52 protein-coding genes, 1 tRNA gene and 1 pseudogene (1 of these 54 running past the window's edge) are annotated in these 57,671 nt (G+C 32.1%); 24 read left to right on the top strand and 30 right to left on the bottom strand.

Going from position 1 to position 57,671, the window contains the following annotated elements; all coding sequences use genetic code 11:
- Together AC2A1C_RS05940 and AC2A1C_RS05935 are read left to right on the top strand one after the other, a co-directional pair.
- A protein-coding gene (locus tag AC2A1C_RS05940) for an ABC transporter permease (RefSeq protein WP_484024318.1) crosses the window boundary here: on the top strand, positions 1-230 show its final stretch. The gene continues 1,039 nt to the left of window position 1, outside the view; the window shows 230 of its 1,269 coding nt (coding positions 1,040-1,269); its start codon lies off the left edge, out of view; the stop codon is at positions 228-230.
- 50 nt (positions 231-280) lie between these two features.
- Positions 281-1,477 (top strand): efflux RND transporter periplasmic adaptor subunit, encoded by a 1,197-nt coding sequence (locus AC2A1C_RS05935; protein ID WP_484024316.1) that lies wholly within the window; start codon positions 281-283, stop codon positions 1,475-1,477.
- A 174-nt stretch (positions 1,478-1,651) separates the two neighbouring features.
- On the opposite strand, the gene AC2A1C_RS05930 is transcribed toward AC2A1C_RS05935, so the two are convergent.
- Positions 1,652-2,023, bottom strand: coding sequence for a helix-turn-helix domain-containing protein (locus AC2A1C_RS05930; protein WP_484024314.1), 372 nt, complete (start codon positions 2,021-2,023; stop codon positions 1,652-1,654).
- Positions 2,024-2,179: 156 nt separating this feature from the next.
- Between AC2A1C_RS05930 and AC2A1C_RS05925 the strand changes: the two genes are divergently transcribed.
- The 4 genes from AC2A1C_RS05925 (at position 2,180) to AC2A1C_RS05910 (ending at position 6,109) form a co-directional block, all read left to right on the top strand.
- Entirely contained in the window at positions 2,180-2,581 is a 402-nt protein-coding gene (locus AC2A1C_RS05925; protein ID WP_484024312.1) for a hypothetical protein, read from the top strand.
- Between the two features lie 119 nt (positions 2,582-2,700).
- Positions 2,701-3,858, top strand: a complete 1,158-nt coding sequence (locus tag AC2A1C_RS05920; RefSeq protein ID WP_484024310.1) for a thioredoxin-like domain-containing protein — start codon at positions 2,701-2,703, stop codon at positions 3,856-3,858.
- 1 nt (position 3,859) lies between these two features.
- The gene (locus AC2A1C_RS05915; RefSeq protein ID WP_484024309.1) at positions 3,860-4,429 is read left to right on the top strand and encodes a 2OG-Fe(II) oxygenase; all 570 of its coding nucleotides are present in this window, start codon (positions 3,860-3,862) and stop codon (positions 4,427-4,429) included.
- Positions 4,430-4,441: 12 nt separating this feature from the next.
- Entirely contained in the window at positions 4,442-6,109 is a 1,668-nt protein-coding gene (locus AC2A1C_RS05910) for a vitamin K epoxide reductase family protein (RefSeq protein WP_484024307.1), read from the top strand.
- Positions 6,110-6,239: 130 nt separating this feature from the next.
- Here the strand turns inward: AC2A1C_RS05910 and AC2A1C_RS05905 are convergent, their stop codons facing one another.
- The 8 genes from AC2A1C_RS05905 to AC2A1C_RS05870 all read right to left on the bottom strand — a co-directional run bounded on the left by AC2A1C_RS05905 (position 6,240) and on the right by AC2A1C_RS05870 (position 14,376).
- The gene (locus AC2A1C_RS05905) at positions 6,240-6,884 is read right to left on the bottom strand and encodes an HD domain-containing protein (RefSeq protein ID WP_484024305.1); all 645 of its coding nucleotides are present in this window, start codon (positions 6,882-6,884) and stop codon (positions 6,240-6,242) included.
- Between the two features lie 127 nt (positions 6,885-7,011).
- Positions 7,012-8,310 carry an HlyD family secretion protein gene (locus AC2A1C_RS05900; protein ID WP_484024303.1) on the bottom strand — a complete coding sequence of 433 codons (1,299 nt, stop codon included), beginning with the start codon at positions 8,308-8,310 and terminating at the stop codon, positions 7,012-7,014.
- A gap of 33 nt (positions 8,311-8,343) precedes the next feature.
- A complete protein-coding gene (locus AC2A1C_RS05895) occupies positions 8,344-8,709 on the bottom strand; it encodes a four helix bundle protein (protein WP_484024301.1) in 366 nt (121 codons plus the stop codon).
- A gap of 92 nt (positions 8,710-8,801) precedes the next feature.
- Positions 8,802-10,994 carry a peptidase domain-containing ABC transporter gene (locus AC2A1C_RS05890; protein WP_484024299.1) on the bottom strand — a complete coding sequence of 731 codons (2,193 nt, stop codon included), beginning with the start codon at positions 10,992-10,994 and terminating at the stop codon, positions 8,802-8,804.
- Between the two features lie 8 nt (positions 10,995-11,002).
- Positions 11,003-11,824 (bottom strand): tetratricopeptide repeat protein, encoded by an 822-nt coding sequence (locus AC2A1C_RS05885; RefSeq protein WP_484024297.1) that lies wholly within the window; start codon positions 11,822-11,824, stop codon positions 11,003-11,005.
- On the bottom strand, positions 11,805-12,968 hold the full coding sequence (locus tag AC2A1C_RS05880) for a hypothetical protein (protein WP_484024295.1): 1,164 nt from the start codon (positions 12,966-12,968) through the stop codon (positions 11,805-11,807). The genes AC2A1C_RS05885 and AC2A1C_RS05880 overlap by 20 nt, the downstream gene beginning before the upstream one ends.
- Before the next feature lie 86 nt (positions 12,969-13,054).
- Positions 13,055-13,246 carry a hypothetical protein gene (locus AC2A1C_RS05875; protein WP_484024294.1) on the bottom strand — a complete coding sequence of 64 codons (192 nt, stop codon included), beginning with the start codon at positions 13,244-13,246 and terminating at the stop codon, positions 13,055-13,057.
- A 290-nt stretch (positions 13,247-13,536) separates the two neighbouring features.
- Entirely contained in the window at positions 13,537-14,376 is an 840-nt protein-coding gene (locus tag AC2A1C_RS05870) for an alpha/beta hydrolase family protein (RefSeq protein ID WP_484024292.1), read from the bottom strand.
- A gap of 131 nt (positions 14,377-14,507) precedes the next feature.
- Between AC2A1C_RS05870 and AC2A1C_RS05865 the strand changes: the two genes are divergently transcribed.
- Positions 14,508-15,371, top strand: coding sequence for a GH25 family lysozyme (locus AC2A1C_RS05865; RefSeq protein ID WP_484024291.1), 864 nt, complete (start codon positions 14,508-14,510; stop codon positions 15,369-15,371).
- Here AC2A1C_RS05865 and AC2A1C_RS05860 read toward each other — a convergent pair.
- Positions 15,368-15,826 carry a methylglyoxal synthase gene (locus AC2A1C_RS05860; protein WP_484024289.1) on the bottom strand — a complete coding sequence of 153 codons (459 nt, stop codon included), beginning with the start codon at positions 15,824-15,826 and terminating at the stop codon, positions 15,368-15,370. The two genes, AC2A1C_RS05865 and AC2A1C_RS05860, sit on opposite strands and share 4 nt — an antisense overlap.
- A gap of 155 nt (positions 15,827-15,981) precedes the next feature.
- Between AC2A1C_RS05860 and AC2A1C_RS05855 the strand changes: the two genes are divergently transcribed.
- The 7 genes from AC2A1C_RS05855 to AC2A1C_RS05825 all read left to right on the top strand — a co-directional run bounded on the left by AC2A1C_RS05855 (position 15,982) and on the right by AC2A1C_RS05825 (position 25,100).
- Complete coding sequence (locus AC2A1C_RS05855; protein WP_484024287.1) at positions 15,982-18,297, top strand: M14 family metallopeptidase; 2,316 nt, start codon at positions 15,982-15,984, stop codon at positions 18,295-18,297.
- Between the two features lie 61 nt (positions 18,298-18,358).
- Positions 18,359-20,254 carry an ABC-F family ATP-binding cassette domain-containing protein gene (locus tag AC2A1C_RS05850; RefSeq protein ID WP_484024285.1) on the top strand — a complete coding sequence of 632 codons (1,896 nt, stop codon included), beginning with the start codon at positions 18,359-18,361 and terminating at the stop codon, positions 20,252-20,254.
- Between the two features lie 55 nt (positions 20,255-20,309).
- On the top strand, positions 20,310-21,017 hold the full coding sequence (deoD, locus tag AC2A1C_RS05845; protein WP_484024283.1) for a purine-nucleoside phosphorylase: 708 nt from the start codon (positions 20,310-20,312) through the stop codon (positions 21,015-21,017).
- Positions 21,018-21,215: 198 nt separating this feature from the next.
- Entirely contained in the window at positions 21,216-23,447 is a 2,232-nt protein-coding gene (locus tag AC2A1C_RS05840) for a TonB-dependent siderophore receptor (protein ID WP_484024282.1), read from the top strand.
- Positions 23,448-23,524: 77 nt separating this feature from the next.
- Positions 23,525-24,040: a hypothetical protein gene (locus tag AC2A1C_RS05835; RefSeq protein ID WP_484024280.1), complete on the top strand. Its 516-nt coding sequence runs from the start codon at positions 23,525-23,527 to the stop codon at positions 24,038-24,040.
- A gap of 123 nt (positions 24,041-24,163) precedes the next feature.
- Positions 24,164-24,589, top strand: coding sequence for an SRPBCC family protein (locus AC2A1C_RS05830; RefSeq protein ID WP_484024278.1), 426 nt, complete (start codon positions 24,164-24,166; stop codon positions 24,587-24,589).
- A gap of 55 nt (positions 24,590-24,644) precedes the next feature.
- Positions 24,645-25,100, top strand: coding sequence for a MarR family winged helix-turn-helix transcriptional regulator (locus AC2A1C_RS05825; protein WP_484024276.1), 456 nt, complete (start codon positions 24,645-24,647; stop codon positions 25,098-25,100).
- Between the two features lie 57 nt (positions 25,101-25,157).
- Here AC2A1C_RS05825 and AC2A1C_RS05820 read toward each other — a convergent pair whose 3' ends face one another.
- Complete coding sequence (locus tag AC2A1C_RS05820; protein WP_484024274.1) at positions 25,158-25,793, bottom strand: peroxiredoxin; 636 nt, start codon at positions 25,791-25,793, stop codon at positions 25,158-25,160.
- A 102-nt stretch (positions 25,794-25,895) separates the two neighbouring features.
- On the opposite strand from AC2A1C_RS05820, the gene AC2A1C_RS05815 reads away from it, so the two are divergent.
- Entirely contained in the window at positions 25,896-26,774 is an 879-nt protein-coding gene (locus AC2A1C_RS05815; protein WP_484024272.1) for a mechanosensitive ion channel family protein, read from the top strand.
- Positions 26,775-26,818: 44 nt separating this feature from the next.
- On the opposite strand, the gene AC2A1C_RS05810 is transcribed toward AC2A1C_RS05815, so the two are convergent.
- The 4 genes from AC2A1C_RS05810 to AC2A1C_RS05795 form a co-directional block, all read right to left on the bottom strand.
- A complete protein-coding gene (locus tag AC2A1C_RS05810) occupies positions 26,819-27,409 on the bottom strand; it encodes a hypothetical protein (RefSeq protein WP_484024270.1) in 591 nt (196 codons plus the stop codon).
- 98 nt (positions 27,410-27,507) lie between these two features.
- Positions 27,508-28,698: an ADP-forming succinate--CoA ligase subunit beta gene (sucC, locus tag AC2A1C_RS05805; RefSeq protein WP_484024268.1), complete on the bottom strand. Its 1,191-nt coding sequence runs from the start codon at positions 28,696-28,698 to the stop codon at positions 27,508-27,510.
- A 97-nt stretch (positions 28,699-28,795) separates the two neighbouring features.
- On the bottom strand, positions 28,796-29,182 hold the full coding sequence (locus AC2A1C_RS05800; protein ID WP_484024266.1) for a DUF423 domain-containing protein: 387 nt from the start codon (positions 29,180-29,182) through the stop codon (positions 28,796-28,798).
- A gap of 9 nt (positions 29,183-29,191) precedes the next feature.
- Positions 29,192-30,520 carry a hydroxymethylglutaryl-CoA reductase, degradative gene (locus AC2A1C_RS05795; RefSeq protein WP_484024264.1) on the bottom strand — a complete coding sequence of 443 codons (1,329 nt, stop codon included), beginning with the start codon at positions 30,518-30,520 and terminating at the stop codon, positions 29,192-29,194.
- 522 nt (positions 30,521-31,042) lie between these two features.
- Between AC2A1C_RS05795 and AC2A1C_RS05790 the strand changes: the two genes are divergently transcribed.
- Entirely contained in the window at positions 31,043-32,035 is a 993-nt protein-coding gene (locus AC2A1C_RS05790; RefSeq protein ID WP_484024263.1) for a sterol desaturase family protein, read from the top strand.
- 108 nt (positions 32,036-32,143) lie between these two features.
- A complete protein-coding gene (locus AC2A1C_RS05785) occupies positions 32,144-33,007 on the top strand; it encodes a DUF4846 domain-containing protein (RefSeq protein ID WP_484024262.1) in 864 nt (287 codons plus the stop codon).
- A 150-nt stretch (positions 33,008-33,157) separates the two neighbouring features.
- On the opposite strand, the gene AC2A1C_RS05780 is transcribed toward AC2A1C_RS05785, so the two are convergent.
- Complete coding sequence (locus AC2A1C_RS05780) at positions 33,158-35,095, bottom strand: ABC-F family ATP-binding cassette domain-containing protein (protein WP_484024260.1); 1,938 nt, start codon at positions 35,093-35,095, stop codon at positions 33,158-33,160.
- 53 nt (positions 35,096-35,148) lie between these two features.
- Positions 35,149-35,219, bottom strand: a tRNA-Gln gene (locus AC2A1C_RS05775).
- Positions 35,220-35,392: 173 nt separating this feature from the next.
- On the opposite strand from AC2A1C_RS05775, the gene AC2A1C_RS05770 reads away from it, so the two are divergent.
- The 4 genes from AC2A1C_RS05770 (at position 35,393) to htpG (ending at position 40,473) form a co-directional block, all read left to right on the top strand.
- A complete protein-coding gene (locus AC2A1C_RS05770) occupies positions 35,393-36,580 on the top strand; it encodes an oxygenase MpaB family protein (protein ID WP_484024258.1) in 1,188 nt (395 codons plus the stop codon).
- Between the two features lie 74 nt (positions 36,581-36,654).
- A complete protein-coding gene (gene recA / locus AC2A1C_RS05765) occupies positions 36,655-37,656 on the top strand; it encodes a recombinase RecA (RefSeq protein WP_484024257.1) in 1,002 nt (333 codons plus the stop codon).
- Between the two features lie 108 nt (positions 37,657-37,764).
- Positions 37,765-38,487, top strand: coding sequence for a phosphodiester glycosidase family protein (locus AC2A1C_RS05760; protein WP_484024255.1), 723 nt, complete (start codon positions 37,765-37,767; stop codon positions 38,485-38,487).
- A 93-nt stretch (positions 38,488-38,580) separates the two neighbouring features.
- Positions 38,581-40,473 (top strand): molecular chaperone HtpG, encoded by a 1,893-nt coding sequence (gene htpG / locus AC2A1C_RS05755; protein WP_484024254.1) that lies wholly within the window; start codon positions 38,581-38,583, stop codon positions 40,471-40,473.
- Positions 40,474-40,720: 247 nt separating this feature from the next.
- Here htpG and AC2A1C_RS05750 read toward each other — a convergent pair whose 3' ends face one another.
- The 7 genes from AC2A1C_RS05750 to AC2A1C_RS05720 form a co-directional block, all read right to left on the bottom strand.
- Complete coding sequence (locus AC2A1C_RS05750; RefSeq protein WP_484024252.1) at positions 40,721-41,017, bottom strand: MGMT family protein; 297 nt, start codon at positions 41,015-41,017, stop codon at positions 40,721-40,723.
- A gap of 205 nt (positions 41,018-41,222) precedes the next feature.
- Positions 41,223-42,197: a deoxyhypusine synthase family protein gene (locus AC2A1C_RS05745; protein ID WP_484024250.1), complete on the bottom strand. Its 975-nt coding sequence runs from the start codon at positions 42,195-42,197 to the stop codon at positions 41,223-41,225.
- A gap of 141 nt (positions 42,198-42,338) precedes the next feature.
- The gene (gene arfB, locus AC2A1C_RS05740) at positions 42,339-42,731 is read right to left on the bottom strand and encodes an alternative ribosome rescue aminoacyl-tRNA hydrolase ArfB (RefSeq protein ID WP_484024248.1); all 393 of its coding nucleotides are present in this window, start codon (positions 42,729-42,731) and stop codon (positions 42,339-42,341) included.
- Positions 42,728-43,783 (bottom strand): AMP-binding protein, encoded by a 1,056-nt coding sequence (locus tag AC2A1C_RS05735; RefSeq protein ID WP_484024246.1) that lies wholly within the window; start codon positions 43,781-43,783, stop codon positions 42,728-42,730. Before AC2A1C_RS05735 ends, arfB begins: the two co-directional genes overlap by 4 nt.
- Positions 43,784-44,158: 375 nt before the next feature.
- The gene (gene argS / locus AC2A1C_RS05730; protein WP_484024244.1) at positions 44,159-45,916 is read right to left on the bottom strand and encodes an arginine--tRNA ligase; all 1,758 of its coding nucleotides are present in this window, start codon (positions 45,914-45,916) and stop codon (positions 44,159-44,161) included.
- A 76-nt stretch (positions 45,917-45,992) separates the two neighbouring features.
- Complete coding sequence (locus AC2A1C_RS05725; RefSeq protein WP_484024243.1) at positions 45,993-47,369, bottom strand: SusD/RagB family nutrient-binding outer membrane lipoprotein; 1,377 nt, start codon at positions 47,367-47,369, stop codon at positions 45,993-45,995.
- Positions 47,370-47,371: 2 nt separating this feature from the next.
- Complete coding sequence (locus AC2A1C_RS05720; RefSeq protein WP_484024241.1) at positions 47,372-50,278, bottom strand: SusC/RagA family TonB-linked outer membrane protein; 2,907 nt, start codon at positions 50,276-50,278, stop codon at positions 47,372-47,374.
- A 133-nt stretch (positions 50,279-50,411) separates the two neighbouring features.
- On the opposite strand from AC2A1C_RS05720, the gene AC2A1C_RS05715 reads away from it, so the two are divergent.
- The gene (locus AC2A1C_RS05715; protein WP_484024240.1) at positions 50,412-50,996 is read left to right on the top strand and encodes a ribonuclease HII; all 585 of its coding nucleotides are present in this window, start codon (positions 50,412-50,414) and stop codon (positions 50,994-50,996) included.
- 48 nt (positions 50,997-51,044) lie between these two features.
- Here AC2A1C_RS05715 and yidC read toward each other — a convergent pair whose 3' ends face one another.
- From yidC to panD, 5 genes are all read right to left on the bottom strand, one after another.
- Positions 51,045-52,850 (bottom strand): membrane protein insertase YidC, encoded by a 1,806-nt coding sequence (gene yidC, locus AC2A1C_RS05710; protein ID WP_484024238.1) that lies wholly within the window; start codon positions 52,848-52,850, stop codon positions 51,045-51,047.
- A gap of 178 nt (positions 52,851-53,028) precedes the next feature.
- The gene (locus AC2A1C_RS05705) at positions 53,029-54,636 is read right to left on the bottom strand and encodes a CTP synthase (protein WP_484024236.1); all 1,608 of its coding nucleotides are present in this window, start codon (positions 54,634-54,636) and stop codon (positions 53,029-53,031) included.
- Between the two features lie 4 nt (positions 54,637-54,640).
- Positions 54,641-54,763, bottom strand: coding sequence for a hypothetical protein (locus AC2A1C_RS05700; RefSeq protein WP_484024234.1), 123 nt, complete (start codon positions 54,761-54,763; stop codon positions 54,641-54,643).
- Between the two features lie 3 nt (positions 54,764-54,766).
- Positions 54,767-55,783, bottom strand: a complete 1,017-nt coding sequence (locus AC2A1C_RS05695; RefSeq protein ID WP_484024232.1) for a lysylphosphatidylglycerol synthase transmembrane domain-containing protein — start codon at positions 55,781-55,783, stop codon at positions 54,767-54,769.
- Between the two features lie 23 nt (positions 55,784-55,806).
- A complete protein-coding gene (gene panD, locus AC2A1C_RS05690; protein ID WP_484024230.1) occupies positions 55,807-56,157 on the bottom strand; it encodes an aspartate 1-decarboxylase in 351 nt (116 codons plus the stop codon).
- A 392-nt stretch (positions 56,158-56,549) separates the two neighbouring features.
- Between panD and AC2A1C_RS05685 the strand changes: the two genes are divergently transcribed.
- On the top strand, positions 56,550-56,840 hold the full coding sequence (locus AC2A1C_RS05685; protein ID WP_484024228.1) for an HU family DNA-binding protein: 291 nt from the start codon (positions 56,550-56,552) through the stop codon (positions 56,838-56,840).
- Positions 56,841-56,887: 47 nt separating this feature from the next.
- Here the strand turns inward: AC2A1C_RS05685 and pdxH are convergent, their stop codons facing one another.
- On the bottom strand, positions 56,888-57,532 hold the full coding sequence (gene pdxH / locus AC2A1C_RS05680; protein ID WP_484024226.1) for a pyridoxamine 5'-phosphate oxidase: 645 nt from the start codon (positions 57,530-57,532) through the stop codon (positions 56,888-56,890).
- Between the two features lie 20 nt (positions 57,533-57,552).
- Between pdxH and AC2A1C_RS05675 the strand changes: the two are divergent.
- A pseudogene (locus tag AC2A1C_RS05675) lies at positions 57,553-57,671 on the top strand (YqgE/AlgH family protein); the annotation flags it as partial.

The raw sequence follows: 57,671 nt of genomic DNA, 5'->3' as shown, positions 1-57,671 counted from the left end.
TTACACTAACTTCAGGATTAATAGGTTTCATGTCGGGAATTTTTCTGTTAATGATCATCAATGCATTGACACAAAATCAGGATTCATTTCCTTTTTACAATCCAACCGTGAATTATGGAAACGTTTTCGGAGCAATGGCAATTATGGTGATATTAGGTTTGGTAATCGGATTAATTCCTGCACAAAGAGCCGTGAAAATCCGTCCGATAGAAGCGTTAAGAAGTGAATAAAATTTATAGCAATATCATCACTATTTAAAAAAAATAAAACTATAAAAAATATGAAAAAGAAGTTCACCCTGAAAAAAGCATTTTATATTCTATTTGGACTCTTGGCAGCAGTTGCATTAATCTCAGTAATCGGATATCTTGTAAAATCCAATTCGAAAGAAAACGAAGCCTTTCTTACCAGAAAACCTATTATTCAGAATATGGATGATAAGGTAATGGCTACAGGAAAAATCATTCCTCGTGAAGAAATCGAAATCAAGCCCAATTTGTCCGGAATTATTGAAAAAATTTTGGTAAATGAAGGAGATAAAGTTTCTGCGGGACAGCTCATTGCTACTTTAAAGATTGTTCCAAATCTTTCTGATGTGAACGGAGCTCAACAACAGGTGAATTCAGCCAATATTGGAGTAAGCAATGCTAAAACCAATCTATCCAATCAACAGCAGCAATTTGCAATGCAGCAAAAATTATACAATCAAGGGGTGATCTCAAAACAAGAATTTTTAACAGCTCAACAACAATTATATTCTGCCCAACAAAATGTAAAAAATGCCAATCAACAATTGGTAACCGCACAAAAAAGTTTACAAATTGCAAGAACAGGTGTTACTCCCGAACTTCAAAGTATGGCCACAACACAGATCCGTGCAAAAGCCGCAGGAACCGTTCTGGAAGTTCCTGTAAAAGTGGGAAGTCAGGTAATTGAAGCCAACTCATTCAATGCAGGAACTACCATTGCTTCTATTGCCGATTTGAATTCCCTCATATTTGAAGGTGAAATAGACGAAGCTCAAGCCGGAAAACTAAAAGAAGGCATGAATATGAATATCATTATTGGTGCTCTTCAAAACAAAACTTTTTCAGGAAAAGTGACAATGATCGCTCCGAAAGGAAAAGATGAAAACGGAACCATCAAATTTCCTATTGAAGGAGATGTTTTCAATCCAAATAATGAATACATCAGAGCCGGATTTTCTGCAAACGGAGAAATTGTCTTAAGCTCACAGAAAAATGCATTGCTTCTTGATGAATCTCTTATTCAATATGAAAAAGTAAACGGAAAAGACAAACCTTTCGTAGAAGTAAAACAAGCTAACGGCACTTTCAAAAAAACGTATGTAACACTCGGAGCAAGTGATGGAATTAACGTACAGATAAAATCCGGAATCGATAAAAATGCAGAAGTAAAAGTCTGGAATCCTTCCGATAAAGATAAAGAAGAACTGAAAGAAAAACAGAAAAAATAGGTTTTGATTTAAATCGAAAAAAAAATTTTATCAATAGTAATAATAAAACTATAGTTTTAAATTAAAAAAAAATCTCCGGAGAAATAAATACATCTTCGGAGATTTTTTTTATTTGAGAAATCTCAAAACTTATTTGATTTTTTTACTCTTTAGACTTATATTAAAAAAAATATTTTACTTTTTCTCTTTCAATTTTTGGTTTTCCGCTTTTAGAAGTTCGATTTGCTCTTTGAGTATATTGATGTAATCTTGAAGATTTTCTATTACAGAATTGGGAATATTGAAGAATTGATTATAATAGTTTCCCGAATTATCATTAAAGGTAGAATTATCATTATGAACTATTCTTACATCTTTTTCTTCTTTTAAATCTTCCACAGGTACTTCTAATGCAGCAGCAATTTTTTCCCATTCTTCATCCTGTATTTTTACCTCTCCGCGTTCTTTTCGGGAGTAGTTGGAGGGATCTGTTGATAGTATTTTAGCCATTTGTTTTTGGGATATACCTTTTTGTTTTCTATGGGTTTGTAATTTTTGCTGAATCATTAGTGTACTTTATTTATACAAATTTGCATATTATGTACCGAATCTGCAATAAAATCATCAATTAATTTGTCATATCGTTTTGGTTTGAAATATTAAAGATTTAAATATCAGTAATTTAAAATATTCAATTAATTAAAATCATACAAAACATGAAAAATGCACAAAAAATGCATATTTCATGCAATAAAATTGCAAAAAAATTGCAAGTTTTTTCGTTTTATTATTGATATTTTATTTTTAGATTTGGGCTTCAAATTTATTTTTTCTGTATGTGTACAGTACAGAAATGTAAATATAAACGCTGATCAGCAAAAAACCCATGTCAGGGATTGTATGGCAAAATTTATTATTAATTTTAAAATTTTTATTATGAAAACAATGAATTTAAAATCAATTCAAGAATGTTTGTCTCGCAATGAAATGAAAAGTATTAAAGCAGGAGCTGTGGAAGATAGATGCAAGAAGATTGGAGTATCATGTAGTTCAGGAGGACAATGTTGCTCTGGCTCATGTGGAGGAGGAGAAAACCCTGTTTGTTGTCAAAGCAAACCTAGTTAGACCTAAAAATTCATGTAAACAATACTACAATTGTAATATTGTTTACATTTTTAACAATATTATTTCTCGAAGGAAAAATAAAACTAATAAAGAATATGATAGTTTAATAAATAAGAATAATGAAACATTATAAAATATTCATTCTAACCATTTTTTTGATGCCGTTTTTATTGATCTCACAAACAAAAAAAAACATATATGAGATAGATGGACATATAAATTTAGATAGCGGACAAATTTATTTAGTACACTATGATAATTCTGAAAAACGCATTGTAGATAGTTCAAAAATAACAAATAACACATTTTATTTCAAGGGAAATATAAATGGCTACAGTAAGCGTTTTTATATAAAACTAAATCCTAAAGAAAAGCAAAATGCCGATAGTCTAAATGCGGTTCAAATTGAAGCTGATCCTTCTAAAATTAAACTTTCTTTAACATTAGGTAATTTTTCCAATTATAAAATTGCAAATTGCCAATCATGCGATGAACTTAAAAAGTTTGAAAATAAAATAAAACTTGCTGATTATAATATTCTGTTTGATCAGCTACAAAAAACAGCAGATACATTGCACAAAATAAAACTCGAAAAAGAATTACAAAAATATGAAGCCAATTTTCTTAGAGAAAAAATAAAGTATATAAAATCATATCCAAATTCTAATATTAGTTCATATTTATTATTTAGCATTCAAGATGAATTTTCAATAAATCAACTAAATAAATACCGAGATTTATATGTACATCTATCTGAAGTACAAAAGAATAGTTATTATGGAAAACTGGTTAAGCAAATAGTTGATGATAATAAAAATATTGTTGATACTATTGGTACAAAAGGATATGATTTTGTATCAACAGATAAATCGGGTAATAAAATATCGTTAAAAGATTTGACGGCAAATTCATATATCTTGTTGGATATGTGGGCAAGTTGGTGTATTCCTTGTAGAGAGGAGATACCATTTTTAAATAGCTTATTAAATACTTATCATGCTAAAGGTTTCAATATTGTAGGTGTTTCCGACGATTATAATAGTAATGCTTGGGAAAAAGCAATTGAAAAGGATAAGACTCAAGATTGGATACATATTGATTTTAACTCAAAATTAATTGATGGTAAAACGTATGATCGAAATATAATTACATCCGAATATGGCGTAAACAGTTTCCCTACGTCAATACTTATTGATAAATCGGGAATTATAATTGGTAGATACGATGCAGATACAAAAGAAGAATTAGAGAAGAAACTAAAATCAATTTTTAAATAAAATGAGGAAACTAAAATGTATTTCAAATGAATATCAAATTTGGGAAGTAAATAAATTTTGGACTAAAGATATATGCAATTTTGTTGTAAAAGAATTTGAAGAAAAATATAATACTGAAAGTTTCTATAGCGAAGAAAAAATAGATAATGATGATGCTCTTTTAAAAAACCTTGCTGAAAGAAATAGTAAAAGATTAAATCTTGAAAGTATAGAATTATCGGATTTAATTTGGAATAATTTAGATTTTTCAGTTTTAAAAATTGAAGGATATTTACCAATAGGTATAAATAAATCATTTAGACTTTATAAATATTTTGTAAACGATGAATTTATAGAACATATTGATATGAGTACAATTATATCAGATAATGTTAGGACTTTTTATTCTATATTAATTTATCTCAATGATACTTTTACAGGAGGTAATACAAAGTTTAAGGATTTTGAAATAAAACCAAAATTAGGCAATTTAGTAACTTTTCCTCATAACCAACTTCATTCAGGCGAAAAAATTATATCCGGTATAAAATATATTCTTAGAGGAGATGTGATATTCAAAAAAAACTTCTAAAATTTAAAATTTATGACTAAAAAAGATGATTTAAGTGCTGTTTTTCAGTATTTGAAAAAACTACATATTTCTATTGATGAAGCTGAATTTGAATATCAGTTTTCTTCACATCCTGATTACCCTAGTTTATTGGCAGTAAGTGATACTTTGCGCTTTTTTAAGATCAATAACATGGCCTTCAAAATTAGCAACGAACAAATACAAGAGTTGCCTGCTAAGTTTATTGCTTTACTTAAAAATGAAGAAAGTGGAGATCAATTATCTTTTGTACAAAAAACAACTTCTGCATTAGAAATTGATAATAAGAATGAAACTTTGGAGAATTTTAAAAAAAAATTTCAAGACATTGTTTTGTTAGCAGAAAAAGAAGAAAGTTTTAAAGAAATAAAATCAAAAAATTATTTTTTAAAATATTCTTTATTAGCAATTTCTGTCACATTTATATTTTTTACGGTCTTTAGCTACTCCCTCTCTTTTGGATATGACTTGGGTATGATTTCCTTGCTTTTGATCACAACTTTGATAGGTCTTTATTTTTCTATCGAAACTTTTCGTCAAATATTGGGTTTAAGAGAAGGTTTTGCATCCAAATTTTGTAATATAAGCCCTGAAACAAATTGCGAAAATATACTGACTTCCAAAAAATGGAAACTTTTTGAGAAAGTAAATTTAAGTGATATAAGCATTGTATTTTTCGCTTCACAAACTATATTAATTGTTGCTTTTATATTACTCAATCAATTTTCTAACTTATTGTTTTTTTCATCTTTTTTCTTGCTTCCAGTCATGCCTATTAGTTTTTTATCTATTTACTATCAATGGAAAGTAGAAAAAAATTGGTGTCCGTTGTGTTTAGCGATTATTGGGGTTTTGTATGCAGAAATATTTTTAGTTTACGGTAATTTATTTTATAATAATAGACTAGTTGAAGCACAAAAATTTCTATATTTAAAAGGATGGTTATCGGAAGGACAGAGAGGTTTATATCTCTTATTCATTTCTATTTTTTTACTTTTTACATTCTTTTGGATTTCAATAAAGCCTATACTTCTTAAAAACAAAGAATTAAAAGAACAAAATGCGAAAAATTTACGCTTCAAAAGGAATTATAAACTTTTTAAATCTCAATTGTTAGAAAGTGAAAAAATAGAATTTCCCATCAATGAATATTCTATAATTTTAGGAAATAAAGAAGCTAGCACCACTATTCAAATTATTACAAGTCCATTTTGTGGACATTGTAAAGAAGCGCACAAAATTTTACATTCTATACACTCACAGTATCATCAAAATAGTAAAATCCAAATAATTTTCAACACAAACAAAAATGATATAAACCTTAATCTATATAGAAGCCTACATACTATCTACCTTGAAAAAGGAGAAAATGAATTTGAAAAAGAAATAAAATTATTATTTGAAAACAAAACCTATATTCAAAATTTTATAAAAAAATATAAATCAACTGAACATGAATTAGGAATTGATGAAATCTTACAAATTCAAACTGAATTTTGTGATAAACATGATTTTAATTTTACCCCTAATATTTTTATAAATGGTTTTCAATATCCTGAATTATATGAACGTCAGGAATTAGATTTTTTTATTTCTGAAATAATAGAAGAAGAAGAATTTAAGCGTTCCACTACATCTGCACCAACTGTAGAATTTATGTGAAAATCCTAACAATGAATTATTCAAACCTCTAAAATGTGGCTATAATCATTATACCGTAGAATGAGAAGAATGGAGCAAAAATTCTCTGAAAAAAGGGCGTTCAATATTATAAAATGATATTAAATAACATCTAGTCTACACTCCATTCTTTATAAAACTCATCTAAAAATTTTAGCATAAAATCGTGTCTTTCCGACGCGATTTTTTTTGCTGTTTCCGTATTCATCATATCTTTCAAAAGAAGCAGTTTTTCGTAGAAATGATTGATGGTTGTTCCGTTAGATTTTTTGTATTCCTCTTTGGTCATATTCAATTTTGGCTGAATTTCAGGATCATACATCAGATTATTTTTAAAACCTCCAAAATTAAAAGTTCTTGCAATTCCGATTGCCCCAATTGCATCCAACCGATCCGCATCCTGAACAATCTGTAATTCTATAGGAGCTTTTTTCGGAGCTTCTCCCCTATTTTTAAAAGAAATATTCTGAATAATAAAAAGAACTTTTTGAATGGTATCTTCGTCTATGTTTTGGCTTTCTAAAAATTCCCGGGAAATTTTCAGAGCAAGATTTTCATCACCATTATGAAATTTAGGATCTGCAATATCATGCAGTAAAGCCGCAAGTTCTACAACCAAAATTTCACAATCTTCATTTTCTGCAATTTTGTTTGAAAGTTTCCAAACTCTTTCAACATGAAACCAATCATGACCAGCTTCTGCTCCTTTCAATTTTTGTTTTACGAAATCTATTGTGTTATAAATAACATTTTGCATACAATCCTAATTGTAGTTAAAAATTTTGCTTCTTATCTTTAAAATAAAGCATGAGGAATTATTTTGAACTTTTATTAAAATTCAAAAATATGAAATACTAAATTTAAATTCTAAGATTTACAAAAAATCAATCTTGATACCCCAGTAGTTTTCTGATCTGATAGAAAAATCGTTCAATAAGTCTTAGATCCTGTGTTACAATTTCAGCATTTCCTTTGAGTTCTTTATCAAAAGAAAGTGTTTTGTTATAAGAAGTTTTAAGACCATTCGGAAGAATAATATCAACATAATAATTTCCATTTTCATCAGGAGAAAGAGATATATTCTGTACCTTCCCTTCCACAATTCCGTATTCCTGATAGCGGTAATTGTCCAGTTTGATCAAGACTTTTTCATCTTTTGTAATTTTCCCAGAATTAACAGCCGGAACAGACATTCTTCCCACTAAAAACTCTTTATTTTGAGGCAAAATCGTTAAAATAGCATCTCCGGTTTTCACGAATTGATTTTCTCCGAAAAACTGTTGAAAGCTGGCCACACCATCTGTAGAAGATACAACTAAAAAATTTTGTTCCCATTCTCTAAGCGATTTCCGTAATTGTTCAAACAACTGAAGAGTTTGCGAAGAATAGGTAATTTTATCTTTTTCTGTATTGATGGAAGCTCCGCTTTTTGTTTTATTAAGATTAGAAATACCTTCTTGCATTTGAGACAAGGAAATGTTGATATTTTCCAAATTTTGTTGAGCTTGAAGAAATTTTATTTTTTCATTTTCCAGCTCCATTGCTGCAATGACACCCTGATTGTACAAATCCTGAGAACGTTGATAATTTTTCCGGCTCAGTTCATATTTTGCAGATTCAAGATTTTTTTGTTGCTGCAAAGTGGCAATTCTGCTTCTATATTCGGATAAACTTTGATTGGCTGCCAGATTTTCCGGAGCGTAAGGTTGCAATCTTGTAAAAAGTTTTTCATCCTGAAAAGCTTTGGCAAAATTGTTATAATCTCCTTGAAGTTCTCCCAATCGAAAACCTGAAGTTTCATTTATTGGAAAAGAAAACAATTGATTTGGGGCAATAGAATCTACCAATGCTTTAAGTTTGAGAACATCCTGATAATTTGCCGTAGATTGCAAAACCATCAAAACATCATTTTCCTTTACTTCCTGATGATCTTTTATCAATATTTTTTCAATTTTAGAATTGATTCTTGCCTGCAATTTTTCCGGTGGATTTTGAGAAGTTACAATTATTGGAGCAGGAATAAATTCCGGATATTTGATAAAATAACTCATCAACAAAACCATTAGTAAAATTCCAAGAATAACGGAATTTCCCCATCGGATCATCCAATGAGGGGGTTGCGTAAGAATATCCTGAACACTTTCAGAACGCAATTCTATATTGTCTAATATATCTTTTTCCATTGGAATTAGTAATTAGTATTTAGTAATTAGAGTTTACTTTAATTTCTGATTATTTTCTTTCAAAGTTTTTGTTATTGAAACTAATAGTTTCAGTAATTCTGTAGCGTCTTTTGAAATGGATAAAAATTCTTCTTTTGATAAATAAAAGGCTTCATGTAAAAGGTCGAGCCAATATAATGTTTCATTGGTTTCTTTTAATGCAATATAAAGTTTATTCAAAAAATCTTTGTCACTTTGTGCAAATTTGCTTTCTGCAATTAACGCTCCTATTGCTGTCCCACTTCTTAAAAGTTGCTTAGATAGTACAAACTCTTTTTTATCATCAACTAAAAATTTATAACAATGAATAATACGTATTGCAAATGTTTTAGATTTAACATGAAGTACATTATCTTTCATTATAATTAGTATTTAGCATTTAGAAATTAGGAGTTAGGAATTACGAAAAAGTTAGAAGCTAAAATTACTAATTTCTAACTCCTAATTTCTAATTAATTCCCCAGTTCCAATTGATTTTTTACCAATCGATAATATTCGCCTCTCAAATCTACCAGTTCTGCATGATTGCCTTCTTCTACTACTTTTCCCTTGTCCAAAACTATGATTTTATCAGCATGTTTTACGGTCGATAACCGGTGTGCAATAACAATGGCTGTTTTTCCATGAAAAAATTGCTCCAAATTTTCCATAATAATTTTTTCATTATTAGCATCTAAAGCAGAAGTAGCTTCATCAAAAAAGATGTATTCCGGAGATTTGTAAACTGCTCTTGCAATGAACAATCGTTGTTTTTGACCACCACTTACACCTACTCCTTCGTTTCCGATTTTGGTGTTATAACTCAATGGCAATCCTTCTACAAAATCTTTGATATTGGCAATTTCCACTGCTTTTCTCAGTTTCTGTTTATCAATATAATCTTCACCTACTGCAATGTTATTGGCAATGGTATCGTTGAAAACATATCCTTCCTGCATCACAACACCACAATGATCCCTCCAAAATCTTGGTGAAATATTTTTCAAATTCGTGTTGCCAATTCTTAGTTCACCTTCATTGGGCTCATAAAATTTCATTAATAATTTTAGAAGTGTGGTTTTTCCGCTTCCGCTGGCTCCTACAATAGCTGTAGTTTTTTTGTATGGAATGGTAAGATTTAAATTTTCAAAAACAAACGAATCCGAACCAATATATCGGAAAGAAAGATTATGAATTTCTATATCTTGGTTAGGAATTTCGGAAACATATTGTTCGTCTTTATTTTCTTCATCTTCTTTGTCGTGAATTTCGCCCAATCGTTCCAAAGAAATTTTTGCGTCCTGAGTTTGTTTGATGAAATCAATTAATTGCAACAACGGACTATTTAGCTGACCGATAATGTATTGCACAGAAAGCATCATTCCTAAAGTCAGATTTCCACTGAGAACCAATTTTGCCGAAAGAAAACTTACCAAAATGTCCTTTATCTGATTGATGAAATTTCCGCCAACCGATTGCCATTGCTCCAAAGAAAGGGATTTTATTCTGAGTTTAAATAATTTCACTTGCAAAAATTCCCAGTCCCAACGTTTTTGCTTTTCAGCGTTGTGCATTTTGATTTCCTGCATTCCGTTGATAAGCTCAATCACTTTGCTTTGTTCCTGAGAAACTTGCGAAAATCTTTTATAATCAAGCTCTTTTCTTTTGTTAAGAAAAAAAGTGATCCAGCCAATATACAAACCAGCTCCAACTAAATACACCAAAAATAAGCGGTAATCATAAAACAACAATACAATACTGAAAATAATAAGATTGACCAGCGAAAATAACGTATTGAGCGAAGAATTGGTAAGAAGCTGCTCAATTCTGTGATGATCGTTGATTCTCTGCATAATATCTCCCGTCATTCTGGTATCAAAAAAACTGATTGGAAGTTTCATCAGCTTAATAAAAAAATCGGAAATAATAGAAATGTTGATCCTTGTGGAAAGATGGAGCAAAATCCAGCTTCGGATCACTTCAATGCCTGTCCTTCCAAGAAATAGCATAATTTGAGCAAGAAGAACGAGATAAATAAAATTTAAATCCTGATTCTGAATCCCTACATCTACAATACTTTGAGTGAGAAAAGGGAGGATCAAAGACAATAAACTTCCTGCCAATAATCCGATTGCCAACTGAAAAACCAAAGATTTATATTTTAATAAATATTTGGAAAGAAAGGAAAAACTGGCTTTGCTTTCTGCTTCGTCAAATTCATTTTTGAAAAAAGCAGGTGTAGTTTCTAATAATAATGCAACTCCTTCTTCAGTATTGGAATCGGCATTTTCACCAATCCAGAATTTGATAAATTCTTCTCTGGTGTACGTTATCAAACCATAACTGGGATCTGAAACATATACTTTTCCCGTTTTATCAATTTTGTAAACAACTACAAAATGAACTTTATTCCAATGTACGATGCAAGGCAGCGGAACTTCTTCCACCAAAGTATTAAAATCAATCTGAACACCAAGAGAACGAAATCCCAAATTTTCCGCAGCATCACTCAATCCCAATAAGCTGCTTCCTTCTCTGGTAGTCTCGGAAAGATTTCTTATTTGCTGTAACGGAATTGTTTTTCCATAATATTTTGAGACAATACGAAGACAGGTGGGACCACAGTCTTTGGCATCAGGTTGTTTGTAGAACGGGAAATTTTTCAAAATAAATATTATTTATTTTTTTTCTGATATTCTAACTGTTGAATTATATTATCAACCATCCAATATTTGATTTGATAGGGATAATCTTCATATAATGCATTAGCTTCGTTTATCGTATAATTTTGAGACAAGTATTCTTTTGATTTTTTTAATATTTCTAGTGCAAAATCATATTTTTTGAGATTGCATAAGGATTTAGCTTTATAGTATAAAGCATCCGCGAAATTGGGATATAATTTTAGACTTTTATCAAAGCATTCAATCGATTTATCATAGTTTTCCTTTTCATAAAATATAATTCCCAAATAAAATAACTCAATTGGATTAGGTTCTATTTGGTCTTTAAATAAATTAATAGATTTGTTTAAACATTCTTCAGCTTCATCATATTGGGTTAATTGAAGCAAAGATAAGGCTTTATAAAAATAAAAAGAATGATCCATTATAACTCCTTTCTCATAATGTTTAATTAATACATCAAATTCATTGTTAGCTTCAGTATAGTTTTTTTGAAAAATACATTTAATAAAAGCATGATAAGAATGATATGTATCGTATTCATCATCATACTCCAAGGCATTATTAAGAGCAGCAAAACCTACCTCATATTGCTTTTTCTTAAAATAAGGCATTGCTTTTTGTTGCCACAGAAAAGCATCTTTTGGCAATAAGACTAAAGCAGAATCAATATATTTTTGGTATTTGGGATGAAAGTATGAATAAGTATATGCTCCTTCAGTTAAATATTTTTTGTAAATATCTTCCTTTGTTTGACTAAAGATAGTGACACTTAAAACAAAAAAGCAGAAATCAATTATTTTGAAACTCATAATTTTTTATAAATGCATTTTCATTAATAAATATATCTAACGAAAATAGATAATTTTGCTTTTTAAAGCTTAATTCTTTAAACAGACCATCACATAAACTATCAAAATATAAATTGGTATTTTTAAAAATTTCAAAGTATTCAGATCCTTTCTTACTAAAGACCTTTATTTTTGAAAAGTTACTGATATCATATGATAGTTTTCCCAAATAAAACCCCATTCTTCCTATTAATTCAAGGTTTTCTCTTTGAGATAAGTTTTTTGAATTTAAAAAATAATTATTCAAAGTATGCAATATTGTATTTAAAGTAAACATGCTATGCATAGCTCCATATATATCTCGGTTTTCCCAAGAATGACCCGTTAAATCTTTTAAAGGTGTTTTATAATCACATATAAAAAAATCTGCAGGATTTGGGCTTAATAAATAAAAAATAGTATGACCACTTTGATGAGCTATTTCATCCATAAAGTAAATTTCGCTTACCATCTGTTCATATACATTAATAAAAGTAGTTCCAAAATAATTCATTGAAGCAAAAGATGGTATTTTGGGAATATCAAAAATGGAAATTTCTTTTGTTGTCTGATTTATTAAGTCAGCAAAATTTGGTGAATGTAAGGCAATTTTTTGCCAGGCTCCATCTAAATATTCTCTATTTCGCTGAACAACACTTTTAAAATCAAACTCCAAAGTATTTTCATTATAAATATTTAAAATTGATGGGACAGTAGAGCATATTTTTATGTTTGAATTTGATAAATATTGTTCAGGATTTAAATGTAAAATTTCTCCATTTTCATAATAAAGATTCCCTTTTTCAAATATTACTGAGCTACCATTGAAGTCATCAATAAAACCAAAATTAGGAATATTAAGACTTTTTTTACTATCTAACAATACATCTATCTTTAGTTGTTGATCTTTATATAAATATTCTTTTAATAGATACTGATATGGTGCTTTTTTATCTCCGTGAAAATATAAAAAAAATAAAGATGGTTCTAAATACAGACTATCATAATTGAACTTATCAAAAATTTCGTTATCATATTCATAAAGCAAAACTTTCATTGAGTCCGAAAATTGTTCTAATCCGTTTTCAATTTTTTCCGGAGAAATATTAAATATCTCATCATTCATAATATCAAATTTGCATTCTTAAGTATGTGTTTAAGCAATATTAAATAGAAATAAATAGCCGTATGAATAATACGGCTATCCATCTTTTATCCAATGGTAATTGTAGTAGGTTTACTAGGAGCAGGCAATTTTCCTGAGTAGATTGTTGCGCCATCTGAACCACATCCAACAGGATGGCAAAATTCGCTTACTAGTCCACCCTTTAAAACCTCTAGATTTGAAATAACATTTTGGGATAATTTCCCTTTTTTCAAATCGGATAAATTCATTTTTTTCATAATAAAAAAATTTAATTGTTAAACACAAGCAAACTTATAGGATATGTGTTTCCAAAAAAATAACATGAAAAAGGTATTTTTTAGTTTATCATTTTAAAAACTATTTAATTTAACTGTGAAAATTTAATCAAAATAGAGAACAAAATTAGATTTTTGTTAAATTACATTGACCTTAATCTTCATTAAATTCATTGACAAAATATTTTAAATCTTCAATTGTATATTCATTCGGCAATAATTTTTGTTGAAACTTATCTTTAGTACATTTAATGTAAATTATCTTCTCAAAGCTAATGTATTTCATCCAAAATAATATCCCAAAGTTTTTTATTGTAGCTTCGAAAATAATTAATGTGTCCTATTTTTCCGGCTTCCGATTCTGAGGCTTTTACTTTTCGGATTTCAGGCTTCAAATTAGGGTATGTTTCTTTAAGAAGAGCATCAATCCCTTTGGAAGTAACCCATGAATCATCTTCTATCTGCAAAACAAAAACTTTTTGGGTAAGCTCTTTAGAAAAATCGGGCGTTTTTTCCAGTAGTTTGTTGGTGGATTTTCTGTTCATAATCAAAACTCGCCAGTCAAATGCACTTCCACTTGGAAGGCTTTCTCCCAATCCAAATCTGTGCGCAGGAAAATATCCAAAAAGCTTTGTAGAAAGAGGTTGTACAATTCCAAAACCTAAACAAGCTTCCACCTTTGTTTTAATTCTCAGATTTCCAAAATATGCTTTTTGAGTAGCTATAAAAATAAATTCTTCAAACATTTTGGAGTCTTCGTTCATCCCTAAGATCAATGCGCCTACAGAATGTCCAAGAACATATTTTTTAAAATTTGGAAACTTCTTTTTGATAAATTCGGTTATTGCCTTATAATCGTGAGTCCCCCAAATCCTCATACTGGATTGGAAACCTCTCATTCTCTCAGGTTTGGACTCTCCGATTCCGCGATAATCATATGTGATAACAGTAAAACCATTTTCTGCCAAAAATGTTGAAAATGAAAAATACATTTGTTGCTTCACTCCTGTTGCAGAATTGATAAGTACTAATTTTTCATTAGAAATTTTCGGTTCAAAAATTTTTGCAGAGAGCAAATATTGATCGGCAGTACTTATTTTAATTTCCCTCATAATTTGTAAAATTAACTAAAAAAGTTGGCTCTTAGATTATAAAAAGAATGGACTGAATAGTAAAAAATAAAATTCCAAATCAAAAAGAATTATTCTGAAATATTTACAATTATCTATTATTTTTGCATCCAATGGCAAAAAAAAATACTCATAAAAAAGCAACTGCAAAAATCCATCAAAAGCGCAGGAAAAATTATCTTTTGCGTAGGTATATTCTTTTGGGGATTCTTGCATTAGCGTTATTAGGAACCGGATTTTATCTGAAAAATAAAATCGCTTTTTACTATGCCATGTATTTTAAAAAATTTGAGCATAAAAAACTGAGCAATACAGAATTTGAGGCTAAAAGAATCAATCGTATCATCAGTGAAAATACGGATAAAACTTTTGGTATAGACATTTCACACTATCAGAGAAGAGAAGATATACAGTGGGATAGTTTGAGTGTTGCGAATGGTTCAATTCCTATAGAATTTGTGGTTTTGCGTGCAACTATGGGAAATCGAAGTGCCGATAAACATTTTGACGAGTTTTGGGGAAAAGCAAAAGAAAATGATTTAATTCGTGGTGCTTATCATTTTTACAGAGCCGATGAAGATCCGGTAATTCAAGCCAATAATTATTTGGAAAACGTGAAATTAGAAAGTGGAGACTTCCCTCCCATTCTGGACATTGAAAAAATCCCCAGAAGAAAAACAAAAGAAAAATTGATTGAAGACCTAAAAGTATGGTGCAAAATTGTAGAAGAAAAATACGGTGAAAAACCTATAATTTATACTTATTATCACTATTACAAAGATTATCTGAAAGACGATTTTAGCAATTACACGCTTTGGCTGGCCAATTACAATGATGTTCCCGCTCCTACTCCTGATGAAAATTGGCATTTTTGGCAATTCACGGAAAATGGAATTGTATACGGAATTAACACAAAAGTGGACGTTGATATTTACAATGGAGGAAGTTGGTCTTTAAAAAGACTAACTATTGATTAAATTTTGATATTCCTGTTCAGATAAGAGGAATAATCTGAAATTTCAGCTTCATAATCCTGATCCATAAAAGATGAAGATAAAATAAAATCTGCCGTTGCAGAATTATTGGCAATAGGAACATTCCAAACTACACAAAGCCGTTGAAAAGCCTTTACATCACTATCATGAGGTTGAGCTTCCATCGGATCCCAAAAGAAAATAACAATATCTATCTGGTGCGTTGCAATCATAGCTCCCAATTGTTGATCTCCGCCTAAAGGTCCGCTCAAAACTTTAGAAACCTCTACATTCAATTCCTGTTCAATTAGTTTTCCCGTTGTTCCGGTAGCAATCAGCTTGTGTTTTGAAAGAATGGATTTATGCTTTTTCACCCAAGCAATAAGTTCGTCTTTCTTATGGTCATGAGCGACCAGAGCAATCATTTTATCCGCCGGAATAATTCTTTTTGAATTCATAATAAGATTTTGAATCGTACACAAAAGTACAAATTATGAAATTGAAATTTTATCTTTAATTGAAACTGTAACTCTCAATCATTAAGATCTTTGATTTACAAAATCTGCAAAATTTTCATTACATTTATCGACTGTTTTTAAAAAAATTTATCTACATGAAAAAAATTTTGTTCTTTTTAATAATTGTTAATTTTTGTTTTACAAAAGTATATTCGCAAACCAGCGACAAATATTCAAAAATTAAAATTTATTATTCATCATCGGCAGAACTCCAGAAAATTATTGAAATTGCGGAATTGGATCATTTCAACGGAAAGAAAAATAAATTTGTGGAAGCAATAGTTTCAGCAGATATTTTGAATAAACTAAATAATTCAGGTTTGCAATACAAGGTTTTGGATCCTGATGTAATAGAAACTTTCCATAAAAAATATGAGGAAGAATTAAAAAATCCTTCAAACAAAAACTACACGTTGGCTTGTAATTCTATTACCGATCCTGTAAATTACAGAACAGGAAGTATGGCCGGATTCCTGAATTATGATCAGGTTTTTGAAGATCTTGCCAAAATGAATACTCTTTATCCTAATCTTATTACGCCAAAAGCACCGATTAGTACTTTTAAAACAGTCGAAAACAGAGATATTTTTTTAGTAAAACTAAGCAACAACCAAATAACCACACCAAAAAATAAACTTCTTTTCACAGCAGTACATCACGCTCGTGAACCCGGATCTGTACAGCAACTGATTTATTTTATGTGGTATCTTTTGGAAAACTATGCTACCAATCCTGAAATAAAAACAATCCTTGACAAAACCGAATTATACATTGTTCCTATCGTAAATCCTGATGGATATGCTTACAATTGCAATGCTGATCCTTCCGGTGGTGGAATGTGGAGAAAAAACAGACGGAATAACGGTGATGGTTCTTATGGTGTGGACAATAATAGAAATTACGGTTATAATTGGGGAACTACAGGAACTTCTACCTCGCCAGATTCTAACACTTATTGTGGAACAGCTCCTTTTTCCGAAGTGGAAAATCAGGCTATTAAATGGCTTTGCGAACAAAATCAATTCATAGGAGCTATTAATAATCATACATATTCCGGATTGTTATTATTTCCTTTCGGATATGATTATGATGCTTTTACTCCAGATCATGAATTGTTTACAAACTTGGGAAATGAAATGGTAAAAAATAATGGATACACCAATCAAATTTCATCCCTTTTATATCTTACTTCCGGAGGTTCAGATGACTGGATGTATGTAGCAACACCTCAAAAATCTAAAATATTAGCGTATACACCCGAAAATGGTTATAGTTTTTGGGATACACCTTCACAAGTGAGCATTACCAATAAAGGTATGCTTCATGCTAATCTTACTTTTCTAAAATCCATTTACAATTATTATACTATTGAAGACAATAGCAATATCAATATATCCGGTCAGGATTTCACTTTGCAATTTTCTGCAAAAAAAATAGGAATTGGAAGCGGTACAGCTACGGCAACTTTATCAAGTAATACTTCTGGTGTTGATATCACCAATGCTACTGTTACTATTCCTGATACAGCACAAGGTTCTTCAGTAAATATTAGTTTTTCCGGTCATCTTAATGAATTACCGATCAATGGAAATTTCATTTCTTTCAGCTTGAAAATTGACAATGGAGATTTTGTGCAAACCATTCCAATCTCTAAAGTTTTTGGAAGCTCAAGAGTACTTCTTAACGATGAAGGAAATAATATGAATAATTGGGACAAAACAGGAAGTTGGAATACTACCACAAGTAATTTTGTTTCCTCTCCAAGCTGTATTACGGATAGTCCGAGCGGAAATTATCCGGATAATTCGCAAACAAAAATCACTTCTAAAAATACATTTAACCTTAACAATGTAAAATATGCCTGGATTGGTTTTAAAGCCAAATGGAATACTGAAAATGGCTATGATTATATGGTTTTTGAAGTTTCCGAAAACGGAGGTACTACTTGGACACAACAATGTGGAGAATATACCGGTCTTGGTTCGGATAGTCAGACAATAAACAAACCGCTTTATGATGGAGCTTCATCCGGTTGGAAATATGAAAAAATATCATTAAGCAGTTATATTGGTAAAAATATTAAAATCCGATTCCGATTGATTTCCGATTCAGGTGTGAATGAAGACGGAGTTTATCTGGATGATATAAAACTGGAAGTTATAGATCCTGTTATAATGAGTACGAATGAAACCGATAGCAAAAAATTTCAAATCTATCCAAACCCTGTAAAGTCTATACTTTCCATAGTTTCAAAAAATATAAAAAATGAATTCACCATTTATGCTTTGGACGGAAAACTTCTCAAAAAAGGTAAAATTAAAGATGCAGCTATTGATGTCTCTTTTCTGAATCCTGGAGAATATCTTCTAAAAGTAGATGATGAAAAACCTATAAAATTCATAAAAAAATAATAGATGAAGCGGTTCTTATGAATCGCTTTTTTCTTAATACAGATTACCCTATTTTTGCCGCATGAATTATATTACAGCTGAAAACCTCACCAAATCATATGGAATAAAAGTTTTATTTGAAAATATTTCTTTCAATATCAATGAAGGCGATAAAATTGCCATTGTTGCCAAAAATGGAAGCGGAAAATCTACCCTTCTAAAAATTCTGATGGGAAAAGAAATTGCAGACAGTGGAAATGTAATCATTAACAAAGACATTCAGGTGGTATTGTTTGATCAGGAAATTGATTTTGATCCGAATCTTACTATCGACCAATTTATGATGACTTTAGATTCCGAACCTATTTTGGCTCTTAAAAATTATCATAAATCGCTTCATTCTACAGACTCCGCTTTCATAGAAAAAGCATTATCCGAAATGGAAGTCCATAAAGCATGGGATTTGGAAAACGAAATGAAGCAAATTCTCTCCCAGCTGAAAATCACTGATCTTGAAGCAAAAATGGGAACACTTTCCGGTGGACAAATTAAACGTGTTGCTTTAGCAAAATTACTGACCGAAACCAGAGCGGAACATCGTCACACACTTTTAATTATGGACGAGCCCACCAATCATCTTGATGTAGAAATGGTAGAATGGTTGGAAAATTATTTGAGTAAAGCTAAAATCACCTTGTTATTGGTTACGCACGACCGATATTTTCTTGATAGTGTTTGTGATATCATTTGGGAAATGGAAGATAAAAATCTCTACCTTCACAATGGTTCTTATGCAACATATCTCGAAAACAAGATGATTCGTGAGGAAAATCTCAATGCAACCATTGATAAAGCCAACAATCTTTACAGAAAAGAACTCGAATGGATGCGGAGACAGCCGAAAGCAAGAACTACAAAATCGAAATCCAGAATAGATGCTTTCTACGAAACCGAAAAAGTTGCCAAAACTGATACCCGAAAGCAAGGCTTAGAGTTGGATTTTGAAATGAAACGTCTTGGTAAAAAAATTCTTGAACTTAAAAATATTGACAAACGATTTGGAGATAAAGTTTTACTGAAAGATTTCAGTTATCAGTTTCAGCGTGGCGAAAAAGTAGGAATTATAGGGAAAAACGGAGTCGGAAAATCTACTCTTTTAAACATTATTCAAGGATTTGAAAAGGCTGACAAAGGTGAGATCGAAACCGGAGAAACCATTCATTTCGGATATTTTTCGCAAAAAGGATTACAATATAAAGAAGATGAAAGAGTGATTGATTTCATCAAAGAAGTTGCAGAATATTATCCTTTAGCCAATGGAAAAAGCCTTTCTGCATCTCAGTTTTTGAGATTATTTTTATTTGATGACCAAACCCAGTACTCTCCTATTTCCAAACTTTCCGGTGGCGAAAAAAGAAGACTGCATTTAATGTACATTTTATATCAAAATCCTAATTTTTTAATTTTTGATGAACCAACCAATGATTTAGATCTACCGACTTTAACGGTTCTCGAAAATTTCCTTCAGCAATTCCAAGGTTCACTGATTATCGTTTCCCACGACCGATATTTTATGGATAGGATTGTAGATCACGTCTTGGCTTTTGAAGGAGAGGGAAAAATAAAAGATTTTGTTGGCAATTTTTCAGAATATCGGGAAAGTAGAAAATCAAATGTGGGAAATCAGAAGTCAGAAGAAAGGGAAAAAATCAAAGATGAAAGAATAGAACCGACAAGTATCACACAACAACCATCAACAAAAAAAAGGCTTTCCTTCAAAGAACAGCGAGAATTAGAACAAATAGAAAAAGAAATGCCCGAACTGGAACAACAACGGGATAAAATTCTCAATCAGCTGAATAACGAAACCGATTACGAAAAAATCTCCAAACTCTCCGCCAAATTGGAAAGTATCTCCGGAAAATTAGAAAATCTCGAAATGCGCTGGCTGGAACTTCAGGAAATTTTAGGAAATTAATTCCCATTTTTGTAATTCTTATTTTTTTATATTTGTTCACTATCAATCAAAATTTATGAGCATACACATTAAGGCAGAAAAAGGAGAAATTGCCAATATCGTTTTACAGCCGGGAGATCCGCTTCGTGCAAAATATATTGCAGAAAATTTTCTTGAAGACGCACAATTGGTAAGCAATACCAGAAATGTTTTCTATTTTACAGGAAAATTCAAAGGAAAAACAATTTCCGTTGGAGCAAGCGGAATGGGCGCTCCAAGTATCGGGATTTATTCCTATGAGCTTTATACGGAATACGATGTAGATACTATTATCAGAATCGGTACTTGTGGTGCATATTCCACAGATTTAAAACTTTTTGATGTTCTGAATGTAGAAAATGCAGCCAGCGAAAGCACTTTTGCAAAATTTGCTTGGGGAATTGAAGAAGAAATTATTCCGAATCAGGGAATTGTTTTTAATACCATTACTAAAGCTGCTGAAAATCTTTCTATTCCCATAAAAACCACCAATATCCACACCAGTGATATTTTTTACAGAAAAGATCCGAATACTCCTGCTATCGCTACCAAATATAATTGTCTTGCGGTAGAAATGGAAGCCTTTGCACTTTTTGCCAATGCCAAACATTTAGGAAAAAATGCAGCTACAATTCTCACTGTTTCCGATATTATCCCAACACACGAGCAAATTTCTGCCGATGAAAGGGAGAAAGCACTAAAACCGATGATTGAACTGGCATTAGAAACTGCATTAATGATTTAATTATTTTTAAAAATATTTCTAAACTATTGAGGGATAACAAGTTTTGTTATCTCTTTTTATTTTTTTAGTCAATACTAATACCATAACTGACAAAAATCACAATATTTATTTTTAATAATTCTAAATAAATTTTTGATTTTTAAGAATGAATATTTATTTTTGCATCATTATTTTAATTCATTCTAAATAAATAGAATTATGCAGAAGCAAATAATGTGCGCTGGCTTACTGATAATTTCAGGAAGTTCTTTTTCACAAATGCAGTACAAACCTGAAAATGATACAATAAAAATTCAAGAAATAGAAGATGTTAATCTCCATAAAACGGGAAATCCAAATACAGCCAAACTTTTCACCATAAAATCTAAACTTTCGCCTATGGAAACTCCACAAGCTGTTGCGGTGGTAACACACGAGGTGATAGAACAGCAACAAGCGCAACAGCTTTCTGATGTGGTGAGAAATGTAAATGGAGTTTATCTTACTTCATCCAGAGGAAGTTCTCAAGATAATTTTGGAGCAAGAGGCTATACTTTTGGCAATGAAAATATTTTTAAAAACGGAAATAGAATAAATTCCGGCATTTTCCCAGAAGTTTCCGGACTGGAACGTGTAGAAGTATTAAAAGGTAGTGCCGCCATTCTCTACGGAAATGTATCTCCTGGTGGTATTGTAAATATGGTTACCAAAAAACCATTATTCGCATTTGGTGGAAATCTAGCACTTAACTATGGCAGTTGGAATAATATAAAACCTACAATAGATATTCACGGGGCTTTGTCTAAAAATTCAGCGTTTAGAGTAAATGGAAGTTATGAGTACAAAGATAGTTTTAGAGATGTGGTAAATTCTCAGAAACAATATTTTAACCCCAGTTTTTTATTTAATATTTCGGATAAAACCCAAATTATTGTGGAAGCAGATTATCTGAAACATCATTATACACCAGATTGGGGTTTAGGAGGTATTATGGATCAACAAACTGGAATTTCCAACTTCAACACAGGACTTTCTAGAAATGCTTTTATTGGTGCAGATTGGCAGTACATTACCTCGCAAATGGCAACTACAACGGTTACAGTAAATCATCAACTAAGCACCAATTGGCAGCTTAGTTCCGTAGCTTCTTATCAGAATTTTACTAGAGATTATTATTCCACAGAGAGAATCCAATGGCTGGTAAACACCACTAACATTCCGGAAAGAAGTTATTATCAATCTCTTAACAGAACCTATAATGAGCAAAATTACACTGTTTTCCAAGCGAACTTGAATGGCGAATTTACCACAGGAAAAATAAAACATAAATTGCTAACAGGTATAGATGCAGATTATAGTAAAGCAGATGCTTATACTTTTACAACACCAGATGGAAAAAAGAATTTTCCTTTTAATAATGCAACTCTTACTTACCTAGATCGCCCAGAAACTTGGACAACAGTAGAAAAAATAGAGGCTGTAAAAAGAGAGGTAACCAGCATTCCTACACAAAGATTTGGTGCTTTTGTTCAAAATTTAATGAGCTTCGGAAAGATAAAAGTATTAGCCGGAATTCGTTTTAATTATCTTGAAACTAAAGAAAGAACTGTAAAAAATTTCATCGAAAGTACAGAAACAAAACAAAGCACCAATCAGTTAGTAGAAAGAGGTTTTTCACCAAGACTAGGGTTTATCTATGAAATAAATGATAAAATGATGGCTTTTGCCAGTTATGCCAATTCTTTTACTCCCAACAATACAGGAAACAATACCGATATTTATGGAAATCCATTAGAATCTTCGATAATCGATCAATATGAAATAGGATTAAAAACTAATATTATAAAAAACACTTTGTCGCTTAATTTTACTGCTTACCAAATTGATAATAATAACTTAGTTTCTACAGCAATCCTTGATAAAGATGGAAATCCAAATAACAACAGCAATTTAAAATTCCTCAGCGGAAAATCCAGAAGTAGAGGTGCAGAATTAGACATTACAGGAAATCCTAATGCTAATCTATCCATTATAGGAGGCGTATCTTATAACCACGCAGAATATGTAAAAACACCAGATACCATAGGTAGTTTTGTAGAAGGAGAAAGAATTACCAGAACACCTTCTGTAACAGCCAATGTTTCTGCATTTTATACTTTACCCAAATATGTAAAAGGACTAAAACTTGGCGTAACTGCCTTCTATACAGGAAATAGATTAGCGGGCTGGAATAACACCAAATATCCACCGGCAAATCAACAAAACAGACTTGTAGAATTGGAAGGGTTTACCACAGTAGATGTCTCTTTAGGTTATCAGTTCAAAAAAATTTCTATAATGGGTAAAATAGGAAATGTGTTTGACGAAGTAAATTACAATGTTCACGAAAATTATTCTGTGAATCCAATTGCACCAAGAAATTATTATTTTACACTAACATATAAATTGTAGTCGCACCAATTAAATTTTATATTTGTGAAAAAAAGTGGAATTCTGAGTTTCCACTTTTTTATATTAAAATGCAAACTATGGATACAATAAAAAATACAAGAAGTTTTATGCGGGTTGTTCACCGCTATTTAGGTTATTTTATGGCAGGAATAATGGCAGTTTATGCAATCAGTGGCGTTTTGCTGATCTATCGAGATACCGGTTTCCTAAAAAAAGAAAAACATATTGAAAAAATAATCGATAAAAATATTTCCGAAAAAGATTTAGGAAGAGAATTGAAAATCCGTGAACTGAAAATTGACAAAACAGAAAACGGGATTTACTACTTTAAGCAGGGAACTTATAACTCTGTAACGGGCGAAGCAAAATATACCAAAAAAGAACTTCCGTTTGTTTTAGACAAGATGACAAAGCTGCATAAATCTGAATCAAAAGATGCACTTTCACCATTAAATACTTTTTTCGGGATTTCTTTATTTTTCTTTGTAGTTTCTAGTTTCTGGATGTTCAATCCCAAAACCAAGGTTTTTAAAAGAGGAATGATTTTTACAGCAATAGGATTAGTAATGGCACTTATTTTAATTTTCCTATAAGCTTATTTAATTTTTTATTACTCTGTCCTTCAATTATTTGAAGGATTTTTTATTTAAAATTTAATTTTTTATTTTGATATCATAAGTGTACTTATTATATTTGCGCTTATAAAATTAAACATTATGTGGACAAAAACGTATTCAACTACTACAAAAGAAGTGAGCAAAGAACAAATCTGGAAATTGACAACCGACATCAATAACTGGAAAAACTGGGATGAAAGCGTAGAACATTCCGAACTTTTAAGCGATTTTAAACAAGGGAATTTTTTCATTCTTAAGCCAAAAGGAGGACCTAAAGTAAAAATCAAACTTTTGGAAATAATACCAAATCGAAAATTTGTAGACTTAACAAAATTTCCGTTAGCAAAAATGTACGGAGAACATGCTTACGAAGAAACAAAAGACGGACTGAAAATTACAGTTACCATGACTGTAAAAGGTTTACTATCTTCTCTTTGGGTGAAATTGGTTGCCAAAAATATTGTAGAAAATTTACCTCAGGATGTAGCCAATCAGATTGCACATGCAAAACAAATCGCACTTTGAATTTAAGAAGGTTTTCAATATTTTTGAATTTTAATGATCTTAAATTACAAACATTATGAAATCTGAAAATAATACTTTCTCGGTGGAAGATGCTAATGACAGTTCAGGTTTTTTATTGTGGCAGGTAACCAATCTTTGGCAAAGGGAAATAAAAAAAGCATTGCAAGAGTATGATTTGACTCATTCTCAATTTGTTTTATTAGCCAGTATTCATTGGCTTACCCTTCATAAAATGGATGTTACGCAAATTTTGCTTTCCAACCATACAAAGATTGATCCCATGACAACTTCTACTGTTTTAAAAACGCTACAGAAAAAAAATATGATCGCAAGAATAGAACATGAAACCGATACCAGAGCAAAAAAAGTAGAACTTACCAAAAAAGGATTAGAAGTAGTAAAAGAGGCTGTAATTGCTGTAGAAAATTTTGATAAAGATTTTTTTTCAACTCTTGGTGAAAGACAAAATCATTTTAATAAAGATCTTCAAACTTTGCTAAACAAAAAATAAGAAAAAGTCTCTCAAAAAACGAGAGACTTTTTCAATCAACTAAACTATACGAAAAATTTATTTATTAGGTTGTGGTGTATATCTTAGATAGGGTTTTATTTCCGTCACGCCTTTAGGAAAAATTTTTCTTGCATCTTCGGTAGAAATTGTTGGCGGTACTATTACATCATCACCATCTTCCCAGTTTACAGGAGTGGCAATCTGGTGATTGGTAACCAATTGCAAAGAATCTAAAACTCTCAGAATTTCATTAAAATTTCTTCCTGTTGAAGCTGGATAAGTAATAATGAGCCTTACTTTTTTATCAGGATCAATAATCAGTAATGAGCGAACAGTTGCTGTTGCAGAAGCATTGGGATGTATAAAATCATACAATTCCGAAACTTTTCGGTCTTTGTCTGCGACTATTGGAAATTGCACATCAGTAATTTGAGTTTCATTAATATCTTTCACCCAATTTCTATGATCATTAGCATCATCCACACTTAAAGCAATAACTTTAGTATCTCTTTTATCAAATTCCGATTTCAATTTAGAGGTCATTCCCAATTCTGTGGTACAAACCGGAGTATAATCAGCGGGATGGGAAAACAGAATTCCCCAAGAATTTCCTAAATACTCATAAAAATCTAAATCTCCTACAGACGAATCTGCTTGAAAATTGGGTGCAGTATCTCCTAATTTGATTGACATACCATTTTGCTTTTTTAAATTATTAGTCTACAAATTTAGTAGACTTATTTTAATTGGCAAAGTTTTTTCTTTAATTTTTTATGAATTTTTATAAATTGCATCATGGAAAATGGAGGAATAAAGTATATCGATCTGGTTTGGAAGACCATTTATCATTGGTACGAAAAGTTTGCAGAATATACACCCAATCTGATAGTCGGAGTTTTAATATTTCTTTTCTTTCTGATTACCAGTTCTTATCTAAGCAAACTTGCCGTAAAATTTTTTCATAAAATATTTCCCAAGAGACAAGAAACCATTGTTTCTTTTGTAGGGTTTTTCAGATTTCTGATCCTACTGTTAGGGACATTTATTGCTCTTGAAGTAATGGGATTGAGTGGATTTTTATGGAAATTCATCGGAAGTTTGGGAGTTGCAGGTGTTATTGCCGGAGTTGCTTTGAAAGATCTAGTTTCGAGTATATTTTCCGGAATGCTGGTAAGTGTTGATAAATCTTTTCAGGTAGGAGATTATGTAACAATAGGAAATCATTCCGGAACGGTTCAGGAAATTGGACTTCTAACTACAAAAATCACAAATGATGAAGGTAAAAAAGTCTATATTCCGAACCAGTTGATTTTCAGTTCTCCATTTATAAATGTAACAGCAGCAGAACAACGAAGAATTATTCTTAATTATGAAATTCCAGCTGATGAAGATGTTTCCCGAGCACGAGATGTAGTTCTAAATGCTATAAAATCATTGGAACATGTAGACAAAGTGGATTCTGTGGAAGTGAATTTCACAGCTATTAATCAGGGAAATTTTAATATGCAGGTAAAATTCTGGATGGAAGTGGGTGCAAATATTTCCAAAGTAAAAAGTGACGCATTACTTTGCATTAAAAAAAATTTAGATAAAGAAAATATTCAATTGGTTTCTCCAACAAGCATCAGTATTACTAATCATGATGTTTCTACAAATCATGAAGATAAAAATTGATTTTTTGGTTTCGGCGGCTTCGCCGCCGAAACCAAAAAAATATATCATTTATTCTCACTTTTCAAGGAATCTTTTTCCATCGTCGGAGAAACAGGTTCTTCCAAAACCGGAGGTGGTGCAACTATTCCCATCGTTACACTTTTTGGAGGTTCAATTGGTTCAATGTCATTTAATTTAGCAGAATTTTTATTTCTTATCACCGCTGAATCTATTCGAGATGGAGGCAAAGCTTCTCCCATTTCAATATCATTCATACTATCTTTTGTGCACGTTTTAGTGGAATCCTTGATTTTTTCAACTTTTCCAACTACTTCTTTTTTGCAACCTGTCAAAAACAAGAATCCGATTGCCAAAGAAAATACAAAACCATTCGACTGCTTTGTGGAAATAAAATGATAAAAATTGGAAGCCTTTTTTTGAAACCAGTTCAGATTTGATTCTACATGTTCTCCATTGAATCTTCCACAAATTCTTTGATGAGAGTTTTCCTGAAGGGTTAGCTTTATTTCAGGTAAAGATTTTTGAGTAAAATCCATTACCACTTTATTACAAACTGCACAATGACGACCTTTTTCTTCCGGTGTCATTTCATTCCAATTTTCATGACATGGTTTAGGTATTCTTATTTTCTCCATCAAATACTTTTTTTCTTTAAAATGAAAATATTACGCCAAAAAATAAAAACCGTTCAAAAAATTGAACGGTTTTTAATCTATTTTTTCAACAAATAAGTCTAAGCCAAAACTTCTTTTACTTTATTCGCTGCTTCTTCTAATGTAATTGCGGAATGTACGTTCAATCCGGATTCATCAATAATTTTCTTTGCTTCCACAGCATTAGTTCCCTGCAATCTTACAATAATCGGAACAGGAATACTTCCCATTGCTTTATAAGCATCTACAACACCTTGAGCTACTCTGTCGCATCGTACAATTCCACCAAAAATATTGATCAAAATTGCTTTTACATTAGGATCTCTCAAAATAATTCCGAAAGCGGTTTGTACTCTTTGTGCATCTGCTGTTCCACCCACATCAAGGAAATTTGCAGGATTTCCTCCGGATAATTTAATGATGTCCATTGTTGCCATTGCAAGACCAGCTCCATTTACCATACAAGCAACATTCCCATCTAATTTTACGAAATTAAGACCCGCTTCACCTGCTTCTACATCCATCGGATCTTCTTCTCTTTTATCTCTCAATTCTGCTAAATCTTTGTGACGGAACAAGGAATTATCATCCAAAGTAACCTTTGCATCAACAGCGATAATTTTGTTGTCTGAAGTTTTAAGAACAGGATTAATTTCGAAAAGTGAAGCATCAATTCCTGTATATGCATTATAAAGATTTGTGATGAATTTTGTAAATTCTTTGAAAGCATTACCTTCAAGACCTAAGTTGAAAGCTATTTTTCTTGCCTGAAAACCTTGCAATCCTAAAGCCGGATCAATCGTTTCTTTATGAATCAAATGAGGAGTAACTTCTGCAACGTGCTCAATATCCATTCCTCCTTCTGTGGAATATACTACTGTATTTTTTCCTTGTGCTCTGTCTAAAAGAATAGAAACATAAAATTCTTTAGTTTCGGATTCACCTGGATAATATACATCTTCGGCTACCAAAACAGAATTCACCAATTTCCCTTCTGCGGAAGTTTGTGGAGTTACTAAACGCATTCCTATAATATTTTGTGCGTTTTCTTTTAGTTTATCCATATTTGGAGAGAATTTTACACCTCCTCCTTTTCCACGTCCACCTGCATGAACCTGAGCTTTCACCACCCAACCTTGCGTTCCGGTTTCGGCGGTTAGCTTTTCAGCTGCAGCTACAGCTTCGTCTACATTATTGGCTACAATACCGCGTTGCGTAGCAACACCGTATTTTGATAAAATCTCTTTAGACTGATACTCGTGAAGATTCATATTTTTAGTATTATTTTATTTTGAATTTTTAAAATTTGACAAATTTACTAAAAAGACATGGAAGTTTAAATTACAAATTTGAAAATGAATAAAAACATTAAAATTTAGTTTTAGTAAAGTAAAAAATAAGCATCCCCCAACTGATAATCATAAACAATCCGCCAAGTGGAGTAATGGGACCAAGAAACTTTAAATTTACTCCCCAATATTCCTGAAAACTCAGAAAATAAATGCTTACTGAAAACAATAACGTTCCGAAAATCATCAAAAGAGAAATCCACTTTTCTGAACCTGTTTCAAATTTCAGAATGTAGCCTACAATTAGTAGAAAAAATGCGGCGTACATTTGATAACGAACTCCGGTTTCAAAACTTTCCAACCGTTCTACTGATAATATTTTTTTGAAAGCATGAGCTCCAAAAGCTCCAAGAATTACGGATAATAAACCGTAAACTGCGCCGATTATTAATGTTAAGTTTTTCATCTTCAATAATTATTTAGATCGCAATTTTTCCAGCTCCGAAATCACTTCATGATGACTCACGGTTTTATCTTTAAAGTAGTTTACAAAATAGTGCTTTTCTTCTTCTGTTGCACCAAACTGATTCAGAATATTGAATAAATGCATTTTCATGTGACCTTTCTGAATTCCTGTTGTAACCAAAGAACGTAGCGCCGCAAAATTTTGAGCCAAACCGGAAACAGCCAAAATACTCATTAATTCTTGTGCAGAAGGTTTTCCTAAAAGTGCAAGAGAAAATTTTACCAAAGGATGAAGATTTGTGAGACCACCAACTACACCAACGGAAATCGGCAAATCGATCCAAAATCTGAAAATTCCGTTGTCGGTTGTACAATGCGTAAGAGAAGAATATCTCCCGTTTCTGGAAGCATACGCATGAGCACACGCTTCGGTTGCACGAAAATCGTTTCCAGTTGCAATCACAACAGCATCTACTCCATTCATAATTCCTTTGTTGTGGGTAGTTGCACGGAAAGGTTCAATTTCAGCAATGGTAACTGCTTGCTTAAATTTCCAAGCAAATTCTTCAGGCGAAACACCACTGTCGTCTTTTAGATCTTCTATTTTACAGGAAACTTCAGCTCTTACAATACAATCCGGAGTAAAATTTGATAAAATATTCATCACAATTTGCAGAGAATCTTTCTCTTCCTGAGTAAATTCTTCATCGTTTGCTACTTCTTCTCTCAGTGTTTTTCCAAACTGTTCGAGACAGGAATTGATGAAATTAGCTCCCATTGAATCTACCGTATCAAAACTTGCTTTTAGCTGGTAATAATTTTCCATTTCAGCAGTTTTGTCGATCAATCGAATATTCAGAATTCCACCACCACGTTTCCGCATATTGGCTGTAATTTCTTCCGTAGCTTCAAACAACTTTTTCTTTAATTTAAAATTGAAAAAATGCTGAAGTTTGTGAGATTCTACATTGAAAATAAAATGGGTGTGTCCTAATTTTTTAGTATTTATAATTGTCGTTTTAAAACCACCTTTATCCAGCCAGAATTTTGCAGATTTTGAAGCTGCAGCCACCACAGAACTTTCTTCTACAGCCATCGGAAGTGCAAATAATTTTCCGTCAATCAAAAAATTGGGGGCAATTCCGTAAGGCATATAAAAATTGGAAATCGTATTTTCTGAAAATTCTTCGTGCAGTTTCTGAAGATCGGCATCATTATTCCAATATTGCTGTAAAATTTGTTCGTAGCTACGATCGTTGCTCAAATATTCCTTAATAAGCCAGTCTATTTTTCGTTGTTTTGATAGTTTAGAAAAACCTTCAATCGGTTGATGATTCATTATTTTTTCTTTAGAAATCCAAAGGTACAAATTGACGGTAAGAATAAAAAAACAAATAAAAAAATTTGGACAATTAAAATATTAGTCTACCTTTGTAGTAGACTAATAGAAATGTAACTAAAATAAGTGCATCTTGATAAAAAGTATTACTATGAGAATAACACGTAATTGTTACAAAATGCAAACAAATAATCTGGGGTAATTTTGATATACAAACATATATTTATGAATTAGCCCCTACTTTTAGTTGGGGTTTTTCTTGAGACTTTAATTAAAATTAATAAAAAAATGGAGTTAAATTATTTAGCATTAATAATACCTATATTCTTTATATTCTGTGGCTTGGAATACTATTACAGCCTTAAAAAAGACAAGAAAATTTTTCACTTTGGAGAAAGTTTAAGCAACATTAATGTTGGTATTTTTGAGCGGGTATGCGATTTGTTCACCACTTCTCTTTTTTATTTCTTTTTTGATTGGCTTTACAAGAATTTTGCATTATTTTCTATAAAAAATTCGGTATTGAACTGGATATTACTACTTCTTATTACCGATTTGCTATGGTACTGGTACCATCGTTTAGGACATAAAATTAATATATTGTGGGCAGCACATATTGTACACCATCAAAGTGTAGATTTTAACTTTACTACTGCCGCAAGAATTACCGTATTTCAGGCGGGTTTCAGGTCTTTATTTTGGTCATTTATTCCTATTATTGGTTTTCCTCCGGAGATGATTACCGTTATATTGCTGATTCACGGAGCTTATCCATTTTTTATACATACACAAGCAGTGGACAAATTAGGTATATTGGAAAAAATATTTGTAACTCCATCTCATCATCGGGTGCATCATAGCAGCAATAAAAAATATCTGGACAAAAATTTTGGAGATATATTTATTATTTGGGACAAAATATTTGGGACGTTTGCAGAAGAAGAAAACAAGGAAGATATAAAGTACGGCATTATGCACCCACTGAATAGTTACAGCTTTTTGTGGCAGCATTTTCATTATTTTTTAGAAATAACACTCGCTTTCCGCAGAGCGAAAGGTTTTAAAAATAAATGGGAAGCCATATTCGGGTCTCCCAAAGTGATAAAACCGAATATAAGAAAAACACTTGAAAGCAAATTAAATATACAGGAATCCAAAATTGCATTATCGGACAAACTTATTTCCTATATAAGGATTAATTTTATAATGATCACATGTTCTGAATTTTTTTATTTGTTATTCGAGAAACAGCAATCTATTTATCAGCTTATAATAGGAGGATTATTTATATTTTTTAATGTTATCTTAATCGGAGCAATGCTAGAACAGCGCAAATGGATTTTTCATTTGGAATTTATCCGTCTTGCGATTGTATTTGCCTACGTGAACTCCTTTTTTCCGTATGATTTTATCACTTTTGGCTTCATTACTTCTATGATAATTCTCGTTCTATTTTATCATACTATTCATAAAAACTACGTCAATTATCTATTCATAAATAATCAGGAAAATTAAATATCAATCAAAAATTATATAAAATCAGTTGATTTAATGTATATTCATTTCATGAAATAAGTTTTATAATTTTTCATTAGTATCAATTAAAAAAATCTAATTCATGTAATGAAAAACATAGTAACTCTATTCTCTTTACTAATAATTTTAGGTTGCAATAATGACAAAGTTTTGTCAAATAGTACAAATATCAAGTTTATTGATTCAAAAAATTTCGTTCAAATTAATAAAGATAAAAACTCCATCAAAGAACGATTTTCACCACCAAAATCCTATAAATGGATAACTGAAAAACCCGATTCTTTCGGACATTTTATTGAAAATTTCAAGTTGAAACCTTATGGAAGTCCGATTTTAAAATATGACGGAACCGAGATCGCTACACAAAATCTTCACGAAGCCGTTTTCGATATTGATACCGGAAAAAAAGATTTGCAACAATGTGCCGATGCAGTAATTCGTCTAAGAGCCGAATATTTCTATAAAGCTAAAAAATTCGATGATATAAAATTCCATTTTACTAGCGGAGATTTGCTGAAATGGAACGATTATAAAAACGGAACAAGAGCTTTTGTAAATGGCAACTCCGTAAATTTCAGAAAAACAGCCGATTTTGATGATTCTTATCAAAATTTTAGAAATTATCTGGATTTGATCTTCAACTATGCCGGAACTATTTCTCTAAATAAGGAAACATTTCCCGTGAATAAAAATGAAGATTTAAAAACTGGTGACATCCTCATCACTCCGGGAAGTCCGGGACATGTGATTTTTATTGCAGGAGTTTCCAAAAATCCGGAAGGAAAGAAACTTTATCTTTTGGGTGAAGGTTATACTCCGGCTCAATCCATCCATATTCTATCCAATCCATTCAATTCCGAAATTTCTCCTTGGTATGAATTGGATGCAAATTCTCCTGAAACAAAAACTGCACGATATATTTTCAATCCTACAAATTTTAGAAGTTTTTGATTTTTTCACCACAAAAAGTTAGATGCTTCGACTTCGCTCAGCATGACAACCCTAATACTGATAACATAATTTTACACGATGTCACGCTGAGCGAAGTCGAAGCGTTTATAATTTTAAAATAAAAAAACAGAAAAATTTCAGAATTTCTATTTAATTTTCCAATTGTGTCCCGAGAAATTCCCATTCCTGCAAAGCGAGATCCAATTCTTCTTTTTTGGAATTATAGATTTCAAGAGTTTCTTCGGAAGGATTTCCCTTTGTAAAATCAGCTTCAAATTTTTCAATTTCAGCTTCAAGAGTGGAAATCTTCTCTTCCACTTTCTTTATTTTATTCTGAATATTTTTTTGCTCTTTACTTAGAATCGTTGATGATGGTTGGTTTATGGTTGTCGGTTTTTCTTCTTTTGTAGCAATTAGCGGAGTCGAAATATCTTCTTGGTGCAGCTTTGCCTTTTCCATAGAAACTTCACGAAGACTTTCTTTTTGGCGATATTCCAAATATTCATCAATATTTCCAAGAAATTCTTTCATAGTTCCGTTTCGAAATTCAAAAATCTTGTCGGAAAGTCCCTGCAAAAATTCACGGTCGTGAGAAATCAGAATTAAAGTTCCTTCAAATTTCTGCAACGCCAATTTAATAATTTCTTTCGACTGAATATCAAGGTGGTTCGTTGGTTCGTCCATAATCAAAGTGTTGAACGGACGAAGCAATAATTTACACAAAGCCAAACGGTTTCTTTCACCTCCGGAAAGCACTTTCGTTTTTTTCTGAACATCTTCACCTGAAAATAAAAAACTTCCCAGCAAATCGCGAACTCTTGGTCTGGTTTCTTCCGTTGCAGCATCTTCTGCTTCCTGCAAAACGGTTTTATCCGGCGTCAAAACCTCTTCCTGATTTTGTGCAAAATATCCGATATTCACATTATGTCCAAGATTCCACGTTCCGGAATAATCCTTGATTTCGCCCGCTAAAATTTTTGCCAAAGTCGTTTTTCCCTGCCCGTTTTGTCCAAGCAAAGCAATCCGATCTCCTCTTTCCACGAAAAAATCCACATTATCAAAAACTTTTTTCGAACCATAACTTTTTCCTAAATTCTCAGCTTCGAAAATAACCTTTCCGGGAACAACCGATTGCACAAAACGAATATTGAATTTAGAAACATCTTCACTTTCCACTTCAATCCTTTCGATTTTTTCAAGTTTTTTAATCAAAGACTGGGCAAAAGACGCTTTTGTTGCACTTGCACGGAATTTATTGATGTTATCTTCCATCTGTTTGATTTCCGCATCCTGATTTTTCTTGGCCTGAATCAATTTTTCCTTTCGGTCTTTACGAAGTTCTAAATATTTGGAATAATTGGCTTTATAATCATCAACTTTCTTATTATTAATATCAAAAGTTCTGTTGCAAACCGATGTCATAAATTGTTTATCGTGGCTTACAAGTACAATTCCGCCAGGATAATCTTTCAGGAAATTTTCCAGCCAGATGATACTTTCCATATCCAAATGGTTGGTAGGCTCATCCAGAAGCATCAGATCATTTTTCTGTAAAAGAAGTTTGGCAAGTTCAATTCTCATTCTCCAACCTCCGGAAAATTCATCCGTAATTTTTTGGAAATCATCCGCTTTGAATCCTAATCCGAGCAACACTTTTTCCATATCGCCCTCCAGATTATATGCATCATGATGTTGAAGAATATCGTTCAAGTCCGTCATTCGTTGAATCAAATTGCTGTAAGAATCGCTTTCATAGTCGGTTCTGGTTGCAAGTTGTTCATTAATATCATCAAGTTCTGTTTTCCATTGGTTGATTTGCTCAAAAGCCTGCATTGTTTCGTTCCAAACCGTTCTTCCTTTTACAAATTCCAAATCTTGTCTTAGAAATCCGATCGTGATATTTCCTTCCGGAACTACATTTCCTTCATAAAAATTAATATCTCCGGAAAGCATTTTAAGAAGTGTGGATTTTCCTGCTCCGTTTTTACCAACGAGACCAACTTTATCGTCTCTTTTTATCGTAAAATTCACATCACGAAAAAGATAATTTCCCGCATGATGCAAACCTAAACCCTGAACTGATAACATATTTATAACAATTGTTTAAAAATAAAAAAACCGCTTTTGGTAAAAGCGGTTTGTAGACTCACAGGGATTCGAACCCCAACTAAATGAACCAAAATCACTTGTGCTACCGTTACACCATGAGTCTGTCCTTTTAAGTGGTGCAAATTTAATACATTTTTTGAAAGTCACAATTATTTTTTCAAAAAAAATTTAAAAATTCTTTTAAAACATGACATTTGAAAGGTGTTTGAAATGTTTAATTGCTTAATTTTGAAAGAATAAAGTCATTAAAATTCCGGTAAAAATTTATCTAATTCTATGCAGACATCTCCCCGATTTAAAAACTCCGAACATTTCATTAATTTTTGGAAAAATGGAAATGGAAAACAACTGATAGATTGGAGCGGAGCTGAAGTTTCTTTTAACAATTTCGAAAAATTCGCACCTTTATACCATCAGATCGATGAGATCGGAGATGAAGTGGTGAAGGAAATTTATTTTAAACAATCATTTCCCGAAGCTACAAAAGAAATTGAAAAGTATATCAAAAATGGAGTTTTCAAGAATGATGAAATTCCGGAAAGTGTAAAAAAACTTTTTCTTCAGACTCAAAAAATTCCTGATTGGCTCAACTGGAATCTTCTGGAAAAAGGTGCTGAACTTTGCAGAAAAGCAAATCTAAATTCATTGGTTATTTTACGAGATTATACTTTAATGGGCGGTTACGATTATGCCTATCTCAATAAACCTCTGATTTTCACAGGTGCTTTAAAGAAAGGAGCTGTAAAACGATTGGCCGATACTCTGGATTTTTGGGTAAATGTAACGAGAAAAAATGCTTTACAACCTCATCAAAAAGGCTATGAATCATGCATCAAAACACGATTGATCCATTCTTATTCTCGATTGATAATTTTGAAAAAAAGTGAAAACTGGGACACGGAAAAATGGGGACTTCCCATTAATACTTGGGATATGGCAGCAACTTATCTCGGTTTTTCACTGGTTTTTCTTCATGGGTTGAAAAAACTGAAAATTGAAATTTCGGAGGAAGAAGAAGCCGGACATTTTCATCTGTGGAAATACATTGGACATCTTATCGGAATTCCCGCCGAATATCTTCCCGACAATAAAAAGCAGGCAACCGAATATTTCTATCTTTGGACAAGTATTCAACCGCCTTCAGATAAAGATTCCGCTTTATTAGCAAAATCTCTTTTGGACGAAAATCTGGAATCTACCATTTTGAAATATCAGTTTCAAAGGAAAAATCTTCGCTACCTGCATATTTGCATGAATTGGTTTTTACTGGATAAAGAAGTAAATGAAAGATTACAAATTCCTTCTGTATCTTTTAACCTGTTATTTTCAAAATTTTTACAAACGCAAAACATAGTGTTTCAAACATTTCATAGCCGGGAAAAACAAATTGAAAAAGGAGGAAAAGCACAGGAAAAAGTACTGGAAGATTATCTGCGGACTTCACCAAGAAATGTTCATCATTAAATATCCGAATTTGGATGTTTCATTCTTGTTTGAGAAATTATTTCCGTATTTTTGGAAAAATTTAATTACAAGAAATGAGTAACGAAGATAAAAAGAAAGCACTTTCATTAGTGCTTGAAAAACTGGATAAAACCTACGGAAAAGGAACAGTGATGACTTTAGGAGATGCATCTGTGGATGATTCTGTTGAAGTTATTCCTTCCGGTTCTCTTGGTCTTGATCTGGCACTTGGAGTTGGCGGTTATCCGAAAGGAAGAATTATAGAAATTTACGGCCCTGAATCTTCAGGAAAAACTACCCTTACATTACATGCAATTGCAGAAGCTCAGAAACAAGGTGGAATTGCAGCCTTTATAGATGCAGAACACGCATTCGATAGACATTATGCTGCAAAATTGGGAATCAATCTGGATGATCTAATAATTTCTCAACCGGACAATGGAGAACAAGCTCTTGAAATTGCAGACAATCTAATCCGTTCCGGAGCTATTGATATTGTAGTAATAGACTCTGTTGCTGCTCTTACTCCGAAAGCTGAAATTGAAGGAGAAATGGGAGATTCCAAAATGGGGCTTCACGCAAGATTGATGTCTCAGGCTTTGAGAAAATTAACAGCAACCATTTCCAGAACAAAATGTACCGTAATTTTCATTAATCAATTAAGAGAAAAAATCGGTGTAATGTTCGGAAATCCTGAAACTACGACTGGTGGAAACGCTCTTAAATTCTATGCTTCTGTAAGAATTGACATCAGAAAAGCAAGCGCACCAATCAAACAAGGTGATGAAGCAGTAGGAAGCAGAGTGAAAGTAAAAATTGTAAAAAATAAAGTAGCACCTCCTTTCAAGCAAGCAGAATTCGATATTATGTATGGAGAAGGTGTTTCCAAAACCGGAGAAATTCTGGATACGGCTGTAGAAATGGGAATTGTGAAGAAAAGCGGTTCTTGGTTCAGTTATGAAGATACAAAACTTGGACAAGGACGTGATGCTGTGAAAGATGTACTGAAAGATAATCCTGAATTAGCCGAAGAACTGGAACTAAAAGTGAAAGAAGAGATTAAAAATAAACATTAATTCTTTATTAAGTAATTGATTATTATTTAAATATTTACAGTAACTTAGATAGATAATATGAGACAGCTTCTTAGCTGTCTTTTTTGTATATTTTTAAACAAAACTTAAATGAATTGCTTATACAAAATATTACTTTTCTCTCTATTTATCATAATCGTTTCTTGCAGCAAAAACAAAGAAATCAATCCTGATTTTGTAATTTATTCTGCTAATTCTGAAAAGGAAAAAGTGGAACTCTTTTGGAAAAATGAAAAAAATCACCCTTTAAAAAGTATTCAGAATCTAAAAGCGTATGTCAGTACCAAAAATCAGAATTTAAAATTTGCCATGAACGGAGGAATGTTTGTTGAGAATAATGTACCTAAAGGATTATACATAGAAAATTTTAAAACTTTAAAACCAATTGATACTTTGAGCGGTGAAGGAAATTTTTACCTAAAACCTAATGGCATTTTTTATATTACAAAATTTAATGAGTATGGAATTGTTTCCACCGAAAATTATAAACAAAATTCAAATATAAAATTTGCAACACAATCCGAACCGATACTTATTAGTAAAGGAAAAATCAATTCCATTTTTCAACAAAATTCAAACAATCTAAATATTAGAAACGGAGTCGGAATATTAAAAAATGGCAATCCCGTTTTTGTAATGTCTAAGAAAGAAATTAACTTTTATAATTTCGCTTTAATATTTAAAAAATTGGGATGTGAAAATGCTTTATATCTTGATGGTTTTGTCTCAAGATCCTATTTTCCGGAAGAAAAATGGATTCAGGAAGACGGAAATTTTGGAGTAATGATAGGTATTATTACAACAAAAAAATAATTTTTTTTCTGCAAATAATGTCAAAATGTCACTTTTAGTCAAACGGTATTTTTTTTGAAAAATCGTTTTCAGAAAATACTAAAATTACATACTATGACTAAAGGAAATATCAACGTATCGGTGGAAAATATTTTCCCACTTATCAAAAAATTTCTTTACAGCGATCACGAAATATTCTTAAGAGAACTCATTTCAAATGCAACTGATGCTACTTTAAAACTGAAACATCTGACAAGCATTGGGGAAGCCAAAGTAGAATACGGAAATCCTAAGATCGAAGTAAAAGTAGACAAAGAAAATAAAACTCTCACCATCATCGACCAAGGAATTGGGATGACAGCAGAAGAAGTGGAAAAATACATCAATCAGGTGGCTTTTTCCGGAGCCGAAGAATTTTTGGAAAAATATAAAGATTCGGCAAAAGACGCAGGAATTATTGGGCATTTCGGACTTGGTTTTTATTCTGCTTTCATGGTGGCAGAAAAGGTTGAAATTTTAACAAAAACCTATAAAGAAGAGCCCGCTGTTCGTTGGATCTGCGACGGAAGTCCGGAATTTTCTCTTGAAGAAACAACCGATAAAACGGAAAGAGGGACAGAAATTATCCTTCACATTGCAGAAGATTCTGTAGAATTTTTAGAGGAAGGAAAAATCCGTGAACTCTTGTTAAAATATAACAAATTCATGCCTGTTCCTATTAAATTTGGAACAAAAACTCACACATTACCTTTACCTGAAGATGCTCCTGAAGATGCAATTGCAGAAACTGAAGAAGTAGACAACATCATCAACAATCCAACTCCGGCTTGGACAATTGCTCCAAGTGAACTGACGAATGAAGATTATATGAAATTCTACCACGAATTGTATCCGATGCAGTTTGAGGAACCTTTATTTAATATTCATTTGAATGTTGATTATCCGTTCAATTTGACAGGGATTTTATTCTTCCCAAAACTGAATAATAGTTTAAATATTGAAAAAGATAAAATTCAACTCTATCAAAATCAGGTATTTGTTACCGATGAAGTAAAAGGTATCGTTCCTGATTTCTTAATGCTTCTTCGTGGCGTGATTGATTCTCCGGATATTCCGCTCAATGTTTCTCGTTCTTATTTACAAGCGGACGGAGCGGTGAAGAAAATTTCTTCTTACATCACAAAAAAAGTTGCCGACAAAATGTCTTCTCTCATCAATGAAAACCGTGAAGATTATGAGAAAAAATGGAACGACATTAAAGTGGTAATTGAATACGGAATTGTAACGGAAGAAAAATTTGCGGAAAAAGCAGATAAATTCACATTGTATCCAACTACCGACGGGAAATATTTCCTTTGGAATGAATTGGAAGATAAAATTAAACTAAACCAAACGGATAAAGATGGAAATTTAGTTGTTCTTTACGCTTCAAATGATGATGAACAGCACAGTTATATTCAGTCTGCAAAAGATAAAGGATACGAAGTTCTGCTTTTAGATTCTCCGATTATTCCTCACGTTATCCAGAAACTGGAATCTTCAAAAGATAAAGTTTCTTTTGTAAGAGTAGATGCAGATCATATCAATAATTTGATAAAAAAGGACGAACCTGTAATTTCTAAATTAAATGAAGCGGAAAAAGAATCGTTAAAGAAAAATGTGGAAGAAGCTATTAACGATACAAAATTTACTGTTCAGCTTGAAGATTTAGACAGTAATGATGCTCCGTTTACGATTACTCAGCCTGAATTTATGCGTCGTATGAAAGATATGCAAGCTACAGGTGGCGGCGGAATGTTTGGAATGGGCGGTTTCCCTGAAATGTATAATTTGGTAGTGAATTCTAACAGTGAGTTTGCCAACCAAATTTTAAAATCAGAAAGCGCTGAAGAAAAAGAAAGTCTGATTAAATACGCTTTGGATTTGGCTAAACTTTCTCAGAATTTATTGAAAGGAAAAGATTTAACGGACTTTATCCAAAGAAGTTATCAAAATTTGAATAAATAATATCATTATTTTGTATTGAATTTCGGCGGAGCTTTGCTCCGCCGAAATTTTTTTAGGGTTTCGGGGCGACTTTGTCGCCCCGAAACTTTTTGAATATTGCCTCATAGAAAAGGCTTCGACTACGCTCAGCCTGACACAGTATATTCTACACATAAATATTATATGTCAAATAATTTTTGAAAATATTATAAAATCGTTTGCTCCGTAGGAGCAATATCTGTTTAGTTTATCAACAATTATTTATCAACTACAATTCCTCTAAAGGATTCCAAAATAATTTTTTGAAGTTTTTAATTCTGAAATTTTCTACAACAATTCCCTCCGCTTCTAATCTTGATTGAAATTCCGGAACCGATAAAGTTCCCGAACTTGAAATGACACGATGCGCAGGAACATCTTTCGGACATCCTCCCATTGCTTTGCCAACGTGACGGGAATGATTTGGGAAACCTACTGCTTTTGCAATGGCTCCGTAACTTGTTACTCTTCCTTCAGGAACCAATTTTGTGATTTCCCAGACTTGTTGTTTAAAAATTTCGTCCATCTTTCAAAGATAGAATTTTATTTTTTGCGCTCCAACTGCGTGAGGGATAGTAGCGAAAATCCTTTTTCGGAAGGGTTTTGCATGGGAAAAAGATTGTAGCGAATAGCCCGACCCGAGCTTTGGACTAAGCGATGGAAAGGGACACGCCCAAATAAAAATCGCCCCAAAAATTTGAAGCGACTAATATTTATGTGACATTCTATTTCTAAGAATTTTCTAAAATATAAGAGAACATCAATGGTGCACAAATGGTGGCATCACTTTCAACGATAAATTTCGGTGTGGTGATGTCTAATTTACCCCAAGTAATTTTTTCATTCGGAACTGCTCCGGAATAGGAACCGTAAGAAGTGGTGGAATCTGAAATCTGACAGAAATACGACCAAAACGGAATGTCATGCATTTCCATATCCTGATACAACATCGGAACCACACAAATAGGGAAATCTCCTGCAATTCCGCCTCCAATTTGGAAAAATCCAACTCCTTTTCCTCCTGAATTTTTAGTGTACCAATCTGCTAAATACGTCATGTATTCGATTCCTGATTTCATTGTAGAAGGTTTCAATTCGCCTTTAATGCAGTAAGATGCGAAAATATTTCCCATCGTAGAATCTTCCCAACCTGGAACTACAATCGGAAGGTTTTTCTCTGCTGCTGCAATCATCCAAGAATTTTCTCTTGGAATTTCATAGTATTGTTCCAAAACTCCTGAAAGAATCATTTTGTACATATATTCGTGCGGAAAATATCGTTCTCCTTTTTCGTCTGCATCTTTCCAAATTTCATAGATATGTTTCTGCAGTCTTCTGAAAGCCTCTTCTTCCGGAATACAAGTATCGGTTACTCGGTTCAAGCCTTTTTCCAATAAATCCCATTCTTCCTGAGGTGTCAAATCTCTGTAATGCGGAACTCTTTCATAATGAGAATGTGCTACAAGATTCATTAAATCTTCCTCCAGATTTGCGCCTGTACAAGAGATAAAATCTACTTTTCCCTGACGGATCATTTCTGCAAGAATTTTTCCTAATTCTGCGGTAGACATTGCTCCTGCTAAAGTAATCATCATTTTTCCTCCGTCTTTCAGGTGAGCAACATAGCCTTTGGAAGCATCTACCAATGCAGCCGCATTAAAATGCAGGTAATATTTTTCTATAAATTCCGTAATCGGTTTATTCATTTTTTAGAATTTTTGCAAAGATAAAAATTAGTTGTTAGTTGATGGTTATCGGTTATCGTTTTTTAGAAATTATTTAAAAAATATTTTGATTTTTTAATTTTGAAAGCGTTTTCGCCCTTAAATTCTTCTGTTTTTTAATCGTTACATTTTGAATCTTCTGTTTTCCTTTTTCTCTGAAAGTTTCTTTTTAGTATCTAATCTTTTTTGTTTTTGTGCCCTCGAAGGTTTTGTGGCTACTCTTTTTTTAGGAACAATAAGAGCTTTATTTACGATTTCAAGAATTTTTTCGGTTGCTTTGTTTTTGTTCATTAATTGTGTTCTACTTTCAGAAACCGTCAAGAACAAAAAACCTTCTGTGTTTATTCTGTTTTTTAACTTATTTTGAATTAATAGTTTTTGATCCTCGCTAAAAAATTCAGAGTCCTCAACTTTCCAAAGAACCGTAACGGAAGTTTCAACCTTATTCACATTTTGTCCTCCTGCTCCACTGCTTCGGGAAGTTTTGTATGAAAGTTCTGACGCAAAATTTTTCATAAGTCTAAAGTTTGAATGATTTTTGATAATTCTAAACGATTCACTTTTCCGTTTGCTGTTCTTGGAATTTTCTCTATAAAAATAATTTCTTTGGGCTTATGAAATTTTTGTTGATAGTTGATGGTTGATAGTTGATGGCTAATTGTTTCACTTTCTTTGCCTTCAATAATTAAAACCAATTTCTGTCCTAATTTTTCATCGGGAATCCCTAAAAAGATTGCTTCGTTTGGAATGCTTTTTTTTACCAAACTTTCTAATTCTTCAGGAAAAATCTTTGCTCCACCAGAATTAATCACATTATCTATTCTTCCTAAAAATTTAAAATTTTTATTGCTCTTAATTTCAACAATATCATTGGTTTGCAAAATTTCAGGATTAAGTTTTGGTGCGTTTATTTTCAGGCAGTCTCTTTCGTCCTGATTGATTTCTATCCCATCAAAAACTTCAAAATATTCTTCAGAATTTGGGTAAATCTGCTTCAATGCAATGTGAGAAAGCGTCTCGGACATTCCGTAGGTTTCGTAAATTTTGGTTGTTGGTTGTTGGTTGTTGGTTAATGGTTTTTCTAATATTTCAAATATTTTCTTTTTTAAATTTTCTGAAACCGCAGCTCCGCCAATTATCAAATTTTTTATGAAATGAATTTTATCTAATGAATTTTCAACTTGCAAAGGTGTCATTGCACAAAAATCTGTTTCATTGTTCAAATCTTCCAAAGGTTGTAATGAAGGATTTTTTATGACTAATTTTAATTCTCTTTCAATGGAACGGACAATCATCATTTTGCCGGAAATGTATTCAACAGGAAGGCATAATAATGCAAAATCTCCTTTTTCCAATTGCAGAAAATCGCAAGTCATTTTTGCTGAATTCAGCATTTTTTGTTTTTCGATTTCAAAAATTTTAGGAGTTCCGGTAGAACCAGAAGTCTGAACTTTTACAGTTTTAGAACCAGAAAGAAATTCCTTTAAAAACAAAATGACTTTTTCCTCAAATTCGTTTTGCGGATTTAAGAATTCAAAATCAATATCTTGTGAAAAATCAATAATCATACTACACAGATTTTGTTCCTATGGAACAAGTGATTTTTTTACATTTTCTAATTACATCATTTTATCATTAAATTTATCTTAATAACATATCTGCTACACAGATATTGCTCCTACGGAGCAAACTAATTTTATGGTATTTTCAAAATTGCTACACAGATTTTGTTCCTATGGAACAAGTGATTTTTTTTTACATTTTTCTAATTACTATACAGATTTTTGTTCTTTCGGAAAATAAATATAACGAATTTCGCGTGAGGGCGAAAGCGGAAATCCTTTTTTTGGTTGCGGCGGCTTCGCCGCCGCAACCAAAAAAAGATTGTAGCTGTAGACCGACCCGAGCTTTGGACTAAGCGATGGAAAGGGACACGCCCAAATTTACATTCTGTTTACTACGCCAATTCCTAAAAGTTCGAAAGATCTTTTTATTGTCTTTGCCGTGAGATCTGATAACTTCAGACGGAAATTTTTCAGATCTTTATCTTCATTATTTAAAATCGGATTGTTCTGATAGAAAGAATTGTACGATTTTACCACTTCATACACGTAGTTGGCAACAATAGCCGGAGAAAGTGTTTCCGCAGCTTTTGCAACAATTTCTCTGTAATTGGAAAGCAACATAATAAGTTCTTTCTCCCCTGAATTGAGTTCAATATTTGCATCAAAATTTTCAATACTCCCTGCTTTTTCCAACAAAGATTGAATTCGAGCATAAGTATATTGAATAAACGGACCCGTATTTCCGTTAAAATCTATACTTTCCGCCGGATTGAAAAGCATTTTCTTTTTAGGGTCTACTTTCAGCATAAAATATTTTAAAGCTCCCAAACCTACCGTTTCGTAAGATTTTTCTTTATCTTCATCTGAAAGATTTTCTAATTTCCCAAGTTCCTGAGCTTTTTCTTTTGCCGTGATATACATTTCCTGCATCAAATCATCTGCATCTACAACCGTTCCTTCACGAGATTTCATTTTGCCTTCCGGAAGTTCAACCATTCCGTAAGAAAGATGATACAACTGATCTGCCCAATTATATCCTAATTTTTTCAAAATTTTAAACAAAACCTGAAAATGATAATCCTGCTCATTTCCAACTGTGTAGATTAATTTCTGAATATCGTTATCTTTAAAACGCTCAGTCGCAGTTCCTAAATCTTGGGTCATATAAACTGATGTTCCATCGGAACGAAGTAAAAGTTTTTGATCCAGTCCTTCGTCTGTTAAATCTACCCAAACCGAACCATCATTTTTTTGAAAAAATACTCCTTTTTCTAATCCTTCTTGTATAATATCTTTTCCTAAAATATATGTATTGCTTTCGTATTGAACTTGGTCAAAACTTACACCTAATCTTTTATATGTTTGTGCAAATCCTTGATAAACCCAAGAATTCATCATTTTCCAAAGCTCACGGACTTTTTCGTCATTGTTTTCCCAATCTAAAAGCATTTGCTGAGCTTCGCGAATTGAAGGAGCTTCTTTCTTTGCTTCTTCTTCGGAAACACCTTTTGCCTTTAGTTCTTCAATTTCTTTTTTGTAATTTTTATCAAATTCTACATAATAATTTCCAACAAGTTTGTCTCCTTTTAGTCCGGTTGATTCTGGTGTTTCACCACTTCCGAATTTTTCCCAAGCCAACATTGATTTACAAATATGAATTCCCCGATCGTTAATGATCTGAGTTTTTATGACATCATAACCGTTTTCCTTTAAAATCTGAGCAACCGAAAAACCCAAAAGATTGTTACGAATATGTCCCAAATGCAAAGGTTTGTTCGTATTAGGGGAAGAATATTCCACCATAACCGTTTGATTTTTTGATTCAATATTTCCAAACGATTGATATAATTCTTCAAAATTTTGGAATAAAAAGGAATTTTCTAATTTAAGATTTAGAAAACCCTTTACAATCTGAAAGTTTTCTACAAAATTTTCTTCAGAAATTACAGAACCTATTTCCATCCCAATAAGGTCAGGGCTTTTTTTAAGAATTTTTACCATTGGAAATAGTACTACTGTAAAATCCCCTTCGAAATCGGTTTTGTTTTCCTGAATTTCTAATGCTACATCATTTAGCTGATACAAATTCTGTATAATTTCCGTGATTTTATTTTTTATGATCTCTTTGATATTCATTTTAAGAATTTAGTATTGCAAATATAGGAAATTAAAAAACCGCTCGGATGAGCGGTTTGTATTTAAAAAATTTTATTTAATTATCCCACCATACAGGAGCATAGAAATCTCCTACAACCGTTGCATTTGCATTTAAAGTACGCTCTGATTTTGGAGTAATTAATCTAAGAGGAATTTTCTTTGATTGACTGTTTTGATTAGGTGTCAAAGTTGGAAAACCTGTTCTTCTCCAATCATTATAAGGTTCAATAGTAGTAAACAATGCAATATACTTCTGTGTAATAATATTTTGCAACGTAACTGTAGATGATGCTGTATTAGCAAATGCTGGATTATCCGCTCCAGTAACATCAACCAAAGAAGCACTTACAGCATCCTTAAGTGCTGCTTGTGCAGCGGAAGTATTTCCTAACCTAAATTGAGCTTCAGCCTCTATGAATTTTATTTCACTATAACTAAATATTACATTAGATGTTGATGATGACCCAGCAAAATAATCTCCAAAAGGAGAAGCATCTGTATCAGCATCTTCTGGAGCAGAACCTGAGTAACCTGAAGGATTATGGCTGTCTAAACCGGCAAAATATGTAAGCCTTGGATCATTATTATTCTTAAGAATATCTATGAAATATTTACCCATAGACATATAACCTGATCTTTGATTATTGAATCCAAACCAAAGATTTTGGTTGTTACCTCCATCAAAAGTTGCAACTAAGTTATCACTATTAGAAGTAAAAGAGTTTTGAAGATAATCTAGTGCTTTTTGAGCAGCTACTGTACTCCCATCTCTTTGTGTTAGTCTCAATGCATATCTCGCTTTTAATGCATAGGCGAGTTTGTTCCATTTTTCTATATCGCCTCCATAAAAAATATCATTAGAAGAAGGCAAATATTTATTAGCACTTTCTGGTTTAGCAAAATTTGTAATTGCCGTATCTAAATAAGATTGAATTTGAGAAATAACCTGTTGTTGGGTATCATATTTAGGATTTAGATTATTTACCCCTTGAAATGCTTGAGAGAATGGAACATCTCCCCAAACATCAGTAGCATACCCCATATTCATAGCCAATAATACTCTTGCAATACCATCATAGTATGGATTTTGAGCGCCAAATTGTGTTATAATTTGATTCAAGTTTACTCCTGCTTGATAGATGTTAGCCCAGTCAGTTTCAACATCTGTTTCTGTTAAAAAATAATTAGTATAATCTAATGATTGAAACTGATTTCCGTTGGTATGCTGAGTAAACAAACTTAAAGTCCTAGGAAGGTTACCTGTCGAATTGATAATTGTTCCAATTTCTCCTCCTGTTAATAAAGTAGTGGGTGTTGATAACTCTGTAGGACTATTGGGATTATCATTAAATGTATCCAACTCATGCTGACAGGAATTTAAACTTAGTAGAGTAATCGCTATTGTACTTGTTATATATATATATCTTTTCATAATTAAAAACCAAATTTAAATGTTAAATAATAGCTTCTGGTATTTGGGTTATTAAAATAATCAAAACCTTGGGTATTGGAAGCAGATCCTGCAAATGAATTCTCAGGATCAATTCCTTTATAATTAGTTATAAGGAATAGATTTCTTGCACTCAGGCTTAGCTCAGCATTTTTCACAAATGATAACCCCATCGATTGGGAGAGTAGTTTACTGAAATTGTAGTTTATGCTGACATCCCTTAACCTTAGCCAATTAATATCTTTTTCTACAGCAGTTTCATTAGCACTTCCCGAACCATCTCCTAAATAACTTACATAATATGTTTTATTGGAAATTGCTATATTGTTAGGTGTACCGTCTTCTAATACACCAGGAATTATGTAGGTTCCAGTTCTATTATCTGCAGAAGCCTGTGTCATTCCCAATCTATTTAGTCTTGCTAAAGTACCATTCCAAATGTCACCTCCTTTTCTGAAATCTAACAAGAAACTGAAAGACACATTCTTATATCTAAAATTGTTTCTAAAACCTCCTGTCCAATCAGGGTTAGGATCTCCAATTAATTGAGATTCAGGATTTAAAATTGGAAGACCGTCTGAACCAATAATTAAATTACCTGCACTATCTTTCTGGTATGCAGAACCATAAAAAACTCCCAAAGGTTGACCTAAAGATATGGTTGGGGTAAGATTACCGCTAAAGAAATCTGTACCCATAGCGGAATTATCTGGAACACCGTTTAAATCCGTTACTTTATTTCTATTAAGTGCCCAGTTTAGTGTAAAATCCCAACCAAAATTTTCATTTTTTAGAATATCATAACCAAGACTCACTTCTAGACCTCTATTTTCTACTGTAGGCCCGTTCGTGTAATAGCTTGAATACCCGGAAGAAGGTGCAATAGGAAGGCTTATCAACAAATCATAATTAGTAGATTTATAAGCACTAGCATTAAAATGAAGTCTTTTAAACATTTCTAACTCCAAACCAATTTCAAATTCCTTATTATGTTCAGGTTTTAAATTAGAATTTCTTAATATTGTAGAGAAACCATAGGCTCCTACGCTATTGTATGGAGAGGTCAGTTGCGGACCAAATGAGTCAGTAAAAAGAGGAGTTATATATGGTGTAAGAATGTTATAAGAGTCTGGAGCAGCATAGGTGCTTGCATATGAACCTCTAACTTTACCCAAATTTACCCAATCTGGCAGTCCTAATGTTTTATTAAATAACCAAGAAGCTGATAAAGATGGATAAAAATAGGAATTATTTTGTTCTGGCAAAGCTGAATTCCAATCGTTTCTTGCTGTTGCAGTCAGGTAAAGTTGATCATAAAAACCAAATTCTAAAGACCCAAAAACACCTCTTCTAATTTGCTTATAGTCAGCGTTTTGAGCCGTAAACGTAGAAAAATTGCTTAGATTATACTGATTAATTTCCAACATTGTTGATCCTATACTATACTGATCATTAAAAAAAGTAGAATTAATCTGACCTCCAATATTATAATTCAGATTGATATGATCTGTAATATCAACCATTCCATTGAAAATCAAATCAAAATTATATAAACTTTTAGTAAATGTATCTAGGATAACCTGTCCTGTTCCGTCTCCTGTTGTATTACCATTACTGGAAAATGAATAGTTTTGCTGTGCATGAGTAGTAAAAGTATCTACACCTGCTCTCACAATTGCATTCAGCCATTTACTATAATTATAATTAATATGTCCATTAAAAATCACACGATTAGTTTCATCTGTATATGGGTTATTATAAACTGTATAAAATGGATTATCATAAGGAGCAAAATAATTCTTATTATAACCTTGTGGTGTTTGATAATCTCTCACATCATAAGTAACAGGCATACGTAATAGCGAAAGCATTATACCTGACAGATTACTTCCTTTTTGAGCTCTAACACCTGTCGTATTGCTATATAATAAATCTGCACCAACTTTCAATTTTTCTGTAAGATTATATTCACTATTAACATTGAAAGAAGTCTTTTTAAGACTTGTATTAGGAACAATACCTGTTTGATCCAAATGACCAAAGGATGCCCTAAAATTGCCATTTTCTCCACCACCTGATAAGGCTAAATTATAGTTATTAGTAACCCCAGTTTGATAGAAATTTTTAACATTATCGTAAGCTTTTAATCCTGGCACATTAGAAATTAATGGCCCCCAACTTTGATTAGTACCATTAGTTAAAGCAAAACCATCACTCCCATATTGAGCTGGAGCTATATATGTAACTCCGTTAGTACCTGCTGCATATTTATCTTGTAAGTCTATCATGTTTCCTAACATATCAAAACCTATAGAAGTAGAAAAATCTATACCTATGCCTTTTCTTTTCTTTCCCTTTTTGGAAACGTAAATAATCACCCCGTTTCTTGCACCCTCACCATATAGTGCTGCTGCTGCTCCTCCTTTTAATACATTTACACTTTCAATATCGTCCGGATTAATATCTACTGCTCTATTGGAGTCGTCTACACCTCCAATATTAGTTCCTGATCCTGCATTATTATTGTATGAGTTATCTATAATCTGTCCATCCAATACAATTAGAGGCTGGCTGGTAAGTTCTATTGACTTTTGCCCTCTAATAATAATTCTACTTGATGCTCCAGGTGTTCCTGCTGTGCCTGTTACTTGAACACCAGCAACCTTTCCTGCTAATCCTTGTATTACATTTGATTCACCAGATTTTTGTAAATCTCCGCCACCTACTTGAGAAGTTGCATATCCCAAAGCTTTTTTCTCTCTCTTGATACCTAGTGCTGTTACCACAACACCTTCAATATCCTGTGTTTTAGTTGTATCCACCTGTGCATTTACTAAAGAAAATGACGAGGTAATTACAACAGCTAACACGCTTGTTGTTAATTTCTTCATATCAAATTAAATTTTTCATTACTACAAAATTGCAAAAGTTTATTAAATTAGCCAAACTTTTTGTTAAAAATTCTTAAAATATTTTTAATTTTGAATATCTTATAAATTCAAACGCGTATTTAAGTTAAATATTATGGGATTATTAAAAAAATGGTCAAAACATTATATAGAAGCCGGCTGCGATGAAGTAGGAAGAGGTTGCTTATGTGGTCCAGTTGTGGCAGCATCAGTTATTTTAGATGAAAATTTTGATCAAAATTTAGTTAATGATTCTAAAAAATTAAATTTCAAGACAAGACTTGATCTCGATTCTTATATAAAAGATCATGTAATTGACTTTAGCATCGCCGAATTACCTCCTTCTTTTATTGATACACATAATATTCTCAATGCAAGCATTCATGCCATGCATTTGGCATTGGATCAATTAAAAATCCGTCCCGAGCTTATTCTTGTGGATGGCAATAGATTTCATCCATACAATTTTATTCCTCATCAATGCATCATCCAAGGAGATCAAAAAATATTGAGCATTGCTGCAGCTTCCATATTAGCGAAAAATTATAGAGATCGTATAATGATACAACTTCATGAAGAGTTTCCTCATTATGGATGGAATAAAAATATGGGATATGCTACTAAAGAACATCGTGAAGCTTTAATTAAGTTCGGGCCTACTATCCATCACAGAAAGTCTTTTAGATTAGAGTATGACTAAAAAAAATAAAAGCGAGAAAAAATTCCCGCTTTTAATATTATTCAAATTTTACTTTTTCTTATTTCTCTGTTGTTCAGCCATTTTTTGTTGTTCCTGAGCTTTTTCCATCATTTCACGCATTCTTTTTTGGAATTTTCCTTCTTTTTTAGGCTGCGCTTTATTCGCCTGAATCTGAGCATGAATTTTATTTTCATCCAAAATCCAATATTTGATTACTAAAATTATAAGAATATTAATGGCGTTCGATACAAAATAATACCATGAAAGTCCGGAAGCAGAAGTATTAAGGAAGAAAAAGAAAGTAATCGGGAAAATATACATCATTACTTTCATATTTGGCATTCCCTCTTGTTGAGGTTGCTGAATATTCCCGGAAGTCATTATTGTATAGATTAAGATAACAGCAGTACAAGCCAAAGCAAAAATACTGATGTGATCCCATCCGAAAAACGGAATTTTGAATGGAATTTTAATCAAATCATCATAAGCTGTTAAATCTTTTGCAAACCAGAAACTTTTTCCACGAAGATCAATCATGTTTGGAAAGAATCGGAATAATGCATAAAAAATCGGAATTTGTACCAAAGCCGGTAAACAGCCCGCCATTTGATTTACTCCTGCCTTTCTGTAGATTTCCATTGTAGCCTGTTGCTTTTTCATAGCATCGGCATTTTTATATTTTTCGTTTACTTCGTCTATTTCCGGACGAATTACCTTCATCATTGCACTCAGCTTATGTTGTTTGTACATAATTGGCGAAAGGATAAGTTTCACGATAATGGTCATTAAGAAAATAACCCAACCTGCTGCTATTCCCCAAGAAGAAATCAAATTATACATCGGAATAAAAAACCAGCGGTTCATAGCTCCAATAAATGACCATCCGAAAGGTAGAATCTCATCAAAATTTTTATCATACGATTTTAAAAGAGGTAAATCCAATGGCATAAAATACCAAGTGAAATCCTGATTAATTTCATTTCCGGACATCTGAACCTGACCATCATAATTGAATTTTTTCAGATATTCTCCTTCATCTATATTTTCCTGATTTCCTTTGGATTGTGAAAATCCGGTTTTAGCTTCAATTACTGATGAAAAAAATTGTTGCTTTACTCCAATCCAGTTTAGTGTTTCCTTGCTTTCATCCAATTCCGTTCTTGCATCATAATCATAAGAAGAATAATTATCAAAAGCATAACTGAACTCCGAATGTGTCTGTTCCTGAGATCTTCCTTTTTCAAGATTTCTAACGTTATAATCCCAAATGAAATTTGCTTTAGCATCAGAAGTAACTTGAGAAAGTCCCTGAGTTTTAACTTTAAAATCTACAGCATATTTTGGAAGAAGCGTATACACAAATTGGATAACTGCTCCATTCAGATTATTGGTCATGGTAACAGTATTACCATTTACTGTAGGCGTAAAAACCAAATCTTTTGTATTAATTAGCTTTCCGGTTTTATCCCTGAACTGAAATCCGTATGTTGAATTATTTTTATTGATCAAATAAAGTGGTAAGTCTGCAACATCCGTCTTCTGATCGTATGCTTTATATTTCAAAATTTCTACTTTTGAAATCTGCCCTCCCAAACTGGAAAATTCAAGATTCAGATCTTCATTCTTTACATTTACTGTAGAAATAGATCCTGAAGTTAGCTGATTATTAAGATTTACAGCGTTTGTTGGCTTTGTTTGTTGAACTACCTGTTCTTTTTTAGGATTTTTGGCTAATTTTTCTGCTTCTTCTTTTTGTTGTTTGTTCTGAAAGTAGAACATAAAACCGACAAGAATTAATGAAAATACAAAAAAACTGATCAATTGGTTTTTGTCTAAACCGTTATTCTGTTGCATTTGGAATGATTTAAATGAAGTTCAAAATTCTCAAAATTTGTTCCTTACCAATTCTTAAAATTTTGAGGTGACAAAAATACAGATTTTTTTACAAAGCCTAACATTTTGTCTGTACAGGAAATTTAAACTTTGTCAAAGTTCTAAATCTTTGACAAAGTTTACTATTTATTACATCAATTTATTTCTTTGAACAGTTTTTTACAAAAGCAACAAACAAAGGATGTGGAGTTTCTACTGTACTTTTGTATTCAGGATGATATTGTACACCGATATAAAATGGATGGTCTTTCAGTTCAATCGTTTCTACAAGATTTGTATCAGGATTGAAGCCAGTCGGAATTAAACCATTTTTTTCAAATTCATTTTGATACTCAGAATTGAATTCATAACGATGACGGTGTCTTTCGGAAATATTTTTTGTTCCGTAAATATCTGCAAGTTTTGAATTTTGCTTTAATGAACATTTCCATGCTCCTAATCTCATGGTTCCGCCTTTATCTACAACATTTTTTTGATCAGCCATCAATGAAATTACAGGATCAGGTGTAGATGTATCAAATTCCATAGAATTGGCTTTTGAAAGATTAAGAACATTTCTTGCAAATTCTATCGTCATAATCTGCATTCCGAGGCAAATTCCCAAAAGTGGAATTTTATTTTCCCTTGCATATTTTGCAGCAAGAATTTTACCTTCTATTCCTCTATCTCCAAAACCTGGGGCAATCAACATTCCATCGATTCCTTTGAAAACTTCTTTTGTATTTCCCTCTTCAATATCTCCACTGTAAATCCAACGAATTTTCACTTCCGTTTCCAATTCTGCACCGGCATGGATAAAAGATTCGGCAATAGATTTATAAGAATCCTGAAGAGAAACATATTTACCTACTAACGCAATTTCTACCGATTTTTTTGGATTTTTATATCGTTTAAGGAAGTTTTTCCATTCTTTAAGATCGGCTTGTTTATCGGATTTTAAACCCAACTCTTTCAAAACCACCTCATCAAAATCCTGCTTCTGAAGATAAAGCGGAACTTCATAAATGGTATCCAAATCTTTACATTCAATTACATTTTCGAGATTCACATTACAAAATTGGGCAAGTTTTGCACGAAGGTCTTTTGGAATTTTATGTTCTGTTCTGCAAACCAAAACATCAGCCATAATTCCGCTTTCCATCAAAGAACGAACAGAGTGCTGAGAAGGTTTTGTTTTCAATTCTCCACTTGATGCTAAATAAGGAAGCAGTGTCAAATGAATGACCATCGAATTTTTTTCTCCCAATTCCCATTTCAGTTGGCGAACCGATTCTATATAAGGAAGCGATTCTATATCTCCCACTGTTCCACCAATTTCCGTAATAATAATATCGTAATTTTGTTTGGCAAGAATTTTAATTCTTCTTTTAATTTCATTAGTAATATGTGGAATTACCTGAACTGTTTTCCCAAGAAAATCTCCTTTTCTTTCTTTTTCGATTACTGTTTGGTAGATTTTTCCGGTGGTAACATTATTGTTTTGTGAAGTTGGGGAATCCAAAAATCTTTCATAATGTCCCAAATCAAGGTCAGTTTCCGCACCATCTTCCGTAACGTAGCATTCTCCATGCTCATAAGGATTCAAAGTTCCCGGATCAATATTAATATAAGGATCCAATTTCTGTATAGTAACATTGAAACCTCTGGATTTTAGAAGAAGTCCTAAAGAAGCAGAAACAATTCCTTTTCCTAAAGACGATGTTACACCCCCGGTTACAAAGATGTATTTAGTATTCTTTTTACTCATTAGATTAGGTTTGTGCAAAGTTAAAGGAAAAACTGATACCAGACAATTTTAGGTTTTTAGTATTTCTGTGTTTTTCTTCCTTTTTGTTTTTTCGCATTTCAGCTTTTTTGCCTTTTGCTTTTTTCATCATTTACACATTTTGTTTTTTTGCATTTCTGGCTTTTGCAAGCATCGGAATAGAAATCAGTCCCATTACAAGCATAATTACAATTTGCATGGTATGAGAAAGAAAGGCATAGCTTAAACCTACTTCAGCTCCTTCTTCGGCATTTTTCCCCATTGAAAGAAATAACGCCGAAATTCCCAATTTCAGTGCAAAATGAAATGCTCCGATTCCACCTGAAGCAGGAACCATCATTCCCAAAGTTCCTACAACGATAATGAAAAATCCATCTGCAAATGTAAAGTCTGAAGTTTCCGGAAGTGCAAAGCAAACCAAATATGCTGCAAAATAATAACAAACCCAGATCAACAAACTATAAAGAATGAATTTTCCATTTTGCTTCATTTTAAAAATGGAAGTAAGGCCGGAGAAAATTCCATCAATAAAATTAATAATTTTTGAAAGGAATGAGAATCTTTCAAATCGTTTTTTGAATGTAAAAAAGAGTATTAAAGAAACAATTCCTACCAGAAAGATAATTCCCAATAGAAATGGATTGAAATTAATATTTGATTTTTTATAAAAATTTGCGATTGCATTGTACTTAAATGCAAACGTAAGTCCTAAAAAAAGCAGCATACAAACCAAATCCACTATTCTTTCCAAAATAATCGTTCCGAAAGATTTATCTACCGGAACATTTTCTACTCCGTAAAGAGCCGTGGAACGAGCCACTTCTCCACTTCTGGGAATGGTAAGATTCATTAAATAACCGAAGGAAATTGTCCACAAAGAATTGGAATTTGAAATTTTATAACCTAATGGTTCCAGCAAAATATTCCACCGAATAGCACGAAACCAGTACGCTAAAAGTCCAAAAACCATTGCTGCAAAAATCCACCAATAATCAGCTTTTACTAAAGATTGTTTTATTTTTTCAAAATCCAAACCCTTCAAAGCCAACCACATAAACAATACAGCAAATGCTATAGAAATGAAAATTGTAAGAAATGTTTTTGCGAAATTTGTTTTTTTTTCTTGCATAAAGCTTTAGAAGAAAGTGGAATTTAGGTAAGCAAGTTCGTTTTTTCGTCAGGGAAAATAATTTTTGGCTGGAAATTTTTAGCTTCTTCCGGAGTCATCTGTGCGTATGAAATAATGATAATAATATCGCCTTTTTGTACTTTTCTGGCGGCAGGACCATTCAGACATATCTCACCAGATTTTCTTTTTCCTTTAATAACGTAAGTATCAAAACGTTCACCATTATTTACGTTTACAATATATACTCTCTCTCCTACAATAAGACCAGCCGCATCTATCAAATCTTCATCTACCGTAATACTACCTATATAATTAAGATCTGACTCGGTGACACGAACTCTATGTATCTTGGATTTAAAAACTTCTATAAGCATGTCGCAAATTTATAAAAAAGTAAATGATAATTCAGCAAATAATAAAATTAAGCCAATCAACAAAATTACTTATATATCAGAAAATCAGGCAAAAATATAACAAATCAATAAAAATAAATTCAATAAATCATTTTTTTCATTAGAATTCACAATTTCACAATTTAAATAAAAAAATCAAACAATTGTTTGAAAACTTTTATTAATGGGGAATTGGCATAATTTTAGTAACGAAAAATCCGTATTAAATCAAAAAAATCAAATTATCATATTTCTGTAATTTAACAGTAATTGATGAAACTTTGATGATTTATTTAAAAAAAATTTGCACAATATTAAATTTGTTTTATATTTGCTATAATTACGTAACTAACTTTTTTAAAATAATTACAATTATGAACAAGTCTGAATTAATCGACGCAATTGCAAAAGATGCAGGAATCACTAAAGTTGCTGCTAAAGCTGCATTGGAATCGTTCGTTTCGAACGTAACTTCTACATTAAAGAAAAAAGACGGTAAAGTATCTTTAGTAGGTTTCGGTACTTTTTCAGTAGCTGAAAGAGCTGCTAGACAAGGAATCAACCCTGCTACTAAAAAACCAATCAAAATTGCTGCTAAAAAAGTTGCTAAATTCAAAGCTGGTGCTGATTTAGCTACTGCAGTTTCTGGTGCTAAGAAAAAATAATCAAAACACATTAAAAATTAAAGCCTCATTTTCGGATGAGGCTTTTTTTATGGCGCTAAACGCGAAATTTTCCAACTAAAATCTTCCTGAAGTTCATACAAAATCCTATCATGCAAACGATTGGGTCTTCCCTGCCAAAATTCTATTTCATAAGGCTTTGCAATATATCCTCCCCAATATTCCGGTCTTGGAACTTCTTTACCTTCAAATTCTTTTTCTAAATTTTTTAATTTTTCTTCTAAAAACTCTCTATTAGGAATTGTTTCGCTTTGAGGAGAAACTACAGCACCAAGCTGACTTCCCTTTGGTCGGGAGTGAAAATATCCATCGCTAAGATTTTCCGGTACTTTTTCCAGTTCTGCTTTAATTGTAATCTGCCGTTCCATATTTGGCCAAAAAAAATGCAAACACGCTTTTTTATTACTTTCAATAGATCTACCCTTTTTACTATTATAGTTAGTATAAAATATGAAACCTTCCCATGTATAAGCCTTCAACAAAACCATCCTTGTTCTGGGACAACCATCATTTTCTACTGTAGACAGAGCCATTGCATTAGCTTCATAGATGTCTTGATTTTCTGAGGCTTCTAAAAACCAATTCCGAAACTGCTCCATTGGATTTCCTCTAATCTCGCTTTCCAAAAGCTGAGATTTCTCATAAACTTTCCTTTTATCATGAAGGTTTTCCATATAATTTTTTATATTTGAATATGAATTCTTCTTACAAAGGTAAAATATTAATTTCCACACCTGATATTTCTGGTGATATTTTTTCACGATCAGTGGTATTGATTATTGATCATAATGAAAATGGAGCATTCGGACTTAT

This window comes from Chryseobacterium sp. HNCC26DJ241 (assembly GCF_057180505.1).
The sequence above is the reverse complement of the archived record's forward strand: the minus strand, read 5'-3'. Positions and strand labels throughout refer to the sequence as shown.

Bases quoted from the DNA above. Each gene is read 5' to 3' on its own strand.
- AC2A1C_RS05925 (WP_484024312.1), top strand. From the start codon at position 2,180: ATGCACAAAAAATGCATATTTCATGCAATAAAATTGCAAAAAAATTGC.
- AC2A1C_RS05865 (WP_484024291.1), top strand. From the start codon at position 14,508: ATGGCAAAAAAAAATACTCATAAAAAAGCAACTGCAAAAATCCATCAA.
- argS (WP_484024244.1), bottom strand. From the start codon at position 45,916: ATGAATATCAAAGAGATCATAAAAAATAAAATCACGGAAATTATACAG.
- AC2A1C_RS05770 (WP_484024258.1), top strand. From the start codon at position 35,393: ATGCAGACATCTCCCCGATTTAAAAACTCCGAACATTTCATTAATTTT.
- AC2A1C_RS05880 (WP_484024295.1), bottom strand. From the start codon at position 12,968: ATGAATGATGAGATATTTAATATTTCTCCGGAAAAAATTGAAAACGGA.
- AC2A1C_RS05915 (WP_484024309.1), top strand. From the start codon at position 3,860: ATGAGGAAACTAAAATGTATTTCAAATGAATATCAAATTTGGGAAGTA.
- yidC (WP_484024238.1), bottom strand. From the start codon at position 52,850: ATGCAACAGAATAACGGTTTAGACAAAAACCAATTGATCAGTTTTTTT.
- AC2A1C_RS05715 (WP_484024240.1), top strand. From the start codon at position 50,412: ATGGGATTATTAAAAAAATGGTCAAAACATTATATAGAAGCCGGCTGC.
- AC2A1C_RS05830 (WP_484024278.1), top strand. From the start codon at position 24,164: ATGTGGACAAAAACGTATTCAACTACTACAAAAGAAGTGAGCAAAGAA.
- AC2A1C_RS05895 (WP_484024301.1), bottom strand. From the start codon at position 8,709: ATGAAAGATAATGTACTTCATGTTAAATCTAAAACATTTGCAATACGT.
- AC2A1C_RS05800 (WP_484024266.1), bottom strand. From the start codon at position 29,182: ATGAAAAACTTAACATTAATAATCGGCGCAGTTTACGGTTTATTATCC.
- AC2A1C_RS05685 (WP_484024228.1), top strand. From the start codon at position 56,550: ATGAACAAGTCTGAATTAATCGACGCAATTGCAAAAGATGCAGGAATC.
- AC2A1C_RS05720 (WP_484024241.1), bottom strand. From the start codon at position 50,278: ATGAAGAAATTAACAACAAGCGTGTTAGCTGTTGTAATTACCTCGTCA.
- AC2A1C_RS05725 (WP_484024243.1), bottom strand. From the start codon at position 47,369: ATGAAAAGATATATATATATAACAAGTACAATAGCGATTACTCTACTA.
- AC2A1C_RS05875 (WP_484024294.1), bottom strand. From the start codon at position 13,246: ATGAAAAAAATGAATTTATCCGATTTGAAAAAAGGGAAATTATCCCAA.
- AC2A1C_RS05760 (WP_484024255.1), top strand. From the start codon at position 37,765: ATGAATTGCTTATACAAAATATTACTTTTCTCTCTATTTATCATAATC.
- htpG (WP_484024254.1), top strand. From the start codon at position 38,581: ATGACTAAAGGAAATATCAACGTATCGGTGGAAAATATTTTCCCACTT.
- AC2A1C_RS05785 (WP_484024262.1), top strand. From the start codon at position 32,144: ATGAAAAACATAGTAACTCTATTCTCTTTACTAATAATTTTAGGTTGC.
- AC2A1C_RS05935 (WP_484024316.1), top strand. From the start codon at position 281: ATGAAAAAGAAGTTCACCCTGAAAAAAGCATTTTATATTCTATTTGGA.
- AC2A1C_RS05745 (WP_484024250.1), bottom strand. From the start codon at position 42,197: ATGAATAAACCGATTACGGAATTTATAGAAAAATATTACCTGCATTTT.
- AC2A1C_RS05825 (WP_484024276.1), top strand. From the start codon at position 24,645: ATGAAATCTGAAAATAATACTTTCTCGGTGGAAGATGCTAATGACAGT.
- AC2A1C_RS05870 (WP_484024292.1), bottom strand. From the start codon at position 14,376: ATGAGGGAAATTAAAATAAGTACTGCCGATCAATATTTGCTCTCTGCA.
- AC2A1C_RS05810 (WP_484024270.1), bottom strand. From the start codon at position 27,409: ATGGAGAAAATAAGAATACCTAAACCATGTCATGAAAATTGGAATGAA.
- sucC (WP_484024268.1), bottom strand. From the start codon at position 28,698: ATGAATCTTCACGAGTATCAGTCTAAAGAGATTTTATCAAAATACGGT.
- AC2A1C_RS05695 (WP_484024232.1), bottom strand. From the start codon at position 55,783: ATGCAAGAAAAAAAAACAAATTTCGCAAAAACATTTCTTACAATTTTC.
- AC2A1C_RS05705 (WP_484024236.1), bottom strand. From the start codon at position 54,636: ATGAGTAAAAAGAATACTAAATACATCTTTGTAACCGGGGGTGTAACA.
- AC2A1C_RS05860 (WP_484024289.1), bottom strand. From the start codon at position 15,826: ATGAATTCAAAAAGAATTATTCCGGCGGATAAAATGATTGCTCTGGTC.
- AC2A1C_RS05910 (WP_484024307.1), top strand. From the start codon at position 4,442: ATGACTAAAAAAGATGATTTAAGTGCTGTTTTTCAGTATTTGAAAAAA.
- AC2A1C_RS05735 (WP_484024246.1), bottom strand. From the start codon at position 43,783: ATGATTATTGATTTTTCACAAGATATTGATTTTGAATTCTTAAATCCG.
- AC2A1C_RS05700 (WP_484024234.1), bottom strand. From the start codon at position 54,763: ATGAAAAAAGCAAAAGGCAAAAAAGCTGAAATGCGAAAAAACAAAAAG.
- AC2A1C_RS05840 (WP_484024282.1), top strand. From the start codon at position 21,216: ATGCAGAAGCAAATAATGTGCGCTGGCTTACTGATAATTTCAGGAAGT.
- AC2A1C_RS05815 (WP_484024272.1), top strand. From the start codon at position 25,896: ATGGAAAATGGAGGAATAAAGTATATCGATCTGGTTTGGAAGACCATT.
- AC2A1C_RS05930 (WP_484024314.1), bottom strand. From the start codon at position 2,023: ATGATTCAGCAAAAATTACAAACCCATAGAAAACAAAAAGGTATATCC.
- recA (WP_484024257.1), top strand. From the start codon at position 36,655: ATGAGTAACGAAGATAAAAAGAAAGCACTTTCATTAGTGCTTGAAAAA.
- panD (WP_484024230.1), bottom strand. From the start codon at position 56,157: ATGCTTATAGAAGTTTTTAAATCCAAGATACATAGAGTTCGTGTCACC.
- AC2A1C_RS05885 (WP_484024297.1), bottom strand. From the start codon at position 11,824: ATGAGTTTCAAAATAATTGATTTCTGCTTTTTTGTTTTAAGTGTCACT.
- pdxH (WP_484024226.1), bottom strand. From the start codon at position 57,532: ATGGAAAACCTTCATGATAAAAGGAAAGTTTATGAGAAATCTCAGCTT.
- AC2A1C_RS05795 (WP_484024264.1), bottom strand. From the start codon at position 30,520: ATGAATCATCAACCGATTGAAGGTTTTTCTAAACTATCAAAACAACGA.
- deoD (WP_484024283.1), top strand. From the start codon at position 20,310: ATGAGCATACACATTAAGGCAGAAAAAGGAGAAATTGCCAATATCGTT.
- AC2A1C_RS05750 (WP_484024252.1), bottom strand. From the start codon at position 41,017: ATGGACGAAATTTTTAAACAACAAGTCTGGGAAATCACAAAATTGGTT.
- arfB (WP_484024248.1), bottom strand. From the start codon at position 42,731: ATGAAAAATTTTGCGTCAGAACTTTCATACAAAACTTCCCGAAGCAGT.
- AC2A1C_RS05780 (WP_484024260.1), bottom strand. From the start codon at position 35,095: ATGTTATCAGTTCAGGGTTTAGGTTTGCATCATGCGGGAAATTATCTT.
- AC2A1C_RS05900 (WP_484024303.1), bottom strand. From the start codon at position 8,310: ATGGAAAAAGATATATTAGACAATATAGAATTGCGTTCTGAAAGTGTT.
- AC2A1C_RS05920 (WP_484024310.1), top strand. From the start codon at position 2,701: ATGAAACATTATAAAATATTCATTCTAACCATTTTTTTGATGCCGTTT.
- AC2A1C_RS05855 (WP_484024287.1), top strand. From the start codon at position 15,982: ATGAAAAAAATTTTGTTCTTTTTAATAATTGTTAATTTTTGTTTTACA.
- AC2A1C_RS05835 (WP_484024280.1), top strand. From the start codon at position 23,525: ATGGATACAATAAAAAATACAAGAAGTTTTATGCGGGTTGTTCACCGC.
- AC2A1C_RS05850 (WP_484024285.1), top strand. From the start codon at position 18,359: ATGAATTATATTACAGCTGAAAACCTCACCAAATCATATGGAATAAAA.
- AC2A1C_RS05820 (WP_484024274.1), bottom strand. From the start codon at position 25,793: ATGTCAATCAAATTAGGAGATACTGCACCCAATTTTCAAGCAGATTCG.
- AC2A1C_RS05905 (WP_484024305.1), bottom strand. From the start codon at position 6,884: ATGCAAAATGTTATTTATAACACAATAGATTTCGTAAAACAAAAATTG.